Here is a 57,671-nt window from a genome sequence, read left to right as displayed (position 1 = left end):
CGCGCGATGTCTGGGTCTATCCCCGATGTCGTTTTTTTGTGGCCAAAAAAGGAGATTACTATGAGAAACCAACGTGTATTATTGTTAGTTGAGATTGCTATTTTTGCAGCTCTTGGATATGTTTTAGATATGATTGGGTTTGGTATGCCACAAGGTGGATCGGTTACATTTGTACTTGTGCCGGTTATATTAATAGCATTTCGTCGAGGAATTGCGGCTGGATTAGTTACAGGATTTTTAATCGGCTTATTACAAGTTGTAACAGGTCGTTTTTATGCAGCTCCACTTTCTTTTGAAATTGTTATATTGCAAGTTGCAATTGATTATTTTATAGCATTTATGGTTGCTGGATTCGCTGGATTTTTAAGACCGGCATTTCTGCAAGCATTTGAAAATAAAGATACGAAAAAAATGGCGTTTGCTGTAATTGGAGGAACGCTTATCGCAGCTTTTCTTCGTTATCTTGCGCATACACTTTCAGGTATTCTATTTTTTGGAGAGTTTGCGGGAGATCAAAATGTCATTCTATATTCATTAGTCTATAATTCTACTTATATGATTCCAGTATTTTTACTTGCGGCGTTTATTTGTACTGTGCTGTTCGTGAAAGCGCCACGTCTTGTACTGCCGAATCGTTAGTATTTATGGTATGATTATTGTACATTTCAAATGAAGAAGGGATCTTTTAAAGATGATTGTACAAAACAATGAAGAATTAGAAGCGTTTAAAAAAATTGGTAAAATCGTTGCAGAAATTAGAGAAGCGATGAAAGCAGCGACAAAACCAGGTGTAACGACAAAAGAAATTGATGAACTCGGCGGCAAACTTTTTGAAGAAAAAGGAGCTGTTTCTGGACCAATGGGTGAGTATGACTTCCCTGGTTACACATGTATTAGTGTAAACGAAGAAGTAGCACATGGTATTCCAGGCTCACGTGTGATTCAAGAAGGTGATTTAGTAAATATCGACGTGTCAGGATCATGTGATGGCTACTTTGCAGACACTGGAATTTCCTTTGTTGTTGGTGAAGGATATGAAGAAAAAGAGAAATTATGTGCTGTAGCTGAAAGTGCATTTAATCGTGCGATGTTAAAAGTAAAAGCGGGATCTCGATTAAATCAAATTGGTAAGGCAGTCGCTAGAGAAGCGAAAGATAATGGTTTACATGTCATTATGAACTTAACTGGGCATGGGATTGGTAAATCACTACACGAAGCTCCACAGCATGTATTAAATTACTATGATGCTTGGGATCCAACGATTTTAAAAGAAGGTATGGTTCTTGCAGTAGAGCCGTTTATATCACAAACATCAGATCATATCGTAGAATCAGGTGATGGTTGGACATTTGTTACGCCAGATAAATCATTAGTTGCTCAAATTGAGCATACAATTATCGTGACGAAAGATGCACCGATTTTATTGACAAAATTAGATTAAGAAAAGCGGAAGGCGCCTGCTTAGCCGCGAAAAGCAAATGACGATTCCCGAGGAGGCAGTTCCTCAGCCACCACAGGGAATTGGCATTTGACCTCGAGCGGCTGGCGCCTGGAGTCTAGACATAAAAAAATGCCTTGGAAGTTAATCCTTCCGAGGCATTTTTTTGATGAAAATGATTCCTACTATTAAGACACAGCTTAAAAATATAGATGAAGCAGCAATTAATAATTCATCGAGCTGATGGCGGACTGCTATACCTATAAAAGCCCAAATAAACACGTATACGATGGAACGATCGTTATAATGATAACGGAAGTGTAAAGCACTAGCAGCAGCTATTGTAAGGAAAATAACGGTCCAAAGTGATTTAGTAATTCCCCAACCACTAAACTCGTAAAAAGTAATTAAATAATCAAAATTAGTGATCGTAATAACAAATACCCATCCTAAGTAAATAGAAATTGGTAGTCGATTTTTCCATGATTGTTCATCGGTTGGATACGTTTTGTACAATAAAAATAATATTCCAAGTAAAGCAGACATAACAACAAACGAGCATGCGAATAATTCGTAATGCCAAAGGAACACCCAAAGAATATTTAAAATGGAACTACAAACGAATAATATTGTTTGTTTGAATGAAATAGTTTGACCATGTAAATTTTCTTTGAAGATATTCCAAACCCAAAATGCTAGTAGCAAATAGATGAAGAGCCATATGAAAAAGGCATAGCCAGCAGGCATGAATAGCGCAGGAAGTCTGTACGCAATTTCTTGTGTTGTATGGTTATTTAATGGAAGTATATTGGCAAGTAGATTTATTGTAATTGTGCTTATTAAGCTAAATATTAAAAGGGCTATTTTGAACATACTGTCCCTCCTCATATCTTAGTATACCTTTGAAATATGTCTTCTACAATTATCTTTTATGAATGTTTCGTGTCTGAAAACAGAATAATTAATTAACGAGAAACATGTTATACTATATTTTCAACAGAAAAAAATAGTAGGGGGAAAAAAGCAAATGACTAAAAGTTTATATCCAATTGTTTGGGATTTAAATGTCTTTTTTAAAGGTGGAAGCGATTCACTAGAACTGAGAAATCATTTAGATGGGGTGAAAGAAAAGCTTGCAGAATTTGAAGCAAAACTAAATGATTTTTCGGTTCCTATTTCTGTAAAAGATGTACATAAAATAGAAAATATACTAAATGAATTAAAAGATGTTGCCGTAAACTTATCGGAAGCCGGAGCAGTAATTGGCTGCTTTTTAGCGCAAGATACGACAGATAAGAAAGCAGCACTTCTTCAAGGAGAGATGGGAACACTATACGCTAAGTTTTCTTCTGAAATGCTGGCAGTTCAACAAATATTAAGTAAAACAGATGATACAGTATGGAATGAACTTATTCAAACAGAAGAGCTTGCACAATTTTCATTCGTGCTAAACGAACTAAGAGATCAATCAAAGAAACTACTATCTGAAAAAGAAGAAGATATGATTACAGCTCTTGGTGTAGATGGCTACCATGCATGGGGACAAATGTATGATTTGTTAATTGGAGATATTAAAATTAAAGTGACAGTTGATGGCATTGAAAAAGAACTTTCTGTAGGCCAAGCAAATAATTTAAGCTCTCATGAAAATGCAGCAATTCGCAAAGACTCTTTTGAAACATTGGAAGCAGCATGGACAGAAAAAGAAGAATTTTTCGCAAAAACGTTAAATCACCTAGCTGGTTATCGCCTGGCAGTATATGAAAAACGAGGCTGGGATTCTATTTTACAAGAACCATTAGAAATTAATCGAATGAAACAAGAAACATTAGATGCAATGTGGGGTGCAATTTCAAAAAATAAAGCACCGTTCGTCGAATATTTGAATGCTAAATCGACAATGCTAGGGGAACAAGGAATGCATTGGTACGATTTAGATGCACCTATTAGTGCGTCTACAGTGAAAATGGATTTCCAACAAGGTGCAGAATTTATTTTGAGGCATTTTAAAAAATTTGGTCCAAAATTGGAAGCATTCTCAAAAAATGCATTTGAAAATGGCTGGGTTGAAGCGGAAGACCGCCCAAATAAACGTCCAGGCGGTTTTTGTACAGGAATGCCAGTTTCAGAAGAATCACGTATTTTTATGACGTACAGTGGAACGATGTCAAACGTTTCTACACTGGCTCATGAATTAGGACACGCATTCCATTCATATGCTTTAAAACCAGTACATTGGTTGAATCGTCAATACGCGATGGGGGTAGCTGAAACTGCCTCTACATTTGCAGAAATGATTGTTGCAGATGCAGCGGTGAAAGAAGCAAAATCAGACGATGAAAAAATTGCTTTACTAGAAGATAAAATTCAACGAAGTGTGGCGTTTTTTATGAATATTCATGCACGTTTCCTTTTTGAAACGAAGTTTTATGCAGAACGTAAAAATGGTATCGTTTCGGCAGCAAGACTAAATGAACTAATGGAAGAAGCACAACAAGAAGGTTACGGAAATGCATTGCAAACGACTCATCCACATTTCTGGGCTTCAAAATTGCACTTTTATATTACATCTGTACCTTTTTATAATTTCCCGTATACATTCGGTTACTTATTCTCTTTAAGTATTTACGCGAAGGCAATCAATGAAGGTGCAAAATTTGAAGAAAAATATATTGCACTTCTTCAAGATACTGCTGTAATGTCGGTAGAAGATTTAGCGATGAAGCATTTGGATGAAGATATTACAAAAGAGGCATTTTGGATAAAAGGAATCGACCTTTGTATTCAAGATGTAAAAGAGTTTCTCCAATTAACTAACGCAAAAGGGTGAAGATGTTTGATCTACTTAGAGGGGGATACGTGCTATTTAAGGACATTACTTGTAAAAGATGCACCAATTCTAGCCGATTTAGTGTATCGAAATAAACATTTTTGGTCCGTATTTGAACCATTACATCGGGATGACTATTATACTGCGACGGTTCAACGTGAAAAAATCCGTGAAACACTTATGCTCATGCAGGAAAAAAGAGAATATAGTTTTGGAATTTTCGCTCATGGAACGGAACAAATCATTGGAAATGTGTCCTTATATAGTTTAAAAAGAATGCCTTTTTCAAGTGGACTTATTGGGTATTCGATTGATGAACAGTTTATCGGAAAAGGGATTGGGACCGAGGCGGTAAAACTTGTGCAGCAATTTGGTTTTGAAAATGTCCAATTAAATCGAATCGAAGCATATGTATCACCAAGAAATATAGGCTCTATTAAAGTTTTGGAAAATAATGATTTCCAAAGAGAAGGGCTATTACGAAAGCTTTTATACATTAATGGAAAATGGGAAGATCATTATATGTATGCTAGTCTTAGCGAAGATTTTTGAAAGGGCAAGACGTTGCTTGAGCGAATAAATAACTCGATAAAAAGCTTATTATTCCATTTGGAGTAATAAGTTTTTTATTATGCTGCGGATACTCGTCGTAGAAAGACTCATTCGGTCTAATAACTCAGATAATCGGTCGAATCTCACGAATAATCGGTTGAATCGATCGATCTCAATCTTTACAAATAATAGATCAATCGCAACGGGACTGTCTAATTAGTCCCTTTTACAACAAAATTTCTTGAATTTGAAAATGCCGAAACGCTGTCAAAACAACGCTTCGGCATTTTGTATTTATTATTGTCGATTTCCCGGGAAATAATCAATTATTTGTTGATAGTTCCATCTGAAACTAGGTCAAGCCTGCCTGTTTCGGGATCAATTATTAAACCGTGGACAGGTATATCTTTAATCATTAGAGGATGATTTTTAATCATATCTACACTATGTAGAACACTTTCTTCCACATCCGAAAAACCTTCTAGCCAGTTATCTAGATTTACACCAGAATGTTTTAGTATTTCAAAAGTACGAGGATCGACGCCTCTTGCAGTCATTTTTTCCACAATTTTATCTGTTTCAATAACGCTCATGCCACAATCATGATGGCCGATTACATATATTTCATCTGCTTGAAGTTCATAAACAGCGACGATTAAGCTACGCATAATTCCACCAAATGGATGGTTAATAACAGCTCCGGCACTTTTTACAATTTTGACATCACCATTTTTAAAATTCATTGATTTTGGTAACAGCTCAAATAATCGTGTGTCCATACATGTTAAAATGACGATTCGCTTATCTGGGAACTTTGTTGTTAAGTAAGGCTCATATAACTTGTGTTCTACAAAGTATTTATTGTATGTTAATAAATCGTTTAAACTAGACATGGAACTCCTCCTTCATATGTTACTTTTATTATTTTATATGAAAAGGAGTAAAATTTCCTCTAATTCGGTTAAATTATTTAGCTATACTTTGTTTTTGATTGCGCACGATAATCGATTTTCCAGTTCCAACGGCCACAGAATATAGTGGTTCAGGGGCAATATGAACAGGAACATCAATTTCATTGGATAGCCACTCGCTTATATTTTTCAAGAGTGCTCCTCCACCTGTTAACACAACACCATAGTCCACAATGTCGCCAGCTAACTCGGGGGGGCTAACTTCTAGTGTATTTCGAATGGTTGTTAAAATAGTTTCGAGTGATTCTCTAAGTGCTTCTTGTACTTGTATAGAAGAGAGATTAATGATTTTAGGTAATCCTGTCATGACATCTCTTCCGCGGATATCTATATATTCGACTGTATGGGGAATTAGTGCATGACCGATTGTTTTTTTGATCGTTTCAGCAGTTGGTTCACCTATTATGACATTATATTCTTTTCGAACGAAATGAATAATCGCTTCGTCCATTTTATCTCCAGCAGCTTTTACTATATTAGATGCTACTACACCACCAAAAGAGATAATACCTACTTCTGTTGTCCCGCCACCTATATCAACGACCATGCTAGCAACAGGTTCATGGACTGGAAGACCAGCACCTATTGCAGCTGCAACAGGTTCTTCCATAAGTTGCACTTCTTTTGCTCCACTTTGTCTAACGGCATCTTGTATTGCTCGTCGTTCAACAGATGTAGCACCTGAAGGAGTACAAACAATGACAGTTGGTTTTCTTAAAGAAGTACCAAGTTTCTTACTTGCTTTTTGCATAAGCAGTTTCAGTAATTGTGTTGTAATATCAAAATCTGCAATAACGCCATCTTTTAATGGGCGGATGACTTCGATATTTGTTGGCGTTTTACCAATCATATTTTTCGCTTCTTCGCCAAATGCAATAATTGCTTTTGTTTTTGTATTTATTGCAACAACTGTTGGTTCATTTATAAGTAAGCCTTTGTTTTTTGTATATACTAATGTATTTGCTGTTCCTAAATCTATTCCAATATGTGTGTTTGAAAACATGTATATTCCTCCAATTTAATCATACTCATCAAGTATAAACGATAAAGAGTATAATTTTATTTGTTACATTATGGAAAATTACATTTGTTTCAAAGGAAAGTGGGAGGATGAGCATAGAAGGGGGAGTGGAAATGATTAGTTAGTACTTGTTTGTAATCATTTCGTTATGTTTCTGTTGCTTAAATGAAAGGAAAAAGAGAAAGAGTGACATGGCTTAAAAATGTAAAAGAAATTGTTGCTTTTCTCCATAAAAAAACAACCGCAAATTTGCGGTTGCTTAGTATTATTTAGACGGCTTTGGATCTATTGAAACTGAATCATGTGCATTCATCGGAATAGCAACGTAATGCATAATTGTAAAACCAACAATGCCGATACACACTGAGAAACCAAGAACTGTAACTATAAATAAACCCATTGGTAAACACCTCACTAGTTATATTACTTACATTATAGCTTAAAGTTATATAAAAAGTAAGTAGAATAATATAGAAATCTACTTAGAATTAGTTAAAATGCCCAATTACCATTACGGAAGACAGGTTCTGAAGTTCCATCTTCTTTCATTCCATCGATATTCATATCATTTGAACCAATCATGAAATCTACATGCGTGATACTTTCGTTTAATCCATTTTCAGCTAATTCTTCACGGCTCATTTTTTTCCCGCCCTCGATACAAAAAGCATAAGCACTACCAATTGCCAAATGATTGGATGCATTTTCGTCAAAAAGAGTATTGTAAAACAATAAATTAGAATTAGATATTGGTGAATCATGTGGAACTAATGCAACTTCTCCTAAATAGTGAGAACCTTCATCCGTTGCAACAAGATGTTCAAGTACTTCTTGGCCCTGTTCAGCCTCTACTTTTACGATTCGACCTTTTTCAAAAGTAATAGTGAAATTGTCGATAATATTGCCGCCGTAACTTAATGGTTTTGTACTTGCTACATAGCCGTTTACACCAGTTTTCAATGGAGCGGTGAATACTTCTTCCGTTGGCATATTTGGCATGAAGCTTTCCCCTTTTTCATTGACACTACCTGAACCACACCATAGATGTCCTTTTGGAAGCTCGATTGTCAGGTCTGTTCCTGGAGCAGTATAGTGAAGTTTTGTATAGTTTTTATCATTTAAGTAATCTACTTTATTGCGCAATAAAACATCATGTTCTTTCCACGCCGCTACTGGATCTTCTAAATCAGCTCGCACGGCTTTAAAAATAGCTTCCCATAGAGATGAAACTTGTTCCTCTTCTGCAACGTTTGGAAAAACCTTCTTTGCCCACTCTTTTGAAGGAGAAGCGATAACGGACCAACTAATTTTGTCTGATTGTACATATTGACGATATTTGCTCATTGCAATACCTGTCGCTTTTTGGAATGCAGAAATTTTAACTGTATCTACACCTTTTAAAAGATCAGGGCTTTGGCTTATAATAGATAAAAATGCTGCACCTTGCTCAGCAAGTAATTCTCGTTCTTGAATTTTCCATGAAGGGAAAATTTCAAAAGATTCTTGAGGAGCTAAATCATAGCGCATGCGAGTAATTTCATCGTCTGAGAAGTCCACAAATACTTGGTTAGCACCGATTTCATATGCTTTTTTCGTTATTAAACGGGCAAGCCCTACGCTATCAATGGACGTAGCTATGTATAAGTTTTGGCCAGGTTGAATATTAACTCCGACTTCAACTACAAGTGCTGCATATTTTTCAAGATTGTCATTAAAAGTTGTCATTTACATACTTCCCTTCTATTAGTTATTTTAATATTATCATTTTTATGAGAGTTTTTTCAATTAAGATATTTTATATAATGTCAGATTTTGTTCATATTTGTTGAAATAATATTGTGACAATAGAAGATTAGGATTAAAATAATAATATATTAGCCGAAATAAAGTAAGGAAATAGAATATGGGGGTTAGAGAATGGATATATCTACAGTTGTTGGTCTTATAGTTGCATTTGTCTCTTTATTAGTTGGAATGTACCTAAAAGGAGTAACGCCGGATGCTCTTTTAAATCCAGCAGCAATATTAATCATTATTTTTGGAACAATTGCAGCTGTAACAATTGCCTTCCCAATGAGAGAGTTAAAGCGTGTACCAAAGCTTTTTGGAGTTCTTTTCAAAGATAAAAAATTAGCAGATGATCAGGAAATTATTAAAATATTTTCGAGCTGGGCAGATTTAGCTAGAAGAGAAGGATTACTTGCATTAGAAAGTAGAATAACAGATGTAGATGACCCTTTTTTAAAAAATGGATTAACCCTAGCAATTGATGGACAAAACGCTGATTATATCCGAGATGTACTAACGGAAGAAATTGACGCTCTAGAAGAGAGACATATTGGTGGAGCTCAAATTTTCTCTCAAGCTGGTACATATGCACCGACTCTTGGTGTTCTAGGAGCGGTAATTGGATTAATCGCAGCCTTGAAAAACTTAAACGATATAGATTTGCTTGGACATGCTATTTCAGCAGCCTTTGTAGCAACGCTTATGGGGATTTTCTCAGGATATGTAATTTGGCATCCATTTGCAAACAAATTAAAACGTAAATCGAAACAAGAAGTACGTCAAAAAACGATGATGCTTGAAGGTATCCTTTCAGTTTTAGAAGGAGATGCCCCACGAGTAATTGAACAAAAATTAGCTTCTTATTTATCAATGTCAGATCGTAAAAAAATATTGAGCGAAAGCGGGGAGGCTGGCTTTGGCAAAGAAGCATAAAAAGCACAGAGAAGAAGAGCATATTGATGAATCTTGGCTGATTCCTTACGCAGATATTTTAACACTCTTACTTGCTCTATTTATCGTTTTATTTTCAACGAGTACAATTGATCAGCAAAAACTTGAACAAATGTCTGAAGTGTTCAATCAAATATTTGATGGTGGAGTAGGCTTAATGGAACAGCCATCACCTATGGAAGTACCCTTACCTCCGAATGAAACAAGTGAAGAGCAGAGTTCTGCATATATAGAAGATCAACAAGCACTGTCTGAAATTCAAGCGAGTGTTGATGAATATATTGCAGTACATGCTTTAGAAAAACAATTTGCTACAAAGTTAACTCCTGATGGACTTCTTGTAACGATTCGAGACAGCATTTTGTTTGATATGGGGAAAGCGGAAGTAAAAGAAGAATATAGAGGGCTTGCCGAAGATATTTCTTCTTTACTAGTTTTTGACCCACCAAGAAATGTTGTAATTACAGGGCACACAGATAATATACCGATTTCAAGTAATGAATATTCTTCCAACTGGGAACTAAGCGTAATGCGTTCGGTTAACTTTTTGAAAATATTAGTAGACAAAGAAAAAATAGATCCTCTTTATTTTAGTGCCAAAGGATATGGCGAATTTAAGCCGGTATCATCTAATGACACAGAAGAAGGTCGTGGACAAAATAGACGTGTCGAAGTATTAATACAACCACGTGTACTTGAGGATGGAACATTAAACGATTCACCACAATAATAAAAACGCTGATGACAAATTTAATTTGTTGTTAGCGTTTTTGTTTTGACTTTTACAAAACAAAAGTTTATAATAAAACAAAAGTTTGAAATAGAAAGGAGGATATAGTAAATGCAACCAAAGGAACTCCAAATTTTAAAATATCTCCAAAAAAATCCTTATGCATCACAGCTAGAAATAGCAAATACGCTTGAAATGTCGAGGCCAGCAGTAGCAAACACTATTTCTCAGTTGATTAAAAATGGGAAGATTACTGGAAGGGCTTACATACTTCCAGAAAACAAGGAAGTTATTTGCATCGGCGGTGCGAATGTAGACCGAAAGTACATCGTGAAAAAAGAATTGCAAATGGGCACTTCCAATCCAACAATAAGTATGCAAAGTGTTGGTGGAGTAGCAAGAAACATTGCCGAAAATATTGGAAGACTTGGGCATAGTGTCCGTATGTTAACAGTAGTAGGTAATGATATGGAGTATCAAATTATAGAAAAAACATCGAGTAATTGGATGAATTTATATTCTGTAGAAAAGTTAGCAAATTATTCTACAGGAACTTATTCCGCTATATTAGACCAACAAGGTGAAATGCTTTTTGCATTAGCTAATATGGAAATATATGAACAATTGACTGTGGAATATATGAAAAAGCAAGAATCTAATTTGATGAACGCTCAACTAATTATCGTGGATATGAATTGTACGAAAGAGGTACTTCAATATTTACAAACACTTGCAATTGGAAACAATGTACCGTTGGCTATTATTCCTGTATCATCTCCAAAAATGGAAAGAATACCGGATTCATTAAATGGGATTGAATGGCTCATTATAAACAGAGATGAAGCTGAAACTTATTTACAGGTGAAAATAATAGATGAAACAACGTGGAAAGAAGCAGCAGAAGCGTTTGTGCAAAAAGGCGTTAAGAATGTAGTTATAACAAATGGAAGTAAAGGTGTTATGTATTTTAGTGACACGGAAGAAGCGGTAGCGCATGTTCCAGCTATTCAAGTGGATCATGTTGTAGATGTAACAGGCGCTGGAGATGCTTTTGTTTCTGGAACTCTCCATGCTTGGATAGATGGACAAGATATGAAAACGGCAGTAAATACAGGTATGATGAATGCAAGTAAAACTTTGCAATCAGCAGAAACTGTTCGAACAGAGCTTTCAAAAATTACTTTAAATAATGAAATGGAGGAATATACAGTATGAAACAATATTTAACATACTCAAAAGAAGTAGCAGAAGGAATGGCAGCAGGAAAGGCAATCGTAGCATTAGAATCAACAATCATTTCACATGGTATGCCTTACCCACAAAACGTTGAAATGGCAAGAGAAGTAGAGAAAATTATTCGTGATAACGGTGCGGTTCCAGCAACAATTGCGATTATGGATGGCAAGATTAAAATTGGTCTTTCAGAAGAAGAGCTTGAAACTTTAGGGACAAGCAGACATGCTAGAAAAACTTCTAGAAGAGATCTTGCATATGTAATTGCTTCAAAAGAAATCGGTGCAACAACTGTTGCTACTACAATGATTTGTGCAGAGCTTGCAGGTATTAAAATGTTCGTTACTGGCGGTATCGGTGGTGTGCATAGAGGTGCTGAAACAACTATGGATATTTCAGCTGATTTAGAAGAATTAGCTTCTACAAATGTAGCGGTAGTATGTGCTGGAGCGAAATCTATTTTAGATATTGGTTTAACTCTTGAATATTTAGAAACAAAAGGTGTTCCTGTAGTTGGATACAAAACGGATAAATTCCCAGCGTTCTATTCTGCAACTAGTCAGTTTGATTCAAACTTCCGCTTAGATGAGCCAAAAGAAGTTGCTGAAATGTTACAAGTGAAATGGGAATTAGGCTTGAACGGTGGAGCAATTATTGCGAATCCAATTCCTGCAGAGCATTCAATGGAAGAAGCATATATTACTTCTATTATTGAAAAAGCTTTACAAGAAGCGGAAGAAAACGGTATTAAAGGAAAAGACGTTACACCATTCTTACTTGGTAAAGTAAAAGAATTAACAGAAGGTAAGAGCTTAGAGTCAAACATTGCATTAGTATATAACAATGCAGTTGTTGGAGCTAAGATTGCTGTTGAATTGAATAAACTATAATATAAAAATCCTTCTCCAGTTTATACTTGGGAAGGATTTTTTTGTATACACCTTTTTTATAAAGTGAGTTTTACTGGTTTTGGCAGGGATTTACGCTACAGAGGCGGAAGCGGGCACGCCTTCATCCGATTCGTTTAGTCCAGGGTATTAAGCTCGCCCTTTTCCCTCTGGTGTCGCCTCTTCTTTCGCTCCAATCCAATGGAGGATGTCGGAAGCTTTCAGACTATCCCTCTATTAAAACTTTCTCCAACTAAATGCGTTAAAATTTCTACTAAACCCACATTTTCCAATTAAAACGTAGAGTGATAGAAGTGCAAGGAAAGAAGTAAATTGATCATCACATTCTATCGTTAAACCTTATGATTACTAACCTATATAGTTAAAGATTTAGACAAGGGCCTCGATTCGACAAGAATTGATGCTCTTTTTTTATGCTTAAGAGTCTAGTTCAATAATAAACTTTCCGTAATTGGAACTTAATTGGTTAGTTTAACGTATGTATTACAAAGGGTTTGAATTTTTAGTTTTATTTAACGAGAAATATTACTGGAAAACGGAGGTAGCCTGAAATGGTACTAACCATTTTTATCATATTGGCATATGCAATTGTTGCCTTTTCTTTAAACTTAACTAAAAGGAATAAGAAAAATAGATTAATCACTGGAGTAGTCTTAATGATATCAGTTTTGACGTATCCGTTAACCCTGCCTTTGTTACACGAAACTAAGGTGATTCATGAATTAGAAGGAACGGGTTCTTTAATTGTTTTTCATCTTCTTCTATTGTTAGGTGGAATTATCACAATCATTGCAGGAATTTTCACTAAAACGAAACTAATTGAAGGTAATGACTAAAATTTTTATTCGACTAGTGGGACGCTTTAGTAACAGGTTATGTAGTTGCTAAAGCACTTAAAATCAGAAAGAAGTAATAAGTGTATCTACTAGATTATTTCAGGATATATAGCGGATGAAGTTCCATCTGGTGGAGATCCAATTTTGTTCTATTTGTTTTTTGGTGTTTTATTATTAAGTATAGTGAATATGGTTTTAGTTTTTAAAAAACGGGGGCGATAGTCCAAGAAGGATTAATGCTCCTTTTTGTTGAACTTATTGTAAAGGGAAATCCACTTTGAATTTAGAAATTAGATATATGACAAATTTTAAAAAGGGAGATAACAAATCCATGGAATATAAAGTGAAAACATATGAGGAAGCCTTGGATGTGATAGAAGAGATTGGTTTACTTCCACTCGCAACATTAATACCTGATTTACCTTCTTTAAATACGATCACTTTACCAGAGTATTGGCATTCTGAATCAGAGTTTGACCCTTGGATTTGGAGAACAAAATTTTCAACAGACGGGGTTGCTGCATACGGTAAGTTCATTAAGAAAAAATCGGTATTGATTTCTCGTCATCTTCTTCCATATGTAAAAAAGGTTCTAGGCTATACTGAGTCGGTTGAGGAACGTTATTTTAATGGAACTGTATCAAAAGAAGCGCTTGATATATATAGAATAATTAGGCAAGCGGAAGGAATAGACACTAGGGCATTAAGAGTAAAGGCGGGGCTAAAAGAGAAGGACAAAAAAAGGGTGTTTGACAATGCATTATTAGAATTACAAGAATCAATGGACATTGTAATTTCAGGTATACAAGAGAAGAAAAATGCGGAAGGCGAAAAGAATGGTTGGAGCAGTACAGCTTTCGAGACTTATGATTCTTGGACTATTAGAAATGACATAGATATTGTTAGTTTAGATAAAGAAGACTCTAAAGAATATCTTATGTCCTATTTTAAGAATGGTTGTAGTAATGAGTCGCTGAAGAGGCTTGAAAAAATTTTCGTATAAGTAATGTGGAAAATATCTATTAGGGTTAGGTGATGGTATTTCTTATTGTATTTACAGATACGTTACTTTAAGGAAATCAGATTTTCTTTCAATTTTAACAATGAGGTGAAACGGATGATATTCAGTGACACCTAGATGACAATGAGATCGGTGCTGGCGCGACAATTGCCAATCTTGTGGCACAAGGGGTTGAAGAACATTATCTCACGGTAACTGATGGAAGTTCGGGAAATTATGATACCAACTTATCGACAAGCCAAGTAATTGATATTAGACGAAAGGAACAAAAGGAAGCAGGTGCTATATTAGGCGTAAAAAATTTTCATTGGTTAGAATTTCAAGATGGTCACTTATTTGATAACGAAGAATTAAGAAAAGCGTTAGTAGGTGTTATTCGGAAAATTCGTCCTGAGATTATTTTTACCGTTGATCCATGGCTTTACTATGAAACACATATTGATCATATTGTAACTGGAAAAGTTGCTTCTTTTGCAGTCCGAACGAGCGGAAACCCACGATCTTATCCTGACCAACTTCAAGATGGGTTAAACGTACATCGTGTTAAGGCAATAGCCTATTATACAACTAACCACCCAAATACATTTATAAATGTGGATGATTTTTGGGAGCGGAAGCTTTTGGCACTTCAAGCACATAAAAGTCAGTTTTCATAGTAATGTAGATGCTATTAATATGTAAAAGGTTAACAATGGAGTGTCACAACTATTCACTTAGCTTAGATGATTCAATATTTATAATACATAAAACAAGGAGTGAAATATATGCAGACTATTTTTGTCGATTGGGGTGGAAATAATGTGAAACTTACTTGGATACCAAGAATGAAGTTAACTGAATCCCAAAAAGTTACAAGTGTTCATGCCGTGTGCATGAAAGATGGGAATGTCCTGTTAGCTCATATAAAACATAGAGGGTTTAATTATCCAGGCGGACACTTAGAACTCGGGGAGAAAGTGGAGGAAGCTATACTACGAGAAACGTATGAAGAGGGATATGTAAAAGGAACAATAAAATACATAGGTTCAATTAAAGTAAGCCATGAAGAAAATCCATCATTTGATCCAAAAGGAAAATATCCTTTGATAGCTTATCAAGCTTTTTTTAGAATGGATGTAACAGAATGCTTACCTTTTCTCCGTGGGCATGAATCAATTTCTCGCATTTGGGTTGAACCCTCTGAAGTACCATTCGTAATTAATGACCATGAACTTTCAAAAATAATTTTAGAGGAAGCCTTAATGGTAAGCTCTAATTGAACCAACAGGGCTAGTTAGTTTTTGTACAAATTATTTTATGAAAGGAGAGATATAGACTTGAAAGCAAAGTTTTTAGTAATGCTCTCTTTGACCATTCTATTTTTTATTATAGTTGTTCAAAATGTGGCTGCAAGTTCAGCATTTGTTATAGCGGAAAAAAAAGCAGCAGGTTATCAGTACACAGTAATAAAAGAACAAAACACATATACTTGGAAGATTGGATATCAGGGGAACATATCAGTAATTCAAGAAGACGAGAACAATAAAGAAGACTTGGAAAAATTTATGCATGCTGTCGGTGATAGTAATCTTGAAATGATAAAATTAATCCTATCCACATCCTATTTTTTGATTGTTGTTTTAACAGGGTTAATACTGTACAAGAAAAATAAAAAGATACATAAAGACCTCGCACTGGTTATTGTTGTATTTGTAAGTATTGCACTATATTTTATCTTGGTAACGTCTCTTGATTTAAATAGTTCATTAGCAGATGCAAAATACTATTATTTAGACCTAATTAATTAAAGCTTTCCATGTACTATCGGAGCGTTGATCCAAGAAGGATTAACGCTCTTTGTTGTGTTGGGCTTATTGTACCGAAGAGGGAGTTTGTTCAACATTAATAAATTATCTGAATTCACATAAAAAGAACGTGCATTCGTGTTATAATTCTATAAATGTTACCAAATTTAGGAGGATTATATGAAATTAAAAAATCTAAACATTCAAGAACGTATGAAACACTATAATGTACAAGGATTAAGCATTACATTAATTGAGAATGGTCAAATCAGTGTTACAGAAAATTACGGTTTTCTAGAAGCAGGAAACGATAATAATATTAATAAAAATTCTATTTTCAATGCTTGTTCAATTAGCAAGTTCCTTACAGGAATGGTGGTAATGAAGTTAACAGAACAAGGCCTTCTGAATTTAGATGAAGATGTAAACAATTGTCTTATAGCGTGGAAAGTACCTGAAAATGATTTAACTAAAAATAACAAAGTTACATTACGAAACTTGCTTAGTCATCAATCTGGAATTATAGATCCTGAAGATAGTTTTTCTGAACTTAATTCGATTAGATCGATTCCTTCTATGGCTGAATTATTAGAGGGAAAAACGCCTTATTGTAAAGCTCCCATTGAAGTGAAGTATGAGCCTAAGAGTGAATTTCACTATTCAGATGCAGGTTTTTGTATCATTCAGCAACTTATAGAAGACGTTACCGAAAAAACTTTTCAGCAGGTTATGAACGAACTTATTTTTAATCCATTAAAGATGGAAGGCAGCTCATTAGATACATCCATTTCAGAAATGAAAGTGGAACAAATTTCTTGTGGTCATAACAAATACGGTGAGTTAGTAGAAGGGAAATATCCTATATATCCATACCCAGCGGCTTCTGGATTATGGACAACTTCTTTGGATCTAGCCCTGTTGGTTATTGAATTAATGAATGCGCTAAAAGGAGAAAGTAAGGTTGGAATTTCAGCAAGTTTAGCAAAAAAAATGATAACTCCACAAGGAGGAAAGGATTGGACTGGACTAGGTGTATTTTTAGAGGGGTCGGAAAAAGAGCTCGAAATTACATCTTTAGGTTGGGGAGTAAGCTTTCAATGTATGATGGTGGCGTTTCCAATTTTAGAGAAAGGTGCAGTTATCATGACAAATACAGAATTAGGGGTTCATCAAATGGAGGGGATTATAGGAGAAATATATAATTCGCTTATGTTATAGGCTCATAAAAAAATTACATAAAGTAAAACGTACTGGGTTGGTGCATCGTCTATTAGTAAAGGGCATGGAAGGGGGATGGGGAGTGAATCGTTATTTAGAGGAGCAGATGTTTCAGCAAGTAATGCAAGAGCACAGTGATTATTTGCTAAAGCTTGCTTACTTATACGTAAAAGATTGACCAGCTGCCGAGGATATCATACAAGAAGTGTTTTTGAACTTTTACAGGAAATTTGAGCAGTTTGAAGAACGGTCTTCGTTAAAAACTTATTTAGTTAAGATTACGATCAATAGAAGCAAGGACTATTTGAAGAGCTGGCGTTATCGGAAGCATATACTCACAAATAACTTTCTAAACCCTGCAAAAAAAGGACGAAATCGAGTCGTTGAGCAGGATGAAAAGTTAGAAATAGCGGATGCAGTACTTCAGCTTCCATTAAAGTATCGAGAAGTTATCATTTATTATTACTTTGAAGAATTATCAGTCTTAGAGGTATCTCAGATTTTATCTATTTCAGACAACACAGTAAAAACTAGGCTTAGAAAAGCCAGAGCCCTTTTAAAGGTTCGCTTGAAACACGATGAGTGGGAGGTACTTACAAATGAATGAGATCAAGAAACAACTAATAGATAAAATTGGTGATACCTCGGGTCGTGTGAAACGAGTTCAGCAGCAAGTGAATATAAAAAAGTCTAGAAAACCAGCAGAAAAGGCACGCTGGATGTACTATGGCACAATGATTGCTTTTATAGGCTTGCTTGCGTTTAGTATTTACTTAATACCTACAGCTATTGATGAGGGGGCTAGTCAATTATCAAAGGGTGGGGCGATGGACGATGAAAAAAATGAAGTAATCTTAAAAAAAGGAGATTATTACGAGGAGTTAAAACAATATCTACCCACTGACGGTGCCAAATCAATCTATTTAGGAGGCTATGAGGACAGCGGTTCTACGATCCAAACTTATTGGCTAAATGAGTACTACGTGCATCAAATAATAAGCAATACAGCAATCTCTCAAGAGGTAGTTTATCGGATAAATGGGAACAGGCTGGAACTAGTGTACAGTGAAGCAATCCCAGATCTGGGAGAACCATCTGAGTGGACAGAAGAGGAATTAAATAAGTTGCCAAGAATATCCATTGTATTAGAAGCACCTATTCACAAAGGGGCTAAATATGTGGATGGAATCGTAACGGAAATATCTACAACGGTGAATACTACCTATGGAAGCTTTCAGGATGTTCTTGTAATAGAAAAAACAGAAGATGATTTCCAAACTAGAAAATATTATGCTTCGGGATTCGGACTGGTAAAAAGCGAATTCCAGTATTTAAATGAAAACAGCGGAAAATATGAATTTGGATCAACAGACGATTTATCAGAATATATAACAGAAAATGAATATATAATCCCAGACCGTTTTGAGAAAACTGTGATTGGAGATTTTGATTCCACATTTCATTCTCCATGGAAACCTTCCCCAATTGGAAAGCTGCAAGCAACGATAGAAGGAAGAGGAGAACAGGCAGCGGAAGAAGGAATTGGTTTTATCGTCATTGAGAATAGGGAAAAGAAAGAGTTTGTAACATTTAAATTGATAGAAGACAGAGAATATAATCAGTATACTCCAAAAGCAGTTGAGTGGATTGATGAGGACAGACTGCTTGTCATTGTAGGATATGCGTATGGAATGGTAACAATGGGTGGTAACTTGTATGAGTTAAACATTAAGGACAATACGGTTACACCAATTATTACTAATTTAACGCCTAAAGAGGAAATTTCATCTGTTACTGTGAACGGTGATGGCACTTTTACTTATAAAAAGCATGTTTATGATACAGATAATATGGAACAAAGCGAAAGCCATATGGAGGAGGGGGCACTTCCTATTCCACCTGTTACTAAAAAGGATGAAAAAGTCTTTTGGAAGGATTTTAAGCATTTAGAAGCGATAGATTTAGGTGGCACTTCATTAAAAAGTCTAGAAGGAGCAGAGGGTTTAACGAACACGGAAAATCTATTCTTAGGTGATAATTATATAACAGACCTATCTCCATTGAAGGATCTAACCAATCTAAAAAGTGTCATTTTAAACAGTAATCCTATTATTGATTTCTCTTCCCTTAGTAAACTGAAGAACCTAACATTTCTTTCATTAGGAGATACAAAGTTAGACTCTCTAGAAATTGTTCGGGATATGAAAAAATTAGATCGCCTCATTATATTTAATACAAAAGTATCGGATTTAACACCACTTGAAAACGCTAAAAAATTAACTTATTTGGATATCCGTTACACCGATGTAACGAGCATAAAACCATTATTAAAGCATGAAAAGCTGAAATACCTTTTATTAAATAAAGACATCGTAAAAGATTGGGAATTACTATCGGGTAAAGAAGGCCTTCGAATATCGGAGGAAATTATCCTGGCAGAATAGGGTTTTAAAAATGAAGATATAAAAAGAAGGGGGGCGTTAATCCAAGAAGGATTAATGCTCCTTTTTGTTGAAGTAAGGTTATGATGGGAGGATAATAAATGGGGAATTCATTGTTAATGACAACAGAGGCAACTTATTCGTTGAATTTTTTGATTTATATCCAAAATATATTTCTTAATCAAAATCAGCGGAATGGTAAGTTTAAATTTCCTTATATGACAACTAAGTATATGTTTCGAGAAGAGTTTGAATCTACTTATAAAAAGCTATGGGATGAAGTTTCAGAGAGAATTTTCGATCAATCTATAAGTGATATGGAAATTTTTTATGAAGAAAAAGATTTATTTTATCAAAGATTATTTGTGGAAAGTGATGAAAATTTGAAGGATTATACTGAAATATATAAATCTTTTGGAGTATGGTGGGAGAGTTTTGCTGGTCGTATTTCTATAGAGAGGTCTATTTCAGATGAAGGATGGAACTTATATGTAGGATTAGCTAATTTGCTTGCGCAAAAAGGAATTGAACCTAAGAAAGAATTGAGTATTAGTTTGATTTATGATGAATGTATATTAGCTAATTTAGACGTTTTTCCTTATTTTTCAATCCTTACTACAAAAAATCTTTTTGTTGCATACAAAGAGATTATCCCAAAATTAGAGGTCTGTATTTATTAAGTTTAAGCAAAAGAAGTAGCCCCTGAAACTTTCTAGTATTGCAAACGTATAACCTTTAAAGGGGTGTATTGTAATGTCCCAAACTAAAACGATCATTTTTTTCAGCTTTATGTTGATGGTGTCAGGGCTTTTATTAGTTGCTTGTTCAAATGATGATACAGAAGATGCAAATAAAGAAGTAATTACAAAAATTTTGGAGCATCAATTTACTGGCCCAGATGAAAAGTTTGTGAATCTAATATGGAATCCAAAATATACGACTGTTGTGAATAATAAAGAAGAGAACAAAGAGTTAGAGGAGTATGTAGAAGAAATATATGGCTCTTATTTTGTAAGTTCTTATATGAGTTCCTTTCTAACTTCATCCGGCACATCCTATCCAATTCTTGCTCATCTCACGGAACATAAGTTAAACCTTGCGGATATTAAGATTGAGCAAAGTGAGAAAATGTCCACTCGCTATACTTTTGTGGCAACGGTTGGTTATTGGAAAGATGGTGAGGAAGAAAAAATAGCAGATGTATCAGGTGAAGTCATCTTCTCTACAAAAGAAGAAGGGAAGATTGGTCGATTCCAGTATACAGGAGACGGCGGTTTAGGGAAGTTAATGAATCAACAAGATTAATCCGAATAATAAAATCCTGCTAGAAGCAACAATGTCGCTTCTAGCAGGATTTTATTTGCGCAGGTTACCAAGTTCGGCTGCAATAGCTTCCATTTCACTTGGGCTAAAAGAATCTCTTTTTTTAACCATTTCATAAAGGTAAAGAAGATCTTCATATTGCGATGCATTAAAATTTTCCGATTTCATTGCATCGCCATTAACCATACGAAGTTTTTCTTTTATCGTTTCAATCATATACGTAACATTTTCAACAGAAGGTTGTGATAAATTCATTTATACGTACCTACCTTTCATACATTAGAAGTTTATCATTTCACGCTACGTAAGGATTGTCAAATACTAAATAGTTTTAGCCGCTCGAGCCGCTTCTTTTTCTTCTTTTAATTTCTCTTGAATACGTTTTGTTTCATACACTACTACACCAGAAAGACCAAGTAATCCTATTAAGTTCGGAATAGCCATTAATGCATTTGTAATATCAGAGAACGTCCAAATCAAATCTAAAGAAACAACAGAACCGATAAATACCATAATTACGAAGGCAATACGGTACACAATTAATAAAGAAGGATTTTTGAATAAGTACTGGAAACATTTTTCTCCGTAATATGCCCATCCGAAAATAGTAGAAGATGCGAAGAAGATTAATCCAATTGCTACTACGTATGGACCGAAATCACCTAGAAAGTGTCCAAAAGATGCTGAAGTTAACTCATTTGCAGCAAGGCTAGTATCTTTGTACATACCAGACATTACGATTGTTACACCTGTAATTGAACAAATAAGGAATGTATCTAAAAATACTTGAGTCATCGAAACAAGTGCTTGTCGTCCAGGAAGATCTGTTTTTGCAGCTGCCGCAGCAATTGGAGCAGACCCTAAACCAGCCTCGTTGGAGAATACCCCACGAGCGATACCGTAACGAATAGCAGCACCGATAGCACCACCTGCAGCGGCTTCACCAGAAAATGCCATTTTGAAAATAGTAGCAAAAGCTTCTGGAATTGCAGTTACATTCATAGCCATTACAATGATTCCTGCCAATAAATAAAATAATGCCATGATTGGTACGAAAATAGCAGTAACATTACCAATGGACTTAATTCCACCAAGAATAACAAGTGCAGTAAAAATTGTTAGTACAGCTCCGGTGATCCAAGTATCTAAACCAAATGTAGATTTTACAACACCTGCAACAGAGTTAGATTGTGTTCCATTTCCAATACCGAATGCTGCAATAGCTCCAAAAATTGCAAATAAAACTGCTAGCCATTTTTGTTTTAAACCGTGTTCCAAATAGTACATCGGACCGCCGGCCATTTGACCTTTTGCATCTTTCACACGGAATCTTACAGCTAAAATTGCTTCACTATATTTCGTTGCCATACCGAAAAATGCGGAGAACCACATCCAAAAAATTGCTCCTGGTCCACCAAGCACTACTGCGGTAGCAACCCCAACGATATTTCCAGTACCTACTGTTGCTGCTAATGCAGTTGTAAGTGCTTGGAATTGTGTTATATCACCTTCGGCAGTCTTATCATGTTTTTTTGAGAATACTAGTCTTAGAGCAGTTGGTAAAAGTCTAATTTGTAAAAAACCAACACGGACAGTTAAATAAATACCTGTTCCAACAATTAATATTAAAAGTGGAATACCCCATAAAAAACTTGAAACACTGCCTAAAAATTCATTTAGTTTATCCATTCATCAAAACCCCCGATTGTGTATTCTAACTTTTCATCAAATAAACTTTTCTTCCTTTCTGTATTAGTTTATCTTATTTACAATATTCATAAAATTCCGTCCAATAGTCAAGACAAAGTTTTTTAAAATGGCAAATAGTTTGTTTTATTCGCTTGAGTCAGGGGTATAATTATATATATAAATATAGTCGAATTTTGGAGGTAGTAAATATGAGTGAAAATAAGTTTGTAAAAGGTATTGTTTGTGGAGCAGTAATAGGTGGAGCTTTAACGCTACTAGATAAAAGCACAAGAAATGCTATTATAAATAAAACAAAGTATTGTCAGAAGCAAATTCAGTATTACTCAAAAAATAGAGAAGAGCTAAAAACGACGATGGAAGAACAAATGACGAAATGGAAGTCGGTATATGAGCAGTTTTCGTCAGATGCTACATATTTGTCGCAAAAGGTGAATGAAGTAAAACAAATTACGCCACAAGTAAAAACGCTTTTAACCGATACCAAAGATGCTTTTGTTCAATCGAAAGAAGAATATAAATCGATGGTCACTCCTGCATCAGATGATCACGTGATTAAACAATAAAGTAAAAGATGGGAGAGGATGACATGGATAATAATCGCTTGAAAAAACAAGAAACATCCAAGGGGTCCTCTACTTCTCCGATTGGTTTTGACAAGCTTAAATTTTTACATATTAAAAAGAAAGAGAAGGGAATAGCTATAAAACATGATGTTACAACGTGGAATGGCTATTTAAAAGAGTTGCTAGGTCATATTCAAAAAGCGGATATTTCAGGACTAGGAGCACAACTTGCATTTTTCTTTTTACTTTCTTTATTTCCATTGCTTATTTTTCTTGTGACATTATTACCCTATTTAAATTTGGACGAAGCACAAGTATTTCGCTTTCTAGAAAACTACGCGCCAAGAGATGTATATATGCTTATTGAAGGAACAATATCGGATGTTTTAGTTAGTCGTAATGGGGGATTATTGTCGCTTGGTATTATTGGTACGATTTGGTCAGCATCCAATGGAATGAATGCAATCGTTAAGTCATTAAATAGGTCGTATAATTTGGATGAAACAAGGCCGTTTCTTCTTGTAAGAGGATTGTCCGTTGTTTTTACATTGCTTATGATTGTTTTACTGCTAGTTGCGCTTGTCTTGCCTGTTTTTGGGCAACAAATAGGAAGTATTTTGTTTTCTTATTTTGGTTTTGAAGAGGGATTCCTCAAGCTTTGGAATAAAATAAGGTGGACAATTAGTCCGCTTGTGATGTTCTTAATTTTAGTTGCTTTGTATTGGTTTATTCCTAATACTAAATTATTTTTGAAAAGTGTGTTGCCAGGGGCGGTTTTTGCAACGGCGGGATGGATTGTTGTTTCTCTTGGATTCTCTTATTATGTTAGTAATTTTGGCAATTACTCTTCTACGTATGGAAGTATCGGCGGAATTATCGTGCTCATGCTGTGGTTATATTTGTCTGGTATTATTTTGCTAGTAGGTGGTCAAATAAATGCAGTAATGCAGGAACGAAAAATAGCATTAGAAAAGGCAGAAGGGACTAAATAGCCCTCTGCCTTTTTAAATATTTCTATTTAGCATTCTCAAACCATTTAATATAACTAAAATTGTACTACCTTCATGTCCAAGCACTCCCATCGGTAGATCCACAACTTGTAAAAAGTTGGAGATTATTAATACGGCGATAACAGAAACTGAAAATACAATATTTTGTTTAACGATTCTTCTCATTTTGCGAGACATTTTGACAGCATATGCAATTTTGGAAAGATCATTTTTCATTAACACAACATCAGCAGTTTCTAATGCTACGTCTGTTCCTTCTCCCATGGCAAAGCCTGTTGTTGCTGTAGCAAGGGCAGGTGCGTCATTAATGCCATCCCCAACCATGCCGACAAATGAATGTTTTTGCAACAATGCTTTCATATGCTCTACTTTTGTTTCTGGTAGGCATTCAGCAATATACTGGTCAATTCCTGCTTCTTTTGCAATAACTTTGGCTGTTTTTTCATTATCCCCTGTAAGCATAACTGTCTTAATCCCCAACGATTGTAAAAGTTTAATAGCTTCTTTTGCTTCTTCTCGAACGGTATCTTTTAAAGCAGCCGCCGCAGCAATTCCTTTTTCATCTCGCATAAAGATGACTGTTTTACCTTCGTCTGCAAGGGAAGCGGCTACACCATTTTGAAATGCGAAAGCATCTTCTTTGTTGACGAAATCCGGTTTACCAACAAGTATTGTTTGGCCGTCTATATTCGCTTGCAAGCCAAATCCTGGTTTATCTTCTATATGGATTAAAGGCAGCTGACCAATTCCTTCCGATTTTGCAAACGATGTAATCGCTTGGGCAAGAGGATGATTCGACTGTGCTTCAATTGTCGCAAGCATTGTAAGGGTAGCTGCCCGGTCTAAATCATCACGAACAATAAAGTTTGTGACAACAGGTTTTCCTTGTGTAAGTGTGCCTGTTTTGTCGAGTGCAATTGCTTTCATTTCACTAATATTTTCTAAATGCACGCCACCTTTAAACAAAATCCCATGTTTGGCTCCATTAGATATAGCTGCAAGTGTAGCAGGCATAACTGCTGCAACAAGTGCACAAGGTGATGCAACTACCAATAAAACCATTGCACGATAAAATGTAGTATTCCAGTCCCAGTCCAATAAAAAGTGAGGAAGGAACATCATAAGACCAACAGTAAACAGAACAATTTTTACATATGCTCCTTCAAATTTTTCGATAAATTGTTGAGCAGGTGATTTTTCATCTTGAGCAGTTTGTACAAGATGAATGATTTTTTGGAAAAGCGAGTCTTCGTTTGCTTTTGTCATTTCCATCGTAATCGCACCACTAATATTTACTGTGCCGGCAAATAAATCGTCATTAGCTTGCTTGGATACAGGTATAGACTCTCCGCTTATTGCAGCTTCATCGATTGCTGTTGTTCCACTTACGATTATGCCATCCGCTGGAATTCGTTCTCCTGGTTTTACAACAAGCTGATCGCCTTTAACTAGTTCTCCGACAGATACTCGGGTAGTTGTACCATCGATATTTAATCTCCACGCTTCTTCAGGTTGCAATTTCATAAGAGAAGAAATTTCTTTTTGACTTTTATTCATGGTGTATGTTTCTAATGCGCCACTTACAGCGAAGATGAAAATAAGCATAGCGCCTTCTGTCCAATATCCAATAATGGAAGAACCGATTGCAGCTAAAATCATGAGCATTTCTACATTCAATTCTTTTTCCATGATTGTCGATTCGATACCTTCTTTTGCTTTAGCAAAACCACCGATAACGAAAGCGAGTAAATAAAAGACAACGGATAATGTATCTTGCTCCAATTTACCGACACCCCAAGCTACTAAAATGAGCACGCCAGAAAAGAGTGCCGCGATTAACTCGATATGGGGAAGTAATGATTTAACAAATGATCGTTGTGTTTCTGTTTCGTGTATATTTGACATGTTGTTCACTCCTTGATAATGAATTTCACTATTAATAACTCTTATAAATAGATAAAATGGATTCCATATTGCATGGAATCCATTTTATAATTGTTACTACTTTATAATTATTATAAATAAGAAGTGGACTTTCGTCAACTAATATACTTAGTTGAAAACGCGATCTTTATAAGCAGATAGTTTTTCTAATGAAGACTTGTCTACATCTGCATGCAAACTATTTCCATGAGAGTCCATTGTAACAACAGCTGTAAACTTCTCTACTCGTAAATGCCACATTGCTTCTGGAATACCAAATTCCATTAAATCGACACCATCGACACCTTTAATACAATCAGCATAGTATTGAGCCGCTCCGCCAATTGCGTTTAAGTAAACGCCGCCATGCTCCGAAAGGGCAGCAAGTGTTTTAGGTCCCATTCCACCTTTACCGATAACTGCACGGATGCCGAATTTTTTCATAATATCACCTTGGTACGGTTCTTCACGAATCGATGTAGTCGGACCAGCAGCTCTTACATGCCAATCTCCTTGCTCATCTTTTTGCATTACTGGACCACAGTGATAAATGATTTGTCCGTTTAGATCAACAGGTGCATCATGACTCATTAAGTGATGATGGATTGCGTCACGCCCTGTATACATACGTCCAGTAATAGAAACAACATCTCCAACTTGTAATGCACGGATTTGTTCTTCTGTAATTGGAGCTTGAAGCTCTACTACTTTTTGAGTAGAATCATCTGTTTTTTCTTCTTTAAATTCAATTTTTTCGCCTTCTTGGTAATGCCACTCCATAATATCGCCAGTTGTAGGATTAATATTGATCGCCATACGACGGTATGCCCAACAGTTATATGCTACTGATACATAGAAGCTCGCAGGAATACGGTGCATAACGCCGATTTTACAACCAAGTAAAGTAGCTTCTCCACCGAATCCCATTGTACCGATACCTAAAGTGTTTGCTTTTTCTACTATATAATCTTCTAGTTTTGCAAGGTCAGCATGTGGATTTGTATCTTCAACAGAACGGAATAATTGTTCTTTTGCTAAATCGTATCCAGAAGAACGATCGCCACCGATTCCAACACCGATGAATCCAGCCGAACAGCCTTGTCCTTGTGCTTGGTAAACAGAATGTAAGATACATTTACGAATCCCGTCTAAATCACGCCCAGCACGACCTAAACCTTCTAATTCAGTCGGTAAGCTGTATTGAATGTTTTTGTTTTCACAGCCGCCACCTTTTAAGATAAGCTTCATTTCAATATAATCTTCTTCCCATTGCTCAAATTTCATTACAGGGACACCTGCACCTAAATTGTCTCCGCTGTTTTCTCCAGTTAGTGAGTCAACAGAGTTAGGTCGAAGCTTCGCATCTTTTGTTGCTTTTACAATTGCACGTTTAATTGCCTCTTTGATTTCTAATTGATTGACGCCAATAGGAGTTTTTATTTTAAAGGTTGGTAAACCAGTATCTTGGCAAATTGGTGACACATTATCGTCCGCCATTTGAATATTATTTGTAATAGTATCCAAGCTCATTGCCGCACGTGTGCCGGCATTTTCGGCTGCTTTTGCTTTTTTAATCGCACGACGAACGTCTTTAGGAAGGTTTGTTGATGTTTCTGTGATTAATTCATAAATACTTTTCTCCAATATATCTAATTGCATTTCTCTATCTCTCCCTTAAAAATATGTATTTATACCCTCAACCTAATTATACCCCTTTCTAGAAATGAAAAAAAGAGCAGCTGGCAAGCTACTCTTTACTACTATTTTTAAATTGCTCCATTTTAAGTTCTAAATCATCCATCATTTGAATAAGACGATCAATGTCTTCTAACTCTGTCGTTTCAGGCTCAATACTATCCAATACTTCAATGAACATTTGCAAACGATCTTTTAAATAAGATACTTGTTGTTCTGAATTTGAAATTTGTTTACCCACAGAATAACACCTCACTTTATGTTATAAGGATAATTCAAATTGTGAATAAAAGATAGGTATAAAGCGTTATTTTATTAATTTACCTATTTAGAATATTTACACTATTCAATTTATGTGGTATTGTATCTTTAACGCATACATAGAAGGGAGGCCGTAGTGAATAGTCGAAACCATTCAATTAATAGAAGGAGGGGGTTCGGTCATTTCACCGGCAAAAATGCCGCAAATGCTATTATGAGTACTCAAAAGGATATTAGTTATATGTAAAAGGCTCAGTCCGATCTATTAAGATGTCGACTGGGCCTTTTTTAATGAATTTTATACATAGTACAGGGGATTTTGATACACTTATCTTATTACAATACATAAGATGAGGTTACAGTATGCAGTCATTTACAGAAGTAGAAAGAAAAAGATTTTGGATTCTTGTTATTATTGTTTCCATTTCAGGATTTTCTCAAGGAATGTTATTACCGCTCATTTCCGTTATTTTTGAACAAGACGGGGTAAGTGCTACATTGAATGGGTTAAGTGCAACAGGTCTTTACTTAGGGACATTATTAATTTCTCCATTTATGGAGGCACCACTTAGAAAATTCGGATATAAACCGATTATATTAATAGGTGGGCTTGCAGTGATTATTTCGTTGTTACTTTTTCCTATTTGGAAAAGCGTTGCATTTTGGTTTATTTTGCGTTTAATCATCGGAATTGGGGACCATGCACTTCACTTTTCGACTCAAACATGGATTACAAGTTTTTCACCTCAGCATAGATTAGGCCGAAACATTGCATTATATGGACTTTCTTTCGGTGTCGGATTTGCTGTTGGACCACTGTTTGTTCCTTTAGTGCAAATTTTTGAAGGGTTACCGTTTATCGTTTCGAGTATTCTTTGTTTCGCAGCTTGGACGCTCGTCTTTTTTGTGAAAAATGAAAAACCAGAGATCATGAAAAATTCTCCTGCTTACGAAGGTACTTTGAAGCGTTTTGGAGCAACTTTTGCGATCGCATGGATTGCATTTATACCACCATTTAGTTACGGCTTTTTAGAGTCGTCTTTAAATGCTATTTATCCAGTCTATGCTTTGCGAAATGCAACGGATGTAGCGAGTTTATCGTATATATTGGCAGCGTTTTCGATAGGTGGCGTAATTTCGCAGTTACCACTCGGCATATTAAGCGACAAAATGGGAAGACGCAAAGTGCTAATTATTATGCTTGGTTTAGGTACGATAACATTTGCAACGGCAAGCTTTTTTGAAAGCTCGGCACTTGCGCTAGGAGTATTATTTCTCATCGCTGGAATGTTTGTAGGTTCTACGTTCTCGCTAGGTATATCATATATGGCTGACTTAACACCGAGAGAGCTTCTTCCTACTGGTAATTTAATGTGTGGAATTTCATTCAGTATAGGAAGTTTATCAGGACCATTTTTAGGTGGCTTGTTTATCCAATTATTTGAAGGTGTTAGTTTTTTAGTATTGATCGCAGCTCTTTTAGGATTGTTGTTTAGTGTCATTCTTATATATAACCCAGAAAAGAAAGGAAGGCTTGCATGAGGCGTAAAGGTTCCAAATTAGGAAATGGGATTACATTGTATCTTGTTATTTCAATTGCAGTACTAGGGATTTTCTTCAGTGCCATTATTTTTTACAATACAAACAAAACGGTAAAAAATACGATTGGAAATAATGGAGTACATACTGCGCAAAATATTGCCTCTTTGCTCGATATTTCTGCGTATGACGAGTTTAAGGATAATCCAGTAGAGTCTGATCTATATTGGAAATTACGTTTAGAATTAAATGATTTACTTATACAAAATGGTGTCTTGTATGCATATGTAACAGATGTCCCAGCTAAAGGTGAAACAGCAAAAATTTTAGTGGATGCCGGAGATGAGTACGATGATACGGCATACATGCCAGGAGATATTAGTGAAGGCACAGACTATCACCGAGTTGAAGGGGCAATAATGGGAACAGGTAGCTACACCGATATTATTATAGATGAAGAATATGGTGAATATTTATCTTCCTATGCACCATTAAAAAATGCTCTTGGAGAAGTCATTGGAATTGTTGGAGTAGATCTTGCTGCGAGTGAAATACAACAAATTCAACAAGATACTTTAAAAGCAACAATACCAGTTTTATTATTAGTCATTATTGTGTTGAGCGTTATTTTAATCGTCTTTTTAAATCGCTATATTGTAAGAGCATTAAAGCCACTTACTCATATGCAAGACGCTGCTATTCAATTTGCTAGCGGAGATTTAAATGGAGCTGAAGAAACAATATCAAGTATTTCATTGAAACAAGAAAATGAAATTTCTGATTTTGCAAAAGCTTTTAGAAAATCAGTGGAGCAGCTAAAGCTCATTTTGACGAATATAAATGGCACTGCAAGTTCACTTGTCCAAGTATCGGATGATTTAGACGGGGTTATGAAATCGGTTCGCTTTTCAAATGATGATATTTCGACAAGCATTTATCAAATTGCAGCTGGATCAGAAGTACAAAAAACGAATAATGATGAAGCGTTGACAGCTATGGAAGAAATGACGTTAGGAATTCAGCGAATTGCTGATTCTTCTACAGCAGTAGCTTCTTCATCGAATGAAATGACAGAGCTAGTAAACGCAAGTGTTATGGACTCCCAAAAGGTAGTCAGGCAAATTAAAAATGTAGAAAATTCCGTATTAGCGACTGAAGGCCATGTGAAAGAGCTTGGCGAGAAATATCAGTCGATTGAAGAGATGGTAAAGGTTATTACAGGAATCGCGGACCAAACTAATTTACTTGCGCTAAATGCTGCAATTGAAGCAGCGCGGGCAGGGGAAGCTGGTAAGGGGTTTGCGGTTGTTGCTGACGAAGTACGAAAGCTCGCAGAAATGTCGAAACAATCTGCTGAAGAAATTCATCATCAAATTCTAGCGTTTCAAACAGTAACGGAGCAAGCGTTAGAGGAAATGGCGAAGAGTGCAAAAGATGTACAATCTGGCTCCAAAGCAGTAGAAACGATTGGAGACGGTTTGCATAAAGTGCTAGAATCTGTTTTAAAAGTAAATGAAGAAATACAAGATGTTTCTGCCGTTACGGAGCAAATGTCAGCAAGTTCTGAAGAAGTATTGGCATCGATGGAGCAGGTTTCTTCTATTGTAAATGATTCAGTTGAACAAACGAAAGCTGTTGCGACATCGACAGACAAGCAAGTTGCAACTGTCGATAATTTAGAGAAAACGATTACTATATTACAAAAGTCTTCGGATAAATTAACAGAAGCGATTAATCAATTTAAGCTTTAATAGAAAAAGGCGTGCCAGTTGAATTTAGCTGGGCGTCTTTTTTGAAGGGAATTATGACCAAAAATGAAACCGATTATGTAATTGAAACGTATTAATATAAAATGAGTGAATCTTCTGATTTCTAATAAAGTAGTGAGGAGTGGGTAAATGAGAAATAATTGGTCTAAATATGTTTTAAAAATCTTCTGGGTGGCGGGTTTAATTGCATTAATACAAGTTAGTATGCATTTTGAGGGGATTTTAAAATTCAATATTTCAACGACCTTTGACCCGAAGTATTTCGCATGGTATATGGCGACTGCTCCAGTTTTTATAGGGATGTACATTTCATTGATTTGTAAAAGAAAATGGTCATTTAAGATAAATGTTTCGATGCTTCTCTGTATAACTCTGCCATGTTTTCTTATCGCATTTTATAGCCCAGTTGGAATGACTATTGCGATATTTACAAACAATTCTATTAGTATACCGTTTCCAAATTGGATGATTTATATCAGTACTTCTCCGATTCCTTCTATAGTTGCCGGATTAACTTTGATCTTAGGGTTATTTGGAAATAAAGAGACGGATGCTAACTAATAAAGAAAATAAGCAAAAAGTGGTGATATAAACAATTTTGCATTGTTTGTGTCACCGTTTTTTTATTTTTTTAAGTAATCAAAAATTTGTCGATTTATGTTGAAATTTCATATATAATGTAGGTAGTTAGCAGTTATTTTTTACATTATATAGAAAATGAAAGTATAGGGGGAACAAATATGAAGTGGTCAATTGGAAAAAAGCTAAGCATTTCATTTTCATTAATTATGTTTATTATTTTGGCAATAAGTGCTTTTTCGATTTTTAGTGCCTTTACATTGAATGGGAATATAAAGACGTTAAACAGTGAGGTTATGCCGAAAATAAAAATGGTTAACCAAGTAAATGTTCAAACAGACGATTTCCTTATAACTACACAAAAGATATTGTTATCTAAGGATAAAGAATTTACAGATAAATATATAAAAGAAATTGAAACAATACACGCAGAAATAGAAACTTCTATAAAAGAGTATGAATCAGTGCTAACGACTTCAGAGGGGAAAGTAGCTGTAGAAGAGTTTAAGTCCAACTGGGCTATTTACCTTGATCATTTGAATTCAGTAATTGGTTTAAGTAATTCAGGTCAAGTAGACCAAGCAATTGCGATGTCTTATGAAGCAAATGAACTATACGATATAACACAAAGTAACCTTAATAATTTAATCACTTTACACGAAAAACAAGCAATGGCGACCAACAATCAAGGAGAAGTTAGTTTCCAAAGAGTAGTTATTTTACTAATCGCAGTAAGTATATTATCCGTTATTATAATAAGTGCTATTGTTGTATTTTTCATGCGTGTTATTAAGGCTCCAGTAGAGCTTTTATCAGCACAAGCGAAAGAACTAGCAGATGGAAATTTAAGACTTGAACCAGTACAAATAAAAAACAGTGATGAAATCGGACAATTAGCAACTGATTTTAATCAAATGATGCTCAATTTAAAAACATTAGTGCAAGGGTTACAAGATCATATTCAAACAGTTGCAGCTACTTCTGAGGAACTATCAGCAAGTGCGGAAGAAACAAGTAAAGCAACTGAGCAAATTACAAGCGCGATGGTAGATGTTTCAGAAGGAGCAGATTTACAAGTGCAAGGAGCTCAAACTAGTAATGAAGCCATTTCGGAAATGGTGATAGGAATGGAACAAGCTAGTACTTCTGTTCAATCTGTATCAGATTTAGCTATATCTACTAGGGAGTACACGACTTTAGGTTCTTCTATGATGGATGAAACGATGCAACAAATGACAAATATTCAACGCTCTACTGAAACAACGTCGGAAGTTGTTCATTCATTAGGAGAAAAATCAGCAGAAATAAGCCAAATTGTTGGGCTTATTACAGCTATTGCAGACCAAACAAATTTATTGGCATTAAATGCAGCGATTGAAGCGGCTCGAGCAGGAGAAGCTGGAAAAGGATTTGCTGTTGTAGCAGATGAAGTTCGAAAATTAGCGGAAGATTCTTCTGTAGCTGCCAACCAAATTCGTGATGTAATTGTGTCGATACAAGAAGAAGTAGTGAAAGCAATCAGTGCGATGGAAGTATCAACTAACACTGTAAGCGATGGAATAAATCTTGTGAAAAAATCTGAAGGTAACTTTGGCAGTATTTCTTCGATGGTACAAGATGTATCAAGTCAAACAGAAAATATATCTGCCGTAATTGAGCAATTAAGTGCGAATACACTTAGTATAAAAGGTAGTATAGACGAAGTAGCTACTCTTTCAGTAAATTCGTCGGACAAAGCACAAACTGTAGCTGCTGCTGCAGAAGAACAAAATGCAACGATGGAAGAGATTTCTGCATCAGCCCAAATATTAGGAAAATTATCTTCGGAACTGCAAGAAATGGCACATAAATTTAAGTTATAAAAAATGGTCCATGTGAGGAAAACAATTTTGAATTGTTTACATCACATGGACCTTTCTTATGTTTAGTTCTTTAATTCCAACAATGTAACAGCTTCGACGTGAGCAGTTTGGGCGAACATGTCTATTGGTTGAATATACTTAATATCATACACTTTCGAAAGTTGCTTTAAATCTTTTGCGAGAGTCGAAGGATTGCATGATGTGTATACAAAACGTTTTGGTTGAATGTCTAAAATTGTTTTTAGTAACTCATCGTCAAGTCCAGCACGTGGTGGGTCTACTGTTAATACATCGGGAACGAAACCTTCGTTTTTCCACTTTTGTAACCATTGTTGTGCTGTACCATGAACATATTTTGTGTTTTTAAAGCCATTGCGTTTCGCATTCTTTTTCGCATCTTGGATAGATTCTTCTACAATATCCATACCGCGAACTTCTTTTGCATTTTTTGCAAGCCAAAGTCCGATTGTGCCAACTCCACAATAAGCATCTACAATTGTTTCTTCTCCAGTTAATGCTGCTGCTTTTTCGATTTCATTGTATAAGTGTTCTGTTTGCTCTGGGTTTAACTGGAAAAATGCGCGAGCAGATAGATCGAATGCAAGCTCACCTAATTTTTCATGGATTGTTTCTTTACCGTGTAAGTTAAATGTTGTGTCTCCAAAAATAAGCGATGTATCTTCTGCATTTATGTTTTGACTAATGGACACAATATTAGCATCTATTGCACGGATTTTTTGTACTAATTCTTCTTTATGATGCATTTTCTTTTGAGTAGTTACAAGTGTAACTTGAATTTGTCCTGTTTTCATACCTGTACGAACTACAATTGTACGGACAACTCCTTTTGAATTGCGTCCATCATAAATCGAGATATTTAGTTCTTGTAAATATTTTTTAATTTCATTTGTAATATGTGTTGTTGCAGGATGCTGCACAGCACATTCGTCAATGTCGACTAGTAAGTTAGAGCTTTCTGAATATAGCCCAGCGATTACTTTTTCTCCTAATTTTCTTACTTGGAACTGACTTTTATTTCGGTAATTCCAAGGATTGTCCATTCCAATTGTTTGTCTTACCTCAATAGAAGGAGCTAAATCTGTCACATAACGTTCTAGTGCTTGCATAACCAAGTCTTTTTTCTCGATAAGCTGTCTTTCGTAAGTCATATGCTGTAATTGACAGCCGCCACAGTCATCGTACACAGGGCAAGGTGGATTAACTCGGTCGGGAGAAGCTTGTCGGATTGATTTGATGATTGCTTCCGCATATTTGGGTTTAACTTCTGTAATTTGTGCCGTAATTATTTCTCCAGGTAGCGCACCTTTTACGAATACAACGCTTCGTTTGAAAAAGCCGACACCTTCTCCGTTAATACCGAGCCTTTTTATCGTTAATGGAAATTCTTGACCAACTTGTATTGCTGTTTGTTCTGTCATTGCTTCACGTCCTTTATAATCTTTCTTCTATTATAAAGGACAATATCATGGTTGCAAAGAAAGCGGAATACCCAGATTATTCATATTAAGTTCATCGAGTGTACCAAATGTGTATCCCATTTTTCTTGCTTCCTTTATAAACATTGGAAGGCCTTCCGCATTATCGGGTGAAACTGTATGCATGAGAATGATAGCACCAGGATGAATTTGCGACATTAGTTGGTCATAAGCATATTTACCACCCTTTTTCTGATCTTTATGCCAATCAATAAATGCAACAGACCAAAAAATATGTTGATACCCAACTTCCTTGGCAGCTTCTAAAACTTGATCATTAAAAACACCAGCAGGTGGTCTTGTTACAGTAGTTCTTTCTAATGAAGTAAGTTCTTTTAAACGACTATCGAATTTCTGTAATTCTTTTTTGATTTCCTCTTTCGAAAGTTTGGCTAAATTAGGATGTCCGTATGTGTGGTTACCGATTTGGTGACCTTCATCAATCATCCGTTTTACTAAAGGGGTGGCACTTTCTAAATAATGCCCAGTTAAAAAGAATGTAGCACTAATTTTTTCTGCTTTTAGTGTATCTAATATGCTTTCTGTATAGCCATTTTCATATCCATTGTCGAACGTAAAGTACAGTATTTTTTCATCTGCTTTTCCTTTATAAATTGCACCATGTCTTTCGAGCATTGCATCTAGCTCTGGGCCAGCCTCTGCTTGTATTTCATTTTTTGCTTTTTTCATCCCCCAATGTAATTCTTCAGCTTGTGCTGAAAAAGGCTGATAGAAAACGCCGATGGTAAGTATTATAGCAGCTAAAGTTAGCCCGAATACATGATATTTCCACATAAAAACGCAACCTTTCTTTTTACATAGGTTGCGCTTTGGAATGTAATTTATTCACACGCCTGTTGATTAACCATTTTATTCAGTTTTGTATTTTCGTTCACTTTTTACATAATGTGATTCTTAACGAATAGCCACTATGCCACCGCGCTTGCCGCACCTTGCATGAGCCAACTTGTGCTGTGCTCAAGTGGGTCTCATACTTCGGCTCATGCGGCCCAGCGCGCTACGGAATCAAGTGTTTTACTTTTTATATAGATAAGTAATCATGGGAAATGATCTATAAAATGCAAGGTGGAATTTACAATTTGCACTTGTTAAATAATTTACCTTCTCATTCGTTGCTTTGATTTTTTAGTTGGAAAACTATTTATTCGTTCGCTTTTCTAAGAAATATTGCTTCCATTCTAAATAAATAGCAAGCTCCAGTGGATTGAAGCGAAGGGGTGGCGACTCCAGCGGGAAACGTCCACCCCTGTAAAGAAAATCCCAGCGGAAATTGCCATTAAGACGCATTTTATGTGAAATAGGTTAATGAGCAGGATTGATTTATTCATTTATAAATATCGGTTAAAGCTTTTGTTAAATGATCGAATTCAAAAGTGAAGCCGTTGTTTATTAATACTTCTGGAATGACATGTTGTCCTTCTAAAACTAACTGGCTTTTTTCACCGAGTGCGAGTTTTAGTGCAAATGCTGGGACAGGGAAGTAATGTGGACGATGTAAAACTGCGCCAATTACTTTTCCAAAATCGTTCATCGTTTTTGCGTGTGGAGCTGCAACATTGAAAGGTCCGTGTATATCATGCTCTATTGCAAAAAGTAGCGCCCTTGCAACATCCCGAACATGAATCCATGAAAGCCATTGGCGGCCTGATCCAACCGTCCCACCTACAAACATTTTATAAGGCAATACCATTAGTGGAAGTGCTCCTTCGCTTTTCCCTAAGATGATACCAAATCGACCGAAAGCAACGCGAGTGCCAAATTGCTCGGCTGTTTTTGCTTGTTGTTCCCAATCTTGTACTGTTTTAGCTAAAAAGTCTGTTCCGAGTGGAGTAGATTGTTCTGTGTATATTTTGTCAGTTGAGGCTTGATAAATACCAATTGCACTTGCATTGACGAGAACTTTTGGTTTGACTTGAAGTTTTTCTAGTATGCGAAGTACTTCATTCGTGACTTCTATACGACTAGTATAAATTTTCTTTTTTTGGAGTTCAGTCCATCTGCCATTATTAATCGACTCCCCAGCAAGATTGACGATTGCATCGATACCTTCTAGTTCTTTTTCAGGATGTGCATTTGTAGTTAACCACTTAATATACGTAATGCCATTTGCAGCGATTTTTTCGGACCGAGTTAAGATGAATACCTCATGTCCTTGATTAACGAGAAGTTGCGTTAATTCATTTCCAACAAAGCCAGTTCCGCCAGTAATTGCAATTTTCATGTTCAAAACCTCCTTAAAACAATATTAGCATGCGAAACGTTTATCACCTACGAACATATGCGTTATAATAGTAGGAAGTGAAATGGAGAGGTTTGTTCATGCCGGTTATTACGAAAATAGGTAGACAAAAAAATAATAATGAACGATATAATTTATATTTGGATGAAAAATATGCTTTTAGTGTAGATGAAGCAGTACTTATTAAGTACCAGCTTTCAAAAGGAAAAGTAATTGAAGCATTCACAATAGATGAAATCGTTTTTGATGATGAAGTGAGAAAGGCTTATAATAAGGCGATTAACTTTTTAAGTTATCGAATGCGAAGTGAGCATGAGGTAAAGAAAAAATTACAAATGAGTGAATTTGGAGAATCTGTTATTTTGGAAGCGATTCGAAAATTATACGAGCATGGATTTTTAAATGACGAGAGTTTTACAAAAGCATTAGTAGCAACGCAAAAGAAAAATAGTAAAAAAGGTCCAGGGGCGATTCGGCAAGAACTAAAGAAAAAAGGAATTGAGAAGGACCTCCAAGAAGAAGTACTAGCTACTTATACAGAGGATGAGCAGTTGACCATTGCACGTACATTAACAGAAAAAATCATCCATCAAAGCCAAGATAAAACACCGAGGCAAATAAAGCAAAAAGTGCAGGAAGCATTGCTTCGTAAAGGATATAATTTCACGATTATTTCTCAAGCAATCGCTTCGTTTGAGCTAGAAAAAGAGCAAGAAGAATGGGAAGATATTATTGGATCCCAAGGTGATAAAGTGTGGAGAAAGTATTCATCCAAATATGTGGGATATGATTTGAAAAAACGAGTTAAGCAGGCACTTTATCAAAAAGGCTTTCCTGCTGAACATATAGATGTTTATATAGAACAGAAGGGGCTGGAACAGCAAGATGAATGAGAAAAAATATGGTGACATGACAGAACAGGAACTACGCACGGAAATTGCTAACTTAAAAGAGAAAGCTAGAAAAGCAGAGCAGCTTGGTATTATAAATGAGTTTGCGGTGTATGAAAGAAAAGTAGCGATGGCTCAGGCGTATTTAATCGATCCATCTACGATTAAAGCCGGTGAAATGTATCGTATAACAGGAGATCCAGGAATGTTCTTTCAAGTGGAATATTTGAAAGGAAGATTCGCATGGGGTTATCGACTAGGCGGAGATCGCTATGAAGAAGCATTACCAATCTCATTACTCGAAGCTTTGAAGGAAGGGAAATAATATGCAAATACAAATAGATAATTTAACGAAGCAATTACTTGAAAAAAATGATCAATTATCGGCTTCAAAGGCAAGAGTGTGGATTGAGCTACTTTGGTCTGATTTTGAATCATCTTATGCACGTGCAGGATATGATTACAAAGGCACGGCGGTAACAGAAATGGTTATTAAAAAGTGGATTGAAGGTTACGGCGACCAACTGCATGAATTTGCACATACAAATGAAAAATATAAGCATTTATTAGAGGTAGATGACTTTTTGAATTAATAAAACGCTAGGAAATCATTTTCCTAGCGTTTCGAGTTTTTAATTGGGCATGAAGTCGAGTTTTTTACGTAGCTTATCTTCACTAAATATCCAGCCTGTATAGGAGTTGACTATTTCTAAGTCCTCATTTAAGTGAGCAACTGCAACGAACGGATAATAATCATTACTTCTATAACGTAAGTCGATCAATCTAACTTCATGTAACTTATCAAACGACGTAATTTCCCATCTAAAGATTGGTGAAAAAGAAGTAAAGGCACTTAAATTTTTATCTTTTAATGCGGCTTTTACTAATTCAGATTCAGGAAGTGGAACTCGTTCAAACTTATCGTAAATCGTAATCGAACGCCCATATGCTCGTCCTACATAATGATGCGTTTCTGAAATTGCAGCAATGCGCCATTGGAAAAACTTCATCGTCGGTGCAACAATAATTTGTTCAGCATTTGGAATTGTATGCTTTACAGCATTTTTTACAGCCCCTTGGACGGCAAATCGTAGTATATAGTAAGCGAAGATTATCGCGTACATAATGAGAAACGTTAGTATAGGGTTAGCACCAAGCATCCAAAATAGTAAACCGACAATATGCAACCCAAAAATAATCGGGTCAAATGTATTTATCACACCAAGTGCTACCCATTTTCTTGAAAACGGTCGCAATGCTTGTGTTCCATAAGAATTAAAAATATCTACAAATACATGTAGAAAAACGGCTAAAAAAGTCCAAAGCCATAGATGAAGAAAATTTGCATCTTGTAAAATGAACCATAGTACAGATGAAATAAGTATTGGCCACAGAAGTACAGCAGGAATGGAATGTGTTATTCCACGATGATGTCGAATATATACTGCATTATTACGCAGCTTTAGGACAGTATCAATATCGGGTGCTTGAGATCCGATAATAGTACCAGCAATAACAGCAGTTGTCGTGATGGAACTTCCAGCAACAACAGGATCAGCTAGTGCTAACCCACCTAGTGCAATACCCATAACTATATGTGTACCTGTATCCATGCTAATTCAGCTCCTTTTGGGCTACAAGTTAGTTTTATCATAAGATAAATTTAGCGAAATAACAAAGAACTTATTAATATATAGTCGATTATTTATGACAATAATCGCAAGGAAGGATTTTACATTGGATAATTTATATAAACAACAAATAAGAACTGCTTTAGTTTCTTGGTTTGAAGAAGAAAAGCGTGATCTACCTTGGAGAAAAACGACGGATCCATATAAAATTTGGGTTTCAGAAGTAATGCTTCAACAAACAAAAGTAGATACTGTCATACCTTATTATGAAAGATTTATTATGAAATATCCATCATTAGCATCTTTAGCGAATGCACCAGAAGAAGAATTACTGAAACAGTGGGAAGGATTAGGCTATTATTCGCGTGCAAGAAATTTACAAGCAGGCGTAAAGGAAGTTGTCGAAACTTACGAAAGTGTTGTTCCTTCTACAAGAAAAGAAATTTCTAAGCTAAAAGGTGTTGGTCCATATACAGCTGGAGCAGTTCTTAGCATTGCTTATGGTGTACCGGAGCATGCAGTGGATGGAAATGTGATGCGTGTGCTTTCCCGTCTTTTATTGATACATGAAGATATTGCCAAGCCAAAAACGAAAAAAATATTCGAAGAAGCAGTGATGGAATTAATAGATGAAGAAAATCCATCTGCCTTTAACCAAGGATTAATGGAGCTAGGAGCAGTTATATGTACTCCGACGAAACCTAAGTGTTTACTTTGTCCTGTCAGAGAATATTGCACTGCTTTTTTTGAAGGGAAGCAAGAAGAACTACCAGTTAAAACGATTATTAAAAAAACGAAAATACATAAAGTAAAATCAGTTGTCATCCAATCGGCTGATGGGAAAGTATTATTGGAAAAACGATCTTCAAAAGGGTTACTGGCGAGTTTATGGCAGTTTCCAATGGTGGAGCTTCCAACAAAAAATTACTCAATAGAAAAAATAATTGCGAATGACTATAAAGTAAATGTAAAAATAGGGGAAGAGCTAGCGGCTTTCAAGCATATTTTTTCTCATTTAGTATGGGAAATGGAAAGTTTCGAAGCGCAGTTAGAAACAGAAATGGAACTTCCATCTACTTGTAAATGGTTTACAATAGAAGAAATAAATAATCAACCAATGCCAGTTCCAGTATTGAAAATTTGGAGCGCATGGAAGGAAAGGAATTTGTAGACAATGACGACAAACAAAGTAGCTTTAGTAACAGGAAGCAGTAGAGGTTTAGGGAAGGCAATCGCAATTGAACTTGCGAAAAATGGATATGATATCGTTGTAAACTATGCTAGAAGTAAAACGGCAGCACTCGAAACCGTTCAAGAAATAGAAGCGCTAGGTCAGAAAGCCTTACTCGTCCGTGCTAATGTTGGAGATGTAGAAAAATTACGTGCAATGTTCCAAACGATTAAAGAAGAATTTGGACGCTTAGATATTTTTGTAAGCAATGCTGCTTCTGGAGTGTTGCGTCCAATCATGGAGCTGGAAGAATCGCATTGGGATTGGACAATGAATATTAATGCGAAAGGAATGCTATTTGGAGCACAAGAAGCTGCGAAGTTAATGGACCGTGGCGGGAAAATTCTTGGTGTTAGCTCGTTAGGCTCTATTCGTTATTTGGAGAACTACACAACTGTGGGCGTATCGAAAGCGGCGATTGAATCCCTTACACGATATTTAGCCGTAGAGCTTGCTGAAAAAGGGATTACCGTAAACACAGTTTCCGGAGGAGCATTAGACACAGATGCATTGAAGCATTTTCCAAATCGAGAAGAGCTTTTAGAAGATGCCCGTGTAAATACTCCAGCAGGAAGAATGGTTGAAATAGAAGATATGGTGAAAACAGCGATGTTTTTACTTTCTGACGATGCTACGATGATACGTGGGCAAACGATTATCGTAGATGGTGGAAGATCGATTAAAATGTAAAAAAATAATATGAATAGAACTGCGAAAGGTGCACATGATATATGTGTACGGAGGTGAAATCCATGAAAAAGAATAACAGTAAACAACCAAACCAGCCAAACCAAAACCAAGAGTTTGCTACGGAAACTGATATTCAAAAAGTAAAAGAACAAAACCAACAAGCAGAGTTGAAAAAACAAAAAGCGAGTGGGCAGAAAGCAAATAGTTCTTTTAACGAAACAAAATAATTACATGGATTCACCGAAATCAGCGAGGGCATTTTGCCTTCGCTGATTTTTTTACTATAGTTTTTCGATACGAATGGTTATAATAATAAAATAAGTAAAAAAATTTAATCTTGCGCTTGATGAAAAGGTGGCTAGATCATGGCGATTCCAACCGAAGGAGAAATAATTCAAATTCACAGCTACAAGCATAATGGCCGCATCCACCGTGTCTGGCAGGAAACGATGGTTTTAAAAGGGACCAAAAATATTGTCATTGCAGCAAATGAACGAACTCTAGTAACAGAAGCAGACGGTAGAACCTGGGTTACAAGAGAGCCTTCCATTTGTTATTTTCATGCAGAACATTGGTTCAACATTATTTGTATGCTAAGAGAAGATGGTGTATATTATTACATTAACATGAGTTCACCATTCGTCTATAAAAATCAACGATTAAAGTATATTGATTATGATTTGGATGTAAAGGTTTTTCCTGACATGACGTATACGATTCTTGATGAAGATGAATATGCTCAGCACAAAAAAGATATGAATTATCCTGAAGAGATTGATGGTATTCTGAATAGAAATTTAGAAAAGTTAATTACTTGGATAAAGCAGAGGAGAGGTCCATTTGCTCCTGATTTTATCGAAGCTTGGACAAGTCGTTATCAATTTTACAAACAGTTAAATGAGTAGAGGGAAAACCTGTTGAAAGTAGCAACAGGTTTTTCTAGTAGGGGAGAAAGGTAATGGATTCGGGTTCAAGCGGACGCTTCAGCCGCTTCCTTCGCTTCGCTCAGTTCAGGGTCTTCTGATCGGTGCGCCTGCCACTTCGCTTTCGGTGTAAAAAACATCCCCTGTTCCCGTCAGAGTCGCCGCTTTTCACTCCATCCATTCCGCTTAAAAAGATGGGATCATTGTTCATTCTATTCACTGATTTAAAAGAGTGGCTGATTCTATATAGAAAGCATAAGTGAAAAAGTTTAATTACTTTGACTTGAATGAAGACTATTGATAATAATGTTACATAGCACTTTTCTTAAGATGGTGTTAATTCTTTCGAGACATTCTGTTATTTGTATTGTTTGGAAAAGCGTCCGCTCGACTCCAGCGGGAAAGCGATGTCATTTTGACCCCGCAGGAAAGATACTGGCTTTGCGACGAGTAACCGCAGGAGTACTTGTTTTTTTGCGCGACGAGGAGGCAAAATGCTACGCCCGCAGAAAGGCGTAGCGGTAAGCTTTGGAAAACAACTAAGTAAGGTGAATATGTACTTAAAAGCGCTTGCGCTTTTCTTATTTTGAAAGGAAGTAATTCAATGGGCTCGATGAAACGATATATGCAATTTGTTAAACCGTACAATTTTCAAATATTTTTAACACTTATCATTGGTATTATTAAATTCGCCATTCCTTTATTCATACCACTCCTTATTAAAATAGTCATTGACGACATTATAGGAGCACCTGATTTAACGTCGGATGAAAAGATAAAGCAATTATTTTATTGGCTTGGAGGAACTGCATTAATCTTTTTGATTATGCGCCCACCAATTGAGTATTACAGACAATATTTAGCACAATTAGTAAGCAATAAAATATTGTATGATATTCGTGAAAAGCTTTACATGCATCTACAAAAGCTAAGCTTAAAATATTATTCAAATACACGAGCTGGAGAAGTTATTTCCAGAGTGATTAATGATGTCGAGCAGACGAAAAACTTTGTCATGATTGGACTTATGAATGTTTGGTTAGATTTAGCAACGATACTAATTGCAATCGGTATTATGCTGACGATGAACGTTAAACTAACGCTCGTAACATTAATCGCTTTTCCTTTTTATGCTTTTAGTGTGAAATACTTTTTCGGCAAGCTTCGTGATTTAACGAAAAAAAGATCGCAAGCATTAGCTGGTGTACAAAGTTATTTACATGAACGTGTACAAGGCATGAGTATTATAAAGACATTTACATTAGAAAAGCATGAACAAAAATTATTTAACGATGCCAATGAAGAATTTTTAGACAAAGCTATCGATCAAACTGTTTGGAATGCTAAAGCATTTGCAGTTGTTAATACAATTACAGATATCGCTCCATTATTAGTTATTGCTTATGCAGGATATGAAGCGGTTAATGGAAGATTATCCGTCGGTACTATGGCAGCATTCATCGCATATATCGAACGCTTATACAGTCCTTTAAGACGTTTAGTTAATTCATCTACAACGCTAACGCAATCGTTTGCATCTATGGACCGCGTATTCGAATTAATGGATGAAAAATATGATATTGTTGATAAAGATGGGGCAGAAAAATTAGAGCATGCAACTGGAAAAATTACTTTTTCGAATGTTTCATTCCAATACGAAAAAGATGGAAATACGATACTTAATCAAATAGATTTTGAAGTAAACGCAGGAGAAACGGTTGCATTTGTTGGGATGAGTGGTGGAGGGAAATCCACAATCATTAGCTTGATACCAAGGTTTTATGATGTAACAAGTGGCAGTGTGTTAATTGATGGAAAAGATATACGGGATTTAACAATAGAATCATTAAGAAGCCATATTGGTTTAGTTTTACAAGATAATATTTTGTTTAGTGATTCAGTGAAATCGAATATATTAATGGGAAATCCGGATGCTACTGATGAAGAAGTAATTGCAGCAGCAAAAGCAGCTAATGCGCATGAATTTATAATGGAATTGCCGGAAGGATACGATACAAAGGTTGGAGAAAGAGGAGTGAAACTTTCTGGTGGTCAAAAACAGCGTGTTGCAATTGCACGAGTATTTTTGAAAAATCCGACTGTTTTAGTTCTAGATGAAGCAACCTCCGCATTAGATTTAGAGAGTGAAGCGTTAATCCAAGATTCTTTAGAACGTTTAGCTTCGAATCGTACAACAATGATCGTAGCTCATCGACTTTCAACGATTACACATGCGGATAAAATATTCGTAATCGATCATGGAGAGCTTGTTGAAATGGGAACTCATAAAGAATTAATGGACAGTAAAGGTGTATATCATAAATTATTTCAAGTACAACAATTGGGATTAGACAATTAAAGAAAAGCGCTCTATTAGTCATTTTTAGACTATCAGAGCGTTTTTTTAGTATATACAGGAGATGAATGGAAACTTGTATTCTTGCATGAAAATACAGAAAAAATTGGATGCTATGTATGATGAAAGACGTATGACCTTTTTATTTAAGTATTGCAAATAATCGAATCTTGTGTAAAATAACTAATATAATATTCAAATAAAATAGAATTTTTAGATTTTTGTGAAGAGGGGGAACAACATGACAGAGCGTAAAGTAATTTTGGAAGTCAAAGACCTTCAAACTTCTTTTTTCACAGATGATGGAGTTATAGCATCCGTTGATTATGTTGACTTTAATATTAAAGAAGGCGAAATACTAGGTATTGTAGGGGAGTCGGGTTGCGGTAAAAGTGTTACGTCACTTTCGATTATGGGACTCGTTCCTAGTCCACCTGGCAAAATTACAAATGGTCAAATTTTATTCAAAGGAAAAGATTTGACGAAGCTTTCCGAAAGAGAAATGCGTAAAGTTCGTGGTAACGATGTAGCAATGATATTTCAAGAACCGATGACATCATTGAATCCTTTATTCACAATAGGAAATCAACTTACCGAAGCGGTTACATTACATAAAAAAGACTGGAGCAAAAAACAAGCACATGCAAGAGCGGTAGAAATGATGAAGTTAGTCGGATTGCCAAGAGCAGAGGAATTGATGAAGGAATATCCGCACCAGCTCTCTGGAGGTATGAGACAGCGTGTCATGATTGCAATGGCACTAGTATGTGAACCTCAAGTGTTGATAGCAGATGAACCAACAACTGCGCTAGATGTAACGATTCAAGCACAAATATTAAAACTAATGCGAGAACTTAATGAACGTTTAAATACAGCGGTTCTTTTAATCACACATGATTTAGGGGTTGTTGCTGAAACTTGTGAACGAGTTGTTGTAATGTACGCCGGTAAAGTGGTTGAGGAAGGTACTGTAGAAACGATTTTCAATAATCCCGAACATCCTTATACAAAAGGGTTAATCGCATCCGTACCAGATATGCGTTATAAAAAGCAGCGTCTATACTCCATCCAAGGAAGTGTACCTAAACCTGGAACGATAAAACTAGGATGTCGATTTGCAGCTCGTTGCGAATCCGCATTTGGTCGATGTACTGAGGAAAATCCTCCATTATATCAAACATCCAAAGGTCATCAAACAAGATGTTTCTTATACGATGAAAAGGAGGTAACAACTCATGACAGAGCCGCTGTTGAAAGTTGAAGGTTTAAAAAAGTACTTTCCAATTCATAAAGGCTTACTAGGAAGACAAAGTGGTTATGTGAAAGCAGTAGATGACGTTTCCTTTTTCGTTAATGAAGGAGAAACACTTGGTATTGTAGGCGAGTCTGGCTGTGGGAAATCTACTACTGGTCGAATGCTTATGAGATTACTAGAGCCAACAGAAGGAAAAGTATATTTTGATGGAAAAGAGTTAACGGATATTTCTAAAGCAGAAATGCGAAAAGCTAGAAGAGAAATTCAAATGGTTTTTCAAGATCCATATGCATCTTTAAATCCACGACATACAATAGAGAAAATTTTAACAGAACCTCTTATCGTGCATAACATAGGTGATGCGAAAAGTCGTAAAAAGAAAGTACATGAGTTTTTGGAGATTGTTGGTTTAAGCAGCTATCATGCAAAAAGATATCCACATCAATTTAGTGGGGGGCAACGTCAACGTATTGGCATTGCCCGAGCATTGATGACGAATCCAAAGCTAATTATAGCGGACGAACCAGTGTCTGCATTAGACGTTTCAATTCAAGCACAAGTTCTGAATCTTATGCAAGATTTACAGAAAGAGTTAAAGCTTACCTACATTTTCATCGCACATGATCTTGGAGTTGTTCGACATATTAGTGATCGTGTTGGTGTTATGTATTTAGGAAAAATGGTTGAGCTATCAACTAGTGAGTCTCTCTATGCAGAGCCACTTCATCCATATACAAAAGCATTACTGTCGGCTGTACCAGTTCCTGACCCAGAGTTTAGGAGGGAACAAATTATATTAGAAGGAGATATTCCGAGTCCTTCGAATCCACCAACTGGTTGTACATTCCATACAAGATGTCCATTTAAAATGGATAGCTGTACAACAATTGTACCAAAGCTTGAAGAAGTAAAACCTGGTCATTTTGTTGCCTGCCATTTATATAATGAGCAAGTGCAGCATTGATAATAAATAATTTTGGAGGGGTCAATTTGGGGAAAAAGAAAATATGGTCATTTTTATTAATGATGTTAGTAGCTTTAACTGTAGTCCTAGCTGCATGTTCTTCTGAGAAGGAAACAGGCGGAGAAAAAGAATCAGGCACAGATAAAGAAACAGAAGGAACTACAACTGAAGGAGCAACAGAACAAGGAGAAGAGAAAGTTCTTATCTTCGGTCGAGGAGGGGACTCAGTATTCCTAGATCCTATCGCTTCAACAGATGGCGAGTCATTCAAAGTTACACAAAACCTTTTTGAAACTTTATTAAACTTTGGTGAACAAGATACAACGATTAACCCAGGTTTAGCGAAAGAGTGGGCAGCATCTGAAGATGGTCTTACTTACACATTTACCCTTCAAGAAGGGGTTAAATTCCACGACGGTACAGACTTAAATGCAGAAGCTGTTGTGAAAAACTTCGAACGTTGGGCAAATGGGTCGGAAGATAAATTCCCGTACTATGCTTCTATGTTTGGTGGATTTAAAGACGATGAAGGTCATGTAATCTCATCTGTTACTGCAGATGGAGATAACAAAGTTGTTATCACATTAAAACGCGCACAAGCACCTTTCTTAAAAAATATCGCTATGAGTCCATTTGGAATCGCGAGTCCAACTGCATTTGAAGCAGCTGGCGATAAATTTAGTGATAATCCAGTAGGTACTGGACCATTCAAATTTGTAGAATGGAAACGTAATGATTCAATCACTATTGAAAAGTTCGACGGTTATTGGGTTGATGGTCTTCCAAAACTTGATAAAATCGTTTTCCGTGCGATTCCGGATAACTCAGCTCGTTTAAATGCATTACTTACTGGCGAAATTGATTTAGCAGACGGTGTTAACCCTGCCGATGGTGTAACAGTAGAAGGAGAGTCAAGCTTACAATTATTTGAACGTCCATCTATGAACGTTGGATACCTTGGTTTAACAGTTACTCGTCCTCCGTTCGACAATGTAAAAGTACGTCAAGCGATGAATTATGCAATTGACAAACAATCTATCATTGATGCTTTCTTCGAAGGACGCGCTGAAATGGCGAAAAATCCGATGCCACCAGCAATCAGTGGTTACAATGATGATATTCCAGGTTATGAATATAACCCTGAAAAAGCAAAAGAACTGTTAGCTGAAGCAGGACTTGCAGATGGCTTTGAAATGGAACTATGGGCAATGCCAGTTCCACGTCCATATATGCCAGATGGAACAAAAGTTGCAGAAGTTATTCAAAAGAACTTAGCAGATGTTGGTATTAAAGCAAAAATCGTTTCTTACGAGTGGGCTACTTATTTAGAAAAAGCTAAAAACGGAGAAGCAGATGCATTTATGTTAGGTTGGACAGGTGATAACGGAGATGCAGATAACTTCATCTACGTATTACTTGACGGAGATAATATCGGAAGTAATAACTACACATATTATGACAACAAAGACTTACACAAAATCCTAATCGAAGCACAAACAGAAGTTGACGAAGATAAGCGTAATGAATTGTATAAGCAAGCTCAAGAAATCGTACATGCAGATGCACCTTGGGTACCACTTGCTCACTCAACTCCATTACTTGCAGGTAAAGCGGATATTACTGGTTTCTTACCACATCCAACTGGATCTGACAAATTAACTAACGTTGACTTTAAGTAATAAGCTTGTGGGGGAGAAGTCTTCGTGATTTCTCCCTTTTCTTTGTTTTCAAAATGCAACAGCAATATTAAGTATTAGATGGAGAGGTGAAGACAATGCTTCACTATATCGGAAAAAGGTTATTACAATTAATCCCCGTTTTGCTCGGCATGACATTTGTCGTATTTATGATTATCCGTGCAATTCCTGGTGATCCAGCGCAAGTTATTTTAGGACAGCTTGCATCCAAGGAAGCGATAGAAGCATTACGAGCAAAGCTTGGATTAGACAATCCTTGGTATACGCAATATTTTGATTACCTACTTGGACTTCTTAAAGGAGACTTAGGGGAGTCAATGAGAACGATGCAGCCGGTTGCCAAAGAAGTCTGGCCTTATTTAGCAGCAACATTTGAGTTAGCTTTATTTGCAATTATTGTCGCTGTAATAATCGGAGTGAATGCGGGAATTATCTCTGCTTGGTTCCAAAATTCTTGGTTCGATTACTTAGCAATGATTTTAGCTTTAATCGGTGTTTCGATGCCAATCTTTTGGTTAGGGTTAATGGAACAATGGATTTTCGGTATCGAACTTCAATGGTTCCCAACAACGGGTCGTGAAGAGGTCCGGAATCCAGTTGAAGCGGTCACCAACCTATATGTAATCGATACTATTTTGAACGGTAGATTTGATCAGTTAGGACAAGTGCTGAAGCATTTAGTATTGCCGGGAATTGCACTTGGAACAATTCCAATGGCTATAATTGCTCGTATGACAAGATCAAGTATGCTAGAAGTAATGCGTGCTGATTATGTTCGTACTGCAAGAGCTAAAGGACAAAAAATGTTTTGGGTTGTATACAAGCATGCATTGAAAAATGCAATTATTCCTGTATTGACTGTTATCGGTCTTCAAATGGGATTATTACTAGGTGGAGCAATTTTAACTGAAACGATATTTGGATGGCCTGGTATCGGAAGATATATTTATGACGCTATTCAATTCCGTGACTATCCAGTAATCCAATCAGGAATTTTAATTGTTGCATTTATCTTCGTTATGATTAATTTATTTGTGGATATATTATATGGTCTTATAGATCCGCGGATCAAATACGACTAAAAGGAGGAATGAGCATGTCCGAAATGGTTCCGAACTCGACAAAAGAAACAGTTGTGATCAAAGATAAGTCGACCGGTCCTTGGCTAGATGCATGGCGAGGCTTTCGTAAAAACAAAGTAGCGCTGGTTGGAGCAGGGATTGTCTTGTTCTTCATATTTTTAGCGATTTGGGGTCCATTTTTTGCACCACAAGGGATTAATGATCAGCTTTTAAAAGATCGTTTAAAGCCACCATCTAGTATGTATTGGTTCGGTACGGACGACTTTGGTCGTGATATTTTTTCACGTATCATTCATGGAGCAAGAATATCATTGGGAGTTGGATTTTTCTCAGTTATTGGATCTGTAGTTGTAGGAAGTATTTTAGGAATAGTAGCTGGTTATTATGGTAAATGGGTAGATACAATTATTTCAAGGATTTTTGATATAATGCTAGCTTTCCCAAGTATTTTACTAGCTATTGCGGTTGTGTCTGTATTAGGACCATCTTTACGAAATGCTTTAATCGCAATTGCTATTATTAATGTTCCAAACTTTGGACGATTAATCCGCTCGAAAGTATTGAGTATTAAAGAGGAAGAGTATATTACGTCTGCGAAAGCAATCGGAATGAGGGATGTGCGAATTTTATTTTCTCATATTCTTCCGAATTCAATGGCACCAGTAATTGTAGCAGGAACTTTAGCTATTGCTTCTGCGATAATTGAAGCAGCAGCACTTGGATTTCTTGGCCTTGGCGCACAAGCACCAGCTCCTGAGTGGGGCAAAATGCTAGCGGATGCACGTATGTATTTACGTAATGCACCGTGGACAATGATTTTCCCAGGTCTTGCAATAATGTTAACAGTGCTAGGATTTAACTTGATGGGCGATGGTCTTCGGGATGCACTAGATCCTCGAATGAAAAACTGATTTTGTCATAGTAAAAACGAGCCTCCTAATTATAGGAGGCTCGTTTTTTAATATGAAGTTTCTTCTATTTGTACAGTTAATTCTGTTCCATGAAAGTTAATATATGATGTGATTAGTGTATCTAAATGTTCAAGTTGTTCTTCGTATTCCAATATAGAAGATAATAAATGCAATAAATGGTAAGTGGAAAAATCTTCATCCGTTTCTGTTAAAGCAATTTGTTGGACGAATATATCCATAACTTCCTGCCTCTGCATAAACGCTTCAGAATTATTCCATTCCATATGTTCTGGTTTTAACTTACCGATGAATTTCAAATGCAACTGCTCGTGATAAGTTAGTAATGCATCTATACGCTCTTTGATCATCATTCGAAAATGTTGTGGAAGCTTCATTAGTTCATTTTCATGCAAATGTAGTCTTTGTAAAACGTCTATGCTCCTATAAGAAGATGAAATCAGTTCGCGATAGACAACAAGTTTTCTTCCCTTAGTGAATCGAGACTTTTTCGAATATCCACGCTCTTCTTTGAAAAGTAAGTAAAGCTGATCAATTCGAATGAGTCGATCTTTTATTTGCCCGATAGCAAGCTTGGTAGAGTTATGGTCGGAAGCATGTCTGACTGCAATGCGTATCCACCGAATTACTTCGTCTTGTGTGTAGTGAATAGAGCTAAACAGTCTTGTTTCGTATTTAGGAGGCATGAATGCAAAATTCACGATAAATGCTGCAATAACACCTACGAGTATAGTAGCAAAACGTATTAGGGCAAAAGTTAAAAAATCATCGCTTTGTATTTCCATAATCGCAATAACAGTTACTAATGCTAATGAAATTGTCTTTTCGAGCTTGAATTTAATCATAATCGAAATTGCAACAATCGCAGCAAAGCCTACGATTACGATATGATTGCCAAACATTAAAGCAAATATTACTGCAATCGCAGCTCCAATAAGATTAGACTGTATTTGTTCTATAACGGTCAAATACGACCTGTAAATAGAAGGTTGAATAGCGAAAATAGCGGCAATCCCTGCAAAAACAGGACTAGGGAGCTGCAAAATATCTGCAACAAATAATGCAAAAACAATGGCTACTCCAGTTTTGATAATTCGAGCTCCTAGTTTCATAAATAAATCTGTCCTTTCTTACCTATCTAAAGTGAATTAGTCATTTAGATGAGCAAATGCATGATCCACTGCAAGAAGTGTATCTTGAATATCTTGATCCGTATGCGCAGTAGTAATGAACCAAGCCTCGTATTTAGATGGAGCAAGGTTAACACCTTGTGCAAGCATTAGCTTAAAGAATTTAGCGAATAATTCTCCATCCGTTGCTTCTGCCTGTTCATAGTTTTCTACCTTTATATCGGTAAAGTATACAGATAGCGCACCTTTAATACGATTAATTGTAATTGTAACAGCATGTTTTTTTGCAGCTGCGAGTATACCAGCTTCTAATATAGCACCGAGTCTGTCAAGTTCCTCGTATACTCCTGGTTGTTGTAATAATTCAAGACAAGCAATACCCGCTTGTATAGACGCAGGATTACCAGCCATAGTTCCCGCTTGATATGCAGGACCTAATGGTGCTACTTGTTCCATAATTTCTTTTTTTCCACCATATGCTCCGATTGGAAGGCCGCCACCAATAATTTTGCCTAATGCTGTTAAGTCAGGTGTTTCATTTAACATAGTTGATGCAGCACCGTAATGGAAACGGAAAGCAGTAATTACTTCATCATAGACAATAAGTGCTCCTTTTTCTTTTGCTAGCTTATGCACAAGTGGTAAGAAGCCTTCGTTTGGTTCAACCATTCCGAAGTTTCCAACAATCGGTTCTACTAAAATACATGCTAGTTCTTCTCCCCATTTTTCCATTGCTTCTTCAAATGCTTGTGGATCGTTAAAAGGGATCGTGATTACTTCTTTTGCAATCGATTGTGGTACGCCTGCTGAATCCGGTATTCCAAGAGTTGCAGGACCTGAACCTGCTGCAACTAATACTAAATCGGAATGACCATGATAACACCCAGCAAATTTCATCACTTTTACTCTGCCAGTGTACGCACGAGCTACGCGTATTGTTGTCATGACAGCTTCAGTTCCAGAATTAACAAAGCGAACTTTATCCATAGATGGAATTGCTTCTTTTAACATTTTAGCAAATGTCACTTCATGTCTTGTTGGTGCCCCATACAATAAACCCGTTTGTGCTGCTTTAGTAAGTGCTGCTGTAATATGAGGATGAGCATGCCCAGTAATGATAGGACCGTATGCCGCTAAATAGTCTATGTATTTATTGCCATCGACATCATAAAAATAAGCGCCTTCCGCTCTTTCCATTACAGTTGGAGAGCCACCACCAACCGCTTTATATGATCGGGATGGACTGTTAACCCCACCTACGATATGTTCTAATGCATCTGCATGTATTTGTTCTGACATAGTTCTTTTCATTTTGAAATACCTCCGCATGTTTTGTCTGTATCTATTGTAGACAATAATGGCTGAAAAGGCTAAAGAAAATTGAATCTAAACATTATATTCGGTACGATAGAAGTAGAAATAGAGGAGGTTGCAACATGCAAACACTTGAAGGAATGATCGCACCAAAGTTTTCATTAAAAAATGAAGCTGGAGAAATAGTATCGCTAGAAGATTTTGCAGCAAAAAAATATGTTGTTTTATACTTCTACCCAAAGGATGCGACTCCAACATGCACAACGGAAGCATGTGACTTCCGAGATTCATATGAAGCTTTTCAAAATTTAAATGCCGTAATATTAGGTGTAAGTGCAGATAGTGAGAAACAGCATACTAAATTTATAGAGAAGCACGGGCTACCATTTTCACTGTTAGTAGATGATGCACATGAAGTATCAGAAGCATATGGTGTATGGAAATTGAAAAAAAACTTCGGCAAAGAGTATATGGGCATTGAGCGATCTACTTTTTTAATAGATCCAACAGGCACAATTGTGAAAGAGTGGCGCAAAGTAAAAACGAAAGGACATGTCGAAGATGCTTTAGAAACACTAAAAATAATTACGAGTACTGGAGAATGACGGATGAAAATATTATTTTCTTTTTTACCAAAATTAGAACAACAAACAGCTCTAATCGAAAGCTTTCCAGCTATTCAGTTTAACTTTCAAAAGCCTTTAGACGTAGACGCCTTAAAAACTGCGGACGTGTTAGTAACTTATGGAGAGGATTTACAAGCTTCTCATATTGAAACTGCAACTAACTTGAAGTGGATAATGGTTGCTTCGGCCGGTTTAGAGAAGATGCCTTTAAACGAAATTGCTCATCGAGGAATCGTAGTGACGAATGTAAGAGGGATTCACAAAATACCGATGGCCGAATCCATTTTGGGGCATATCCTTTCCATTAAAAAATCACTTTCAGTAATTGCTGACAATCAAAGAAAAGGCGAGTGGACTAATCGAATCCAATCTTCCGAGCTTTTTGGATCAACAGCGTTATTAATAGGACCAGGAGCAATTGGTGGTGAAGTAGGGAGAATTCTCCAAGCATTTGGTGTACAGACAATTGGCTGTAATCGAAGTGGAAAAATATCTGACGATATGAATGAAATGATTTCTTTTGAAGAACTTAAAGATGTGCTTCCGAAAGCGGATATTGTCATTTCTATTTTACCTAGTACAGAACAAACAAAGGGCTTATTAACGTATGAGCATTTTCAGTGTATGAAGCGAACGGCTATTTTTATGAATTTTGGAAGAGGAGATGTCGTCAAAGAAGACGAACTTCTTCGCGCGCTCCAAGAGGAATGTATTTCATTTGCAGTATTGGACGTATTCGAAAAAGAACCATTAGGAGCAGGGCATCCATTTTGGGCAATGAAAAATGTAATCGTTTCCCCGCATGTTTCTAGTCACTCTTCTCAATACGTTGTGCGTGCACTTGAAATTTTCTCAAATAATTTAACGAAATGGTTGAATGGAAACATAGAGCTGGACAATCTCATTGATGTGAAAAGGGGATACTAGGGGACTTTGGTTTGTCGTTTGGGTTTATTAAATTTGACAGTAGACTCTTTTTTTCATTATACTTATTGTAACAATTACAAACTAATAATAAATATGAAAAGAGGTGCATAGCGATGACGGAAGTACATTTAAGAGATGCTTTAGATACTTTAAAGACAACTGGAGTACGTATTACACCGCAGCGCCATGCGATACTGGAATTTATCATCCAATCTATGTCACATCCTACAGCGGACGATATATATAAAGCGCTTGAAAGTAAATTCCCAAGCATGAGTGTTGCAACTGTATACAATAATTTGCGTGTTTTCAGAGAAGCAGGACTTGTGAAGGAACTTACTTATGGAGATTCTTCAAGCAGATTTGATTTTGTTACAAATGATCATTATCATATGATTTGTGATAAATGCGGCAAGATAGTAGATTTTCATTATCCAGGTTTGGATGAAGTAGAGCATTTAGCTTCTCACCTTACTGGATTTGATGTAAGTTATCATCGTATGGAGATTTACGGAGTATGTCCAACTTGTAAAGAACATGCAACAAAGGTTCAATAAAACGAAGCATAGTAATTTGAGCGGGACCACGAATAGTGGACACTTTTTAAAAAGTGCCCTATTCGTTTTTTTTATGAACTAGGTTAATAAAAAAACACTTTGCAAAAAGCAAAGTGTTAAGATCTTTTTCTATTTAATTTTTCATCAAATTCTTGCCCTTCAAGTGTTGGATCCAATGTTAATGGTTCCTTACAATACATACACATATCTACGCGACCTAATATTTTTGTATGCTTGCCACAATTAGGACATTCAACTTGTACAGCTTTGGTGGATAATAAACCAATCCAAGCATAAACAGCGGTGCTTCCAAAAATGGAAATCAATCCGAGTGACATGAAGATGATAACTAGAATAGGGTTTTCTCTAAAGAATATTGCCCCATACATGATGATGAATCCAAAGAACACTAGTCCTAATGCAAAGGAACGAATTCGATTTATTTTGTTTTTATAGGGTTTCATTTTTTAACCTCCTAATTTCTAAATACACTATATCATATATCTTCAAAAAGTAATGTTTTTATATAATGATAGAAGGAAAAAGAAAATGCTTGTCGAAAGTCTATATATAGGAAGTAAAGGAGGCAACATCTTGGAAGCATTATTGAGACCAATTTATCAAGAACGTGCAAGTGACCCAGATACGCTAGGAATTATTTGGGTAGAAAAGCGTGAAGAAGTTAGCCCAATTACGGATACGTTTGATTCTATTTTATTTATTTTAACAAAGAACGAGGAACAACCAATATTCACCAAGCATTATACATTTCATAATCAGAAAGCTGCTTTACATATTATTTCGGAGAAGCAGTTAAGAAAATGGTTGTTATTAGGAACGAACCCTAAGTTAGTTGATTGGCTACTTAATGGGAGAGTAGTTTTTGATCGAAATGAGTTTGTTGAGGAAATGAGACGAGAGTTAGATGATTTCCCTATCAATGGCAGGAAAATAAGAATGGGGATTGAATTCGCTAAGTTAACTAGACGTTATTTAGAAGGTAAATTATTTTTTGAGCAGTTGAATTATTTGGATGCATATAATCAAATAGTAGATTCTCTTCATCATTTAGCGCGTTTAGCTGTGTTTGAAAATGGAATGCATCCAGAAGTGATGGTGTGGAAACAAGTGAAACAATTAGATCCCTCCATCTATAAATTGTATGATGAGTTAGTTTCAAGTGAGGAATCTTTAGAGAAAAGGTTAGAACTTTTATTCTTGGCCAGTGAATTTTTAATTCATTCTCGAACAAAAGATGGAGCACATCATATACTTGAAGTGTTAGCGACGAAAGATCATTGGACAATACAGGAGATCCATGAACAAGAGGAATTGAAAAATTACTCAGTGGATTTAGAGGTTTTTATTGAGTTTTTAATAGAAAAAGGTTTTATTATGATTGAAAAAAAAGCAACGAAAAGCACTGATATCATGCATAGATACTACAAAGTAGAGCCAAAATAAGTTGTACTTGTGAAGTGGGCGATTATTTCGCCCATTTTTATTGTTGACATACTGGTTGATTCTATTGTAAGATAATAAACGTCGTCAAGAACGGCGTTGAAAATAATGATGAAAAAAGTTTTTTGAAAAACTTCTTGACTCTACAACAACACGATGATAAATTAGAGAAGTCGCAAAAAACGACTTACCAAAATGAACATTGAAAACTGAACATGCAAAACGTTAAGAAATATAGCTAGAAAGATTAACTTCGGTTAACTGGACAGCAAAACAATTTGGACATCATTTAATGA

General features: G+C 36.1%; 57 protein-coding genes and 1 pseudogene. 41 read left to right on the top strand and 17 right to left on the bottom strand.

The window, feature by feature from the left end; translation table 11 throughout:
• The first annotated feature begins 60 nt into the window (after positions 1–60).
• A complete protein-coding gene (gene thiT / locus RUH95_RS14890; RefSeq protein ID WP_313893682.1) occupies positions 61–639 on the top strand; it encodes an energy-coupled thiamine transporter ThiT in 579 nt (192 codons plus the stop codon).
• A gap of 52 nt (positions 640–691) precedes the next feature.
• Positions 692–1,441 carry a type I methionyl aminopeptidase gene (gene map, locus RUH95_RS14885; protein ID WP_313893681.1) on the top strand — a complete coding sequence of 250 codons (750 nt, stop codon included), beginning with the start codon at positions 692–694 and terminating at the stop codon, positions 1,439–1,441.
• Positions 1,442–1,582: 141 nt separating this feature from the next.
• On the opposite strand, the gene RUH95_RS14880 is transcribed toward map, so the two are convergent.
• A complete protein-coding gene (locus RUH95_RS14880) occupies positions 1,583–2,311 on the bottom strand; it encodes a tryptophan-rich sensory protein (protein ID WP_313893680.1) in 729 nt (242 codons plus the stop codon).
• Positions 2,312–2,465: 154 nt separating this feature from the next.
• Here RUH95_RS14880 and RUH95_RS14875 point away from each other — a divergent pair, with 154 nt between their 5' ends.
• Both RUH95_RS14875 and RUH95_RS14870 read left to right on the top strand, forming a co-directional pair.
• Complete coding sequence (locus RUH95_RS14875; protein WP_313893679.1) at positions 2,466–4,268, top strand: M3 family oligoendopeptidase; 1,803 nt, start codon at positions 2,466–2,468, stop codon at positions 4,266–4,268.
• 6 nt (positions 4,269–4,274) lie between these two features.
• Entirely contained in the window at positions 4,275–4,820 is a 546-nt protein-coding gene (locus RUH95_RS14870) for a GNAT family N-acetyltransferase (RefSeq protein ID WP_313893678.1), read from the top strand.
• A 326-nt stretch (positions 4,821–5,146) separates the two neighbouring features.
• On the opposite strand, the gene RUH95_RS14865 is transcribed toward RUH95_RS14870, so the two are convergent.
• The 4 genes from RUH95_RS14865 to RUH95_RS14850 form a co-directional block, all read right to left on the bottom strand.
• The gene (locus tag RUH95_RS14865) at positions 5,147–5,713 is read right to left on the bottom strand and encodes a beta-class carbonic anhydrase (RefSeq protein ID WP_313893677.1); all 567 of its coding nucleotides are present in this window, start codon (positions 5,711–5,713) and stop codon (positions 5,147–5,149) included.
• Positions 5,714–5,786: 73 nt separating this feature from the next.
• Positions 5,787–6,794 carry a rod-share determining protein MreBH gene (gene mreBH, locus RUH95_RS14860; protein WP_313893676.1) on the bottom strand — a complete coding sequence of 336 codons (1,008 nt, stop codon included), beginning with the start codon at positions 6,792–6,794 and terminating at the stop codon, positions 5,787–5,789.
• A gap of 283 nt (positions 6,795–7,077) precedes the next feature.
• Positions 7,078–7,212, bottom strand: a complete 135-nt coding sequence (locus tag RUH95_RS14855; protein ID WP_313893675.1) for a hypothetical protein — start codon at positions 7,210–7,212, stop codon at positions 7,078–7,080.
• A 92-nt stretch (positions 7,213–7,304) separates the two neighbouring features.
• A complete protein-coding gene (locus RUH95_RS14850; RefSeq protein WP_313893674.1) occupies positions 7,305–8,537 on the bottom strand; it encodes an aminopeptidase in 1,233 nt (410 codons plus the stop codon).
• A gap of 192 nt (positions 8,538–8,729) precedes the next feature.
• Here RUH95_RS14850 and motA point away from each other — a divergent pair, with 192 nt between their 5' ends.
• The 14 genes and pseudogenes from motA (at position 8,730) to RUH95_RS14780 (ending at position 21,027) form a co-directional block, all read left to right on the top strand.
• Complete coding sequence (gene motA, locus RUH95_RS14845; RefSeq protein ID WP_313893673.1) at positions 8,730–9,533, top strand: flagellar motor stator protein MotA; 804 nt, start codon at positions 8,730–8,732, stop codon at positions 9,531–9,533.
• Positions 9,517–10,281, top strand: coding sequence for a flagellar motor protein MotB (gene motB / locus RUH95_RS14840; protein WP_313893672.1), 765 nt, complete (start codon positions 9,517–9,519; stop codon positions 10,279–10,281). The genes motA and motB overlap by 17 nt, the downstream gene beginning before the upstream one ends.
• A gap of 111 nt (positions 10,282–10,392) precedes the next feature.
• A complete protein-coding gene (locus RUH95_RS14835; RefSeq protein ID WP_313893671.1) occupies positions 10,393–11,496 on the top strand; it encodes a PfkB family carbohydrate kinase in 1,104 nt (367 codons plus the stop codon).
• Complete coding sequence (locus tag RUH95_RS14830) at positions 11,493–12,404, top strand: pseudouridine-5'-phosphate glycosidase (RefSeq protein WP_313893670.1); 912 nt, start codon at positions 11,493–11,495, stop codon at positions 12,402–12,404. The genes RUH95_RS14835 and RUH95_RS14830 overlap by 4 nt, the downstream gene beginning before the upstream one ends.
• A gap of 569 nt (positions 12,405–12,973) precedes the next feature.
• Positions 12,974–13,258, top strand: coding sequence for a hypothetical protein (locus RUH95_RS14825; protein WP_313893669.1), 285 nt, complete (start codon positions 12,974–12,976; stop codon positions 13,256–13,258).
• Between the two features lie 277 nt (positions 13,259–13,535).
• Entirely contained in the window at positions 13,536–14,261 is a 726-nt protein-coding gene (locus RUH95_RS14820; protein ID WP_313893668.1) for an AlkZ-related protein, read from the top strand.
• A gap of 140 nt (positions 14,262–14,401) precedes the next feature.
• Positions 14,402–14,935: pseudogene (locus RUH95_RS14815) on the top strand (PIG-L deacetylase family protein); the annotation flags it as partial.
• A 108-nt stretch (positions 14,936–15,043) separates the two neighbouring features.
• Positions 15,044–15,538, top strand: coding sequence for an NUDIX hydrolase (locus RUH95_RS14810; protein WP_313893667.1), 495 nt, complete (start codon positions 15,044–15,046; stop codon positions 15,536–15,538).
• A 57-nt stretch (positions 15,539–15,595) separates the two neighbouring features.
• Positions 15,596–16,066 carry a hypothetical protein gene (locus RUH95_RS14805; RefSeq protein WP_313893666.1) on the top strand — a complete coding sequence of 157 codons (471 nt, stop codon included), beginning with the start codon at positions 15,596–15,598 and terminating at the stop codon, positions 16,064–16,066.
• Positions 16,067–16,243: 177 nt separating this feature from the next.
• The gene (locus tag RUH95_RS14800) at positions 16,244–17,281 is read left to right on the top strand and encodes a serine hydrolase domain-containing protein (RefSeq protein WP_313893665.1); all 1,038 of its coding nucleotides are present in this window, start codon (positions 16,244–16,246) and stop codon (positions 17,279–17,281) included.
• 193 nt (positions 17,282–17,474) lie between these two features.
• Entirely contained in the window at positions 17,475–17,888 is a 414-nt protein-coding gene (locus RUH95_RS14795; protein ID WP_313893730.1) for a sigma-70 family RNA polymerase sigma factor, read from the top strand.
• Entirely contained in the window at positions 17,881–19,725 is a 1,845-nt protein-coding gene (locus RUH95_RS14790) for a DUF4652 domain-containing protein (protein WP_313893664.1), read from the top strand. The genes RUH95_RS14795 and RUH95_RS14790 overlap by 8 nt, the downstream gene beginning before the upstream one ends.
• Before the next feature lie 98 nt (positions 19,726–19,823).
• Positions 19,824–20,402, top strand: coding sequence for an L-rhamnose mutarotase (locus RUH95_RS14785; RefSeq protein WP_313893663.1), 579 nt, complete (start codon positions 19,824–19,826; stop codon positions 20,400–20,402).
• A gap of 73 nt (positions 20,403–20,475) precedes the next feature.
• A complete protein-coding gene (locus tag RUH95_RS14780) occupies positions 20,476–21,027 on the top strand; it encodes a hypothetical protein (protein ID WP_313893662.1) in 552 nt (183 codons plus the stop codon).
• A 51-nt stretch (positions 21,028–21,078) separates the two neighbouring features.
• On the opposite strand, the gene RUH95_RS14775 is transcribed toward RUH95_RS14780, so the two are convergent.
• Positions 21,079–21,300, bottom strand: coding sequence for a DUF1128 domain-containing protein (locus tag RUH95_RS14775; protein ID WP_313893661.1), 222 nt, complete (start codon positions 21,298–21,300; stop codon positions 21,079–21,081).
• Positions 21,301–21,366: 66 nt separating this feature from the next.
• On the bottom strand, positions 21,367–22,734 hold the full coding sequence (locus RUH95_RS14770; protein ID WP_313893660.1) for an alanine/glycine:cation symporter family protein: 1,368 nt from the start codon (positions 22,732–22,734) through the stop codon (positions 21,367–21,369).
• Between the two features lie 209 nt (positions 22,735–22,943).
• Here RUH95_RS14770 and RUH95_RS14765 point away from each other — a divergent pair, with 209 nt between their 5' ends.
• Positions 22,944–23,318 carry a YtxH domain-containing protein gene (locus RUH95_RS14765; protein ID WP_313893659.1) on the top strand — a complete coding sequence of 125 codons (375 nt, stop codon included), beginning with the start codon at positions 22,944–22,946 and terminating at the stop codon, positions 23,316–23,318.
• 23 nt (positions 23,319–23,341) lie between these two features.
• A complete protein-coding gene (locus RUH95_RS14760; protein ID WP_313893658.1) occupies positions 23,342–24,310 on the top strand; it encodes a YihY/virulence factor BrkB family protein in 969 nt (322 codons plus the stop codon).
• Between the two features lie 12 nt (positions 24,311–24,322).
• Here RUH95_RS14760 and RUH95_RS14755 read toward each other — a convergent pair whose 3' ends face one another.
• The 3 genes from RUH95_RS14755 to RUH95_RS14745 all read right to left on the bottom strand — a co-directional run bounded on the left by RUH95_RS14755 (position 24,323) and on the right by RUH95_RS14745 (position 28,187).
• Positions 24,323–26,233, bottom strand: a complete 1,911-nt coding sequence (locus RUH95_RS14755) for a heavy metal translocating P-type ATPase (protein WP_313893657.1) — start codon at positions 26,231–26,233, stop codon at positions 24,323–24,325.
• 147 nt (positions 26,234–26,380) lie between these two features.
• Positions 26,381–27,910: a fumarate hydratase gene (locus tag RUH95_RS14750; protein WP_313893656.1), complete on the bottom strand. Its 1,530-nt coding sequence runs from the start codon at positions 27,908–27,910 to the stop codon at positions 26,381–26,383.
• 88 nt (positions 27,911–27,998) lie between these two features.
• On the bottom strand, positions 27,999–28,187 hold the full coding sequence (locus tag RUH95_RS14745; RefSeq protein ID WP_313893655.1) for an SE1561 family protein: 189 nt from the start codon (positions 28,185–28,187) through the stop codon (positions 27,999–28,001).
• Between the two features lie 383 nt (positions 28,188–28,570).
• On the opposite strand from RUH95_RS14745, the gene RUH95_RS14740 reads away from it, so the two are divergent.
• The 4 genes from RUH95_RS14740 to RUH95_RS14725 all read left to right on the top strand — a co-directional run bounded on the left by RUH95_RS14740 (position 28,571) and on the right by RUH95_RS14725 (position 33,956).
• Positions 28,571–29,749 carry an MFS transporter gene (locus RUH95_RS14740; RefSeq protein ID WP_313893654.1) on the top strand — a complete coding sequence of 393 codons (1,179 nt, stop codon included), beginning with the start codon at positions 28,571–28,573 and terminating at the stop codon, positions 29,747–29,749.
• On the top strand, positions 29,746–31,497 hold the full coding sequence (locus RUH95_RS14735) for a methyl-accepting chemotaxis protein (protein WP_313893653.1): 1,752 nt from the start codon (positions 29,746–29,748) through the stop codon (positions 31,495–31,497). Before RUH95_RS14740 ends, RUH95_RS14735 begins: the two co-directional genes overlap by 4 nt.
• 147 nt (positions 31,498–31,644) lie before the next feature.
• Positions 31,645–32,076 (top strand): hypothetical protein, encoded by a 432-nt coding sequence (locus RUH95_RS14730; protein WP_313893652.1) that lies wholly within the window; start codon positions 31,645–31,647, stop codon positions 32,074–32,076.
• 179 nt (positions 32,077–32,255) lie between these two features.
• Positions 32,256–33,956, top strand: a complete 1,701-nt coding sequence (locus RUH95_RS14725; RefSeq protein WP_313893651.1) for a methyl-accepting chemotaxis protein — start codon at positions 32,256–32,258, stop codon at positions 33,954–33,956.
• A gap of 62 nt (positions 33,957–34,018) precedes the next feature.
• On the opposite strand, the gene rlmD is transcribed toward RUH95_RS14725, so the two are convergent.
• The 3 genes from rlmD to RUH95_RS14710 all read right to left on the bottom strand — a co-directional run bounded on the left by rlmD (position 34,019) and on the right by RUH95_RS14710 (position 37,694).
• Positions 34,019–35,395: a 23S rRNA (uracil(1939)-C(5))-methyltransferase RlmD gene (rlmD, locus tag RUH95_RS14720; protein ID WP_313893650.1), complete on the bottom strand. Its 1,377-nt coding sequence runs from the start codon at positions 35,393–35,395 to the stop codon at positions 34,019–34,021.
• A gap of 45 nt (positions 35,396–35,440) precedes the next feature.
• Positions 35,441–36,247: a polysaccharide deacetylase family protein gene (locus RUH95_RS14715; RefSeq protein ID WP_313893649.1), complete on the bottom strand. Its 807-nt coding sequence runs from the start codon at positions 36,245–36,247 to the stop codon at positions 35,441–35,443.
• Between the two features lie 550 nt (positions 36,248–36,797).
• A complete protein-coding gene (locus tag RUH95_RS14710; protein WP_313893648.1) occupies positions 36,798–37,694 on the bottom strand; it encodes a TIGR01777 family oxidoreductase in 897 nt (298 codons plus the stop codon).
• 98 nt (positions 37,695–37,792) lie between these two features.
• Here RUH95_RS14710 and recX point away from each other — a divergent pair, with 98 nt between their 5' ends.
• The 3 genes from recX to RUH95_RS14695 are packed head-to-tail and all read left to right on the top strand — an operon-like array spanning position 37,793 to position 39,195.
• The gene (gene recX, locus RUH95_RS14705) at positions 37,793–38,605 is read left to right on the top strand and encodes a recombination regulator RecX (RefSeq protein ID WP_313893647.1); all 813 of its coding nucleotides are present in this window, start codon (positions 37,793–37,795) and stop codon (positions 38,603–38,605) included.
• Positions 38,598–38,927 (top strand): YfhH family protein, encoded by a 330-nt coding sequence (locus RUH95_RS14700; protein WP_313893646.1) that lies wholly within the window; start codon positions 38,598–38,600, stop codon positions 38,925–38,927. The genes recX and RUH95_RS14700 overlap by 8 nt, the downstream gene beginning before the upstream one ends.
• Before the next feature lies 1 nt (position 38,928).
• Positions 38,929–39,195 carry a YfhJ family protein gene (locus RUH95_RS14695; protein ID WP_313893645.1) on the top strand — a complete coding sequence of 89 codons (267 nt, stop codon included), beginning with the start codon at positions 38,929–38,931 and terminating at the stop codon, positions 39,193–39,195.
• 39 nt (positions 39,196–39,234) lie between these two features.
• Here the strand turns inward: RUH95_RS14695 and RUH95_RS14690 are convergent, their stop codons facing one another.
• Positions 39,235–40,215 carry a metal-dependent hydrolase gene (locus tag RUH95_RS14690; protein ID WP_313893644.1) on the bottom strand — a complete coding sequence of 327 codons (981 nt, stop codon included), beginning with the start codon at positions 40,213–40,215 and terminating at the stop codon, positions 39,235–39,237.
• A gap of 94 nt (positions 40,216–40,309) precedes the next feature.
• Here RUH95_RS14690 and mutY point away from each other — a divergent pair, with 94 nt between their 5' ends.
• From mutY to nikC, 10 genes are all read left to right on the top strand, one after another.
• Entirely contained in the window at positions 40,310–41,404 is a 1,095-nt protein-coding gene (gene mutY / locus RUH95_RS14685) for an A/G-specific adenine glycosylase (protein WP_313893643.1), read from the top strand.
• A 3-nt stretch (positions 41,405–41,407) separates the two neighbouring features.
• Positions 41,408–42,154 carry an enoyl-[acyl-carrier-protein] reductase FabL gene (fabL, locus tag RUH95_RS14680; protein ID WP_313893642.1) on the top strand — a complete coding sequence of 249 codons (747 nt, stop codon included), beginning with the start codon at positions 41,408–41,410 and terminating at the stop codon, positions 42,152–42,154.
• 41 nt (positions 42,155–42,195) lie between these two features.
• Entirely contained in the window at positions 42,196–42,381 is a 186-nt protein-coding gene (locus RUH95_RS14675; protein WP_313893641.1) for a gamma-type small acid-soluble spore protein, read from the top strand.
• A 138-nt stretch (positions 42,382–42,519) separates the two neighbouring features.
• On the top strand, positions 42,520–43,059 hold the full coding sequence (ntdP, locus tag RUH95_RS14670) for a nucleoside tri-diphosphate phosphatase (RefSeq protein WP_313893640.1): 540 nt from the start codon (positions 42,520–42,522) through the stop codon (positions 43,057–43,059).
• A 622-nt stretch (positions 43,060–43,681) separates the two neighbouring features.
• A complete protein-coding gene (locus RUH95_RS14665; RefSeq protein ID WP_313893639.1) occupies positions 43,682–45,436 on the top strand; it encodes an ABC transporter ATP-binding protein in 1,755 nt (584 codons plus the stop codon).
• Positions 45,437–45,674: 238 nt separating this feature from the next.
• The gene (locus RUH95_RS14660; RefSeq protein WP_313893638.1) at positions 45,675–46,694 is read left to right on the top strand and encodes an ABC transporter ATP-binding protein; all 1,020 of its coding nucleotides are present in this window, start codon (positions 45,675–45,677) and stop codon (positions 46,692–46,694) included.
• Positions 46,669–47,652 carry an ABC transporter ATP-binding protein gene (locus RUH95_RS14655; RefSeq protein WP_313893637.1) on the top strand — a complete coding sequence of 328 codons (984 nt, stop codon included), beginning with the start codon at positions 46,669–46,671 and terminating at the stop codon, positions 47,650–47,652. Before RUH95_RS14660 ends, RUH95_RS14655 begins: the two co-directional genes overlap by 26 nt.
• 26 nt (positions 47,653–47,678) lie before the next feature.
• Complete coding sequence (locus RUH95_RS14650; RefSeq protein WP_313893636.1) at positions 47,679–49,331, top strand: ABC transporter substrate-binding protein; 1,653 nt, start codon at positions 47,679–47,681, stop codon at positions 49,329–49,331.
• A gap of 95 nt (positions 49,332–49,426) precedes the next feature.
• A complete protein-coding gene (locus RUH95_RS14645) occupies positions 49,427–50,431 on the top strand; it encodes an ABC transporter permease (RefSeq protein ID WP_313893635.1) in 1,005 nt (334 codons plus the stop codon).
• 14 nt (positions 50,432–50,445) lie between these two features.
• Complete coding sequence (gene nikC, locus RUH95_RS14640) at positions 50,446–51,342, top strand: nickel transporter permease (protein WP_313893634.1); 897 nt, start codon at positions 50,446–50,448, stop codon at positions 51,340–51,342.
• A gap of 47 nt (positions 51,343–51,389) precedes the next feature.
• On the opposite strand, the gene RUH95_RS14635 is transcribed toward nikC, so the two are convergent.
• Positions 51,390–52,472 carry an FUSC family protein gene (locus RUH95_RS14635; protein WP_313893633.1) on the bottom strand — a complete coding sequence of 361 codons (1,083 nt, stop codon included), beginning with the start codon at positions 52,470–52,472 and terminating at the stop codon, positions 51,390–51,392.
• A 36-nt stretch (positions 52,473–52,508) separates the two neighbouring features.
• Positions 52,509–53,801, bottom strand: coding sequence for a glutamate-1-semialdehyde 2,1-aminomutase (locus RUH95_RS14630; protein WP_313893632.1), 1,293 nt, complete (start codon positions 53,799–53,801; stop codon positions 52,509–52,511).
• Between the two features lie 125 nt (positions 53,802–53,926).
• On the opposite strand from RUH95_RS14630, the gene bcp reads away from it, so the two are divergent.
• From bcp to perR, 3 genes are all read left to right on the top strand, one after another.
• The gene (bcp, locus tag RUH95_RS14625; protein WP_313893631.1) at positions 53,927–54,409 is read left to right on the top strand and encodes a thioredoxin-dependent thiol peroxidase; all 483 of its coding nucleotides are present in this window, start codon (positions 53,927–53,929) and stop codon (positions 54,407–54,409) included.
• A 3-nt stretch (positions 54,410–54,412) separates the two neighbouring features.
• Positions 54,413–55,357 (top strand): D-2-hydroxyacid dehydrogenase, encoded by a 945-nt coding sequence (locus RUH95_RS14620; RefSeq protein ID WP_313893630.1) that lies wholly within the window; start codon positions 54,413–54,415, stop codon positions 55,355–55,357.
• A 113-nt stretch (positions 55,358–55,470) separates the two neighbouring features.
• Positions 55,471–55,914, top strand: a complete 444-nt coding sequence (gene perR / locus RUH95_RS14615; protein ID WP_313893629.1) for a peroxide-responsive transcriptional repressor PerR — start codon at positions 55,471–55,473, stop codon at positions 55,912–55,914.
• Between the two features lie 116 nt (positions 55,915–56,030).
• Here the strand turns inward: perR and RUH95_RS14610 are convergent, their stop codons facing one another.
• Positions 56,031–56,378 carry a YgzB family protein gene (locus RUH95_RS14610; RefSeq protein ID WP_313893628.1) on the bottom strand — a complete coding sequence of 116 codons (348 nt, stop codon included), beginning with the start codon at positions 56,376–56,378 and terminating at the stop codon, positions 56,031–56,033.
• 130 nt (positions 56,379–56,508) lie between these two features.
• Between RUH95_RS14610 and RUH95_RS14605 the strand changes: the two genes are divergently transcribed.
• On the top strand, positions 56,509–57,378 hold the full coding sequence (locus RUH95_RS14605; RefSeq protein ID WP_313893627.1) for a nucleotidyltransferase-like protein: 870 nt from the start codon (positions 56,509–56,511) through the stop codon (positions 57,376–57,378).
• Positions 57,379–57,671 lie beyond the last annotated feature (293 nt).

Origin of the sequence: Psychrobacillus sp., assembly GCF_032154225.1 — a bacterium.
Taxonomy (GTDB): domain Bacteria; phylum Bacillota; class Bacilli; order Bacillales_A; family Planococcaceae; genus Psychrobacillus.
This window is presented reverse-complemented; position numbering and strand designations above follow the sequence as displayed.

What these genes read in the sequence shown, in the direction of transcription:
- thiT (WP_313893682.1), top strand. Translation starts at nt 61, where the DNA reads ATGAGAAACCAACGTGTATTATTGTTAGTTGAGATTGCTATTTTTGCA.
- map (WP_313893681.1), top strand. Translation starts at nt 692, where the DNA reads ATGATTGTACAAAACAATGAAGAATTAGAAGCGTTTAAAAAAATTGGT.
- RUH95_RS14880 (WP_313893680.1), bottom strand. Translation starts at nt 2,311, where the DNA reads ATGTTCAAAATAGCCCTTTTAATATTTAGCTTAATAAGCACAATTACA.
- RUH95_RS14875 (WP_313893679.1), top strand. Translation starts at nt 2,466, where the DNA reads ATGACTAAAAGTTTATATCCAATTGTTTGGGATTTAAATGTCTTTTTT.
- RUH95_RS14865 (WP_313893677.1), bottom strand. Translation starts at nt 5,713, where the DNA reads ATGTCTAGTTTAAACGATTTATTAACATACAATAAATACTTTGTAGAA.
- mreBH (WP_313893676.1), bottom strand. Translation starts at nt 6,794, where the DNA reads ATGTTTTCAAACACACATATTGGAATAGATTTAGGAACAGCAAATACA.
- RUH95_RS14855 (WP_313893675.1), bottom strand. Translation starts at nt 7,212, where the DNA reads ATGGGTTTATTTATAGTTACAGTTCTTGGTTTCTCAGTGTGTATCGGC.
- RUH95_RS14850 (WP_313893674.1), bottom strand. Translation starts at nt 8,537, where the DNA reads ATGACAACTTTTAATGACAATCTTGAAAAATATGCAGCACTTGTAGTT.
- motA (WP_313893673.1), top strand. Translation starts at nt 8,730, where the DNA reads ATGGATATATCTACAGTTGTTGGTCTTATAGTTGCATTTGTCTCTTTA.
- RUH95_RS14835 (WP_313893671.1), top strand. Translation starts at nt 10,393, where the DNA reads ATGCAACCAAAGGAACTCCAAATTTTAAAATATCTCCAAAAAAATCCT.
- RUH95_RS14830 (WP_313893670.1), top strand. Translation starts at nt 11,493, where the DNA reads ATGAAACAATATTTAACATACTCAAAAGAAGTAGCAGAAGGAATGGCA.
- RUH95_RS14825 (WP_313893669.1), top strand. Translation starts at nt 12,974, where the DNA reads ATGGTACTAACCATTTTTATCATATTGGCATATGCAATTGTTGCCTTT.
- RUH95_RS14810 (WP_313893667.1), top strand. Translation starts at nt 15,044, where the DNA reads ATGCAGACTATTTTTGTCGATTGGGGTGGAAATAATGTGAAACTTACT.
- RUH95_RS14800 (WP_313893665.1), top strand. Translation starts at nt 16,244, where the DNA reads ATGAAATTAAAAAATCTAAACATTCAAGAACGTATGAAACACTATAAT.
- RUH95_RS14790 (WP_313893664.1), top strand. Translation starts at nt 17,881, where the DNA reads ATGAATGAGATCAAGAAACAACTAATAGATAAAATTGGTGATACCTCG.
- RUH95_RS14785 (WP_313893663.1), top strand. Translation starts at nt 19,824, where the DNA reads ATGGGGAATTCATTGTTAATGACAACAGAGGCAACTTATTCGTTGAAT.
- RUH95_RS14780 (WP_313893662.1), top strand. Translation starts at nt 20,476, where the DNA reads ATGTCCCAAACTAAAACGATCATTTTTTTCAGCTTTATGTTGATGGTG.
- RUH95_RS14775 (WP_313893661.1), bottom strand. Translation starts at nt 21,300, where the DNA reads ATGAATTTATCACAACCTTCTGTTGAAAATGTTACGTATATGATTGAA.
- RUH95_RS14770 (WP_313893660.1), bottom strand. Translation starts at nt 22,734, where the DNA reads ATGGATAAACTAAATGAATTTTTAGGCAGTGTTTCAAGTTTTTTATGG.
- RUH95_RS14765 (WP_313893659.1), top strand. Translation starts at nt 22,944, where the DNA reads ATGAGTGAAAATAAGTTTGTAAAAGGTATTGTTTGTGGAGCAGTAATA.
- RUH95_RS14760 (WP_313893658.1), top strand. Translation starts at nt 23,342, where the DNA reads ATGGATAATAATCGCTTGAAAAAACAAGAAACATCCAAGGGGTCCTCT.
- RUH95_RS14755 (WP_313893657.1), bottom strand. Translation starts at nt 26,233, where the DNA reads ATGTCAAATATACACGAAACAGAAACACAACGATCATTTGTTAAATCA.
- RUH95_RS14750 (WP_313893656.1), bottom strand. Translation starts at nt 27,910, where the DNA reads ATGCAATTAGATATATTGGAGAAAAGTATTTATGAATTAATCACAGAA.
- RUH95_RS14740 (WP_313893654.1), top strand. Translation starts at nt 28,571, where the DNA reads ATGCAGTCATTTACAGAAGTAGAAAGAAAAAGATTTTGGATTCTTGTT.
- RUH95_RS14735 (WP_313893653.1), top strand. Translation starts at nt 29,746, where the DNA reads ATGAGGCGTAAAGGTTCCAAATTAGGAAATGGGATTACATTGTATCTT.
- RUH95_RS14730 (WP_313893652.1), top strand. Translation starts at nt 31,645, where the DNA reads ATGAGAAATAATTGGTCTAAATATGTTTTAAAAATCTTCTGGGTGGCG.
- RUH95_RS14725 (WP_313893651.1), top strand. Translation starts at nt 32,256, where the DNA reads ATGAAGTGGTCAATTGGAAAAAAGCTAAGCATTTCATTTTCATTAATT.
- rlmD (WP_313893650.1), bottom strand. Translation starts at nt 35,395, where the DNA reads ATGACAGAACAAACAGCAATACAAGTTGGTCAAGAATTTCCATTAACG.
- RUH95_RS14715 (WP_313893649.1), bottom strand. Translation starts at nt 36,247, where the DNA reads ATGTGGAAATATCATGTATTCGGGCTAACTTTAGCTGCTATAATACTT.
- RUH95_RS14710 (WP_313893648.1), bottom strand. Translation starts at nt 37,694, where the DNA reads ATGAAAATTGCAATTACTGGCGGAACTGGCTTTGTTGGAAATGAATTA.
- recX (WP_313893647.1), top strand. Translation starts at nt 37,793, where the DNA reads ATGCCGGTTATTACGAAAATAGGTAGACAAAAAAATAATAATGAACGA.
- RUH95_RS14700 (WP_313893646.1), top strand. Translation starts at nt 38,598, where the DNA reads ATGAATGAGAAAAAATATGGTGACATGACAGAACAGGAACTACGCACG.
- RUH95_RS14695 (WP_313893645.1), top strand. Translation starts at nt 38,929, where the DNA reads ATGCAAATACAAATAGATAATTTAACGAAGCAATTACTTGAAAAAAAT.
- RUH95_RS14690 (WP_313893644.1), bottom strand. Translation starts at nt 40,215, where the DNA reads ATGGATACAGGTACACATATAGTTATGGGTATTGCACTAGGTGGGTTA.
- mutY (WP_313893643.1), top strand. Translation starts at nt 40,310, where the DNA reads ATGACAATAATCGCAAGGAAGGATTTTACATTGGATAATTTATATAAA.
- fabL (WP_313893642.1), top strand. Translation starts at nt 41,408, where the DNA reads ATGACGACAAACAAAGTAGCTTTAGTAACAGGAAGCAGTAGAGGTTTA.
- RUH95_RS14675 (WP_313893641.1), top strand. Translation starts at nt 42,196, where the DNA reads ATGTGTACGGAGGTGAAATCCATGAAAAAGAATAACAGTAAACAACCA.
- ntdP (WP_313893640.1), top strand. Translation starts at nt 42,520, where the DNA reads ATGGCGATTCCAACCGAAGGAGAAATAATTCAAATTCACAGCTACAAG.
- RUH95_RS14665 (WP_313893639.1), top strand. Translation starts at nt 43,682, where the DNA reads ATGGGCTCGATGAAACGATATATGCAATTTGTTAAACCGTACAATTTT.
- RUH95_RS14660 (WP_313893638.1), top strand. Translation starts at nt 45,675, where the DNA reads ATGACAGAGCGTAAAGTAATTTTGGAAGTCAAAGACCTTCAAACTTCT.
- RUH95_RS14655 (WP_313893637.1), top strand. Translation starts at nt 46,669, where the DNA reads ATGACAGAGCCGCTGTTGAAAGTTGAAGGTTTAAAAAAGTACTTTCCA.
- RUH95_RS14645 (WP_313893635.1), top strand. Translation starts at nt 49,427, where the DNA reads ATGCTTCACTATATCGGAAAAAGGTTATTACAATTAATCCCCGTTTTG.
- nikC (WP_313893634.1), top strand. Translation starts at nt 50,446, where the DNA reads ATGTCCGAAATGGTTCCGAACTCGACAAAAGAAACAGTTGTGATCAAA.
- RUH95_RS14635 (WP_313893633.1), bottom strand. Translation starts at nt 52,472, where the DNA reads ATGAAACTAGGAGCTCGAATTATCAAAACTGGAGTAGCCATTGTTTTT.
- RUH95_RS14630 (WP_313893632.1), bottom strand. Translation starts at nt 53,801, where the DNA reads ATGAAAAGAACTATGTCAGAACAAATACATGCAGATGCATTAGAACAT.
- bcp (WP_313893631.1), top strand. Translation starts at nt 53,927, where the DNA reads ATGCAAACACTTGAAGGAATGATCGCACCAAAGTTTTCATTAAAAAAT.
- RUH95_RS14620 (WP_313893630.1), top strand. Translation starts at nt 54,413, where the DNA reads ATGAAAATATTATTTTCTTTTTTACCAAAATTAGAACAACAAACAGCT.
- perR (WP_313893629.1), top strand. Translation starts at nt 55,471, where the DNA reads ATGACGGAAGTACATTTAAGAGATGCTTTAGATACTTTAAAGACAACT.
- RUH95_RS14610 (WP_313893628.1), bottom strand. Translation starts at nt 56,378, where the DNA reads ATGAAACCCTATAAAAACAAAATAAATCGAATTCGTTCCTTTGCATTA.